Raw genomic sequence first — 57,671 nt, 5'->3', positions numbered from 1 at the left:
AGTGGGCGGGATCAGCTTAGCTTTAACTATGTCGCATGGAAACACAACAGCTGTTATACCCTGATTAAACAATCTATTTTCGCCCACCCTCATTTTCATACTCGGGATCATGGGGTTCGCTGAAATCACGCCCTGCTACAATTTATATACCAACAGCCGGACACACCAAGCAGGTGCGCCCGCCTTTGGTATGACTTGCTCCCTCCCCTTCGTCATCTTATTCTTCATAAGTAGTGATTTGATATTGAAGCTGCTGGAGTGTATGCTCATTTTGCACAAGCAGCAAGTCAGCATGTACATTAGGCTTATTAAAATATCGTGTTAGCGTGTTCAAATCTAAGGACTTAAATTTCACAACCTGCGTGTCATTTAATAAATAATACACATGGAATTGTTGTTTGAGCTTCTCTAGTAGTTCATTACCGGAGGTGCCTGCCTGCTCGAGAAACTGGTTGTTAAATTCGATGCAGCCCAATGCTTCCTGACACGCTTGTAAAGTGGCCTCCATCCCGCCCCATACTTTTGCTTCATAACCTTCGACGTCCATTTTAAACAACAATCGGTGTGCTTTTCGTGTTAATCCTTTCATGACGGTGTCGATGGTTACACTTCTAACTTGCCGCTGCTGAAAGGCAGGACTGGGAATAGCGGTTGATGTCCCTGAATATTGGGGATTGATGTAAAAGAATGCCTGCTCGTCATCTCGATCTGAGGCAAGCGCATATACAATATGGATTTGCTCACGATTAGGATGTTCATGCAAGGAATGGTGAATATAAGGGGCAAGCGTATCATTTGCTTCAATTCCGATAACAGTAACCTCTTTGGCATATGCACTTGAAAACAAGATCTCCCCATAGTTGACCCCTACATCAAGCGCAACCGATGGCTGAAAGTAGGCAACCGCCTTTTTCCAAAATGAAGTGATTTTGGGCTGTGTAATCCCCTGATGCGCAAGCAAAAATTGCCCTCGACTCTCATGGGGATTAATATAAAGGACATATCCCAAGTCAGAAAATGTAATCTTCTCCATGTAACAGCACCTGCTTCCAAATAGCGTTACTATATCATAATAAAAATAAGAAATTAGGAACTAACCATTCACCTTATTTTATGGAATTGTGCTGCTGTCGTTAGCGGGGATAGAGCTGTCTCACGTTTAAATTTGACAATCATATTCGCAAAATGTTTATGCTTACAGGTGACCATTTATAGCTGTAACGTAACAAAAAATCCTCCCGTGTTAGGAGGATTTTAGTTATGTTACTCGTTTTTACTTGTTTGCGTCCAGCCTTGCAATAGCCGCTTCAGCCGCCTCCATAACAATCTCACCCAAAGTCGGGTGAGCATGAATAGTAAGCGCAACGTCTTCTATCGTTGCCCCCAGCTCAATGGCAAGCGCGAGCTCTGCAATCAGATTGGACGCCTCCGCTCCCACAATTTGAGCCCCGATAATACACTTCGTTTCCTTATCGGCTACTATTTTCACGTATCCTTCCCCCGCCTTCAAGGCCAGCGCCCTTCCATTTATAGCAAAAGACGATCTCCCTGTAACAACTTCCTTTGATCGTGCTCTCGCTTCAGATTCACTGAGTCCCACACTGGCAACCTCCGGATCAGAAAAAACAACAAGGGGTATGACCTTGTAATCCACCTTGGTACGCCGGTTCATTATGGCTTCTACTACTACCTTAGCTTCATAGGACGCCTTGTGGGCTAGTGCGGGACCTGCTATGATATCGCCAATTGCATAAATATTGGGGACATTCGTACGACACTGCTCATCAACCTGAATTAAACCTCGCTCCATCAGTTTAATCCCTGCGCGATCCAGCCCCAAATTTTGATCCGTATTCGGCCGCCGTCCTACCGTTACCAACACGTATTGTGCAGTGACCTGTCGCAAGTTCCCCTGTTCCTTAAAATGAACAGTAACCTGCTCACGAGTCTGTTCCATATGATCTGCTACTGCGTGAGTAAAAATATCAACCTGTTTATGTTGCAAATTACGTACAACAGGACGAATCAACTCTGGCTCGAACCCAGGTAGAATCTGCTCCGCGCCTTCCAGTATCGTTACTTTCGTTCCAAATTTAGCAAAGGTTTGACTTAGCTCCACTCCGATATATCCCCCACCAATAACGATCAGGCTTTCGGGTACTTGCTCCAAAGCAAGTGCAGCGGTAGAAGACAAAATTCTGCCCCCAAAAGGGAATGCGCCTAATTCAATAGGCCGAGAACCAGTGGCAATAATACAATGCTTGAACGCAATCTTCGTGTTTGTTGTATCCCCTTTAACCAGTACCTCATGCTCGCTTACAAAGCTGGCGTCTCCATGAAATTTGGTCATTAATTTGTTGTTTAACAAGAACGCTACACCATTTGACTGCTTATTTACAATAGAATTTTTAAAGGATTGTACTTGTGAAAAATCAACTTTGGCGTCTCCTTTAATTTCAAAGCGATGCGCTTCTGCAATTAAAGCTTTGGAGGGAATGCATCCCACGTTCGTACAAACGCCCCCTATATGATCTCGTTCCACAATTGCTACGAGCAGGCCGTGGTCCGAAGCACGTTTTGCAGCTGTGTAGCCCCCCGGGCCAGAGCCAATCACTAATACATCAACTTGTGTTACTGCGTTTTCTACTGTCAAATCGTTTCCCTCGCTCTCGTTCGTGTTTGCGTTGCTTGTCAAGTCGAGCTCCAATCTCCATCGTACCCATAACAATTACGAGACTCCTCTTATATAGCCCTAATTGTTCAAATTAAGATTGACAGTAAGCCCGCTTATTCGTAAAATTGATAGAGACAGGTCTGTACCATTATAGCTATGATCATACAGACAGATCTGTACCATGTCAATCGTTTTTGAAGGAGGAGCCTATCCAGATGCCTATCACAGACAAAAAAGAAACGGCTAAAACGAGAATTTTGCGAGTCGCATCCTATTTATTTTATCGTGAGGGTGTACGTGCCGTGGGGATAGATCGGATTATAGCTGAATCTGGCGTTGCCAAAGCGAGCTTTTACCGAAATTTTGCAACGAAAGACGATCTAGTTGTAGCCTATTTGGAGCAATTTTACGATACCTTTATGAAACCGTTCGATGAAGTTAAGGCCCGTCATCCCGAAGAACCCGTCAAGCAGCTTTATGAACTGATCGAGTCTCTTGGGGCCAGAATCGACACGCCAGGCTACCGTGGATGTCCGTTTGCCAATACGGCAGTTGAATTTCCTAATCCCGATCATCCCACCTATGAAATCGTGATGAGATATCATACGGATACACGGCATAACCTTGCGCTTGCGGCCGAGCAAGCCAAAGCGGCCGAGCCAAACACGCTGGCCGATCAATTGTTGATGTTATTTAATGGTGCACTTATAACGGCATATTTGGATCGGGCTTCTTACAGCTCCGAACATTTTGCTCATGCGGCTAAGCTGCTTATTCAGCATCAGTTAACCAAAAAGGCGTAGCCATAAGCCACGCCTTCCTATTTGTATCTGCTGGACAGTTCTCAGTTGGTCGTAGTGCGCAAGCACCCGTTCAGCTTTGCCCAGCGATACATTGATCAGTGATCTATATTCTGTTTATTACTTTGTAATCGTTTTAAACAACACGGTTTGCTCCGTAATACCCTTTTCAGCTGCAAATCGCTCAATACTGGATGCACCAAAAAATCCATCTATGCCTGCTGTTCTTTCCATGACATACGCTGCATCTTCTGGTTCCGCAATCGGACCACCATGACATATGACCATAATATCAGGATTAACGGCTTTTCCTGCTTTAATAATTGCTTCAATTTTCTCTACGCAATCATCCAATGTAAGGGCAGTTTTGGCCCCAATCGTTCCTTTCGTCGTTAACCCCATATGAGCCACTAGTATGTCCGCACCCGCTGCTGCCATTGCTTTGGCTTGCTCTGGATCAAAGACGTAAGGTGTTGTAAGCATGTCCAATTCATGTGCTGTTCGGATCATGTCAACTTCTAAATCATATCCCATCCCCGTCTCTTCTAAATTTTGTCTGAATACGCCATCAATCAAACCTACTGTCGGGAAGTTTTGTACGCCATTGAACCCTTGATCTTTTAGTTGCTTTAAATAAACTTCCATCACTCGAAAAGGATCCGTTCCGCACACACCGGCTAATACAGGTATATTTTTGACAACGGGTAATACTTCAGCCCCCATCTCCACTACAATCTGATTGGCATCCCCATAGGATAAGAGACCTGCCAGAGATCCACGCCCCGCCATTCTATACCTTCCAGAATTGTAAACGATAAGCATATCAGCTCCGCCTGCCTCACTGCTTTTCGCCGTAATCCCTGTCCCAGCTCCTACTCCCAGCAGGATCTTTCCATTTTTAATCTCTTCTTTAAACTTGGCAATGATTTCTTCTCTCGTATTTTTATTCATGTGTATTTCCTCCCGCAACATGGTCATGTATATCGTTTTATTGTCCGTATTTTCTGCTCATATTCCGATACATACGCTTATTTACTCATCAGTTCGATTAGTTTCTGCGCAGCTGCTTCAGCAAACTCGACGTCATTAATGGCACAATCGATTTCAATCAACTCGACAACATTTCGGTTTATCCCCTGTCTTAACGTATCAAATAACATTTCATCTTCTTCGGGACCGTAGAACACTTCCCCCTCCACATCAATACCTGATATGCCTTTGAGCGGCAGCATTAAGACGGTTTTTTCTTGCGCCATATTTAACTTTTCCACCAGCTTTTTGCCAATGGCTTCGTTTTCTTCTATAGTTGTTCGCATTAAAGTTACAGTAGGATTGTGCTTGTAAAACTGATGTCCCGCAAATTTCTCCGGTACCGTATCGTAAGGGCCAAAGTTACACATGTCTAATGCGCCTACGGATACAACCTGAGGAATATGATTTCGACTTGCAGCTTCTAAACGATTCGGTCCCGCATTCAAGACGCCGCCAATAATCTCATCCGCCCACTCTGTAGTGGTCAGATCTAAGACGCCTTCAATAAATCCTGCCTCTATAAGAGCTTCCATTGATTGCCCGCCTACACCAGTGGCATGGAATACAAGCACTTCATACCCTCTAGCCTCCAAATAGTTTCTGGCTGCCGTTACACACGGTGTAGTTACACCAAACATCGTGGTTGCAATCAACGGCTTCTTTTCGAACTCTTTTGCAGCTTCAAATTTAACCATACCTGCAATTGCAAACGCTGCATTCGTAAAAATTTTAGTCGAAATGGAATTAAGCCCTGCCACATCAACTATGGACGGCATCATCACAATATCGCTTGTACCTACGTACGGAGCCGTATTCCCCGAGGCAACTGTTGACACCATCACTTTAGGTACACCAATTGGCAAAGCCCGCATACCAGGTGTCACTAGTGCAGTCCCGCCTGTTCCCCCGAAGGAGATAATACCATCAAATTTACCTTGTTTATACAGTTCAGGTATAAGTTTTTCCATGCCTTTTGACAATACTTCTGTAGCTAAAGCTCTGTCTTTTTTGGCAGCAAGCGTTTTCATATTTACACCTGCGGCGGCGGCTACTTCCTCATTTGATACATCGGGCGTAAATGTAGGCTCAAACACACCAGTGTGAATCGTAAACGTCTGAAGATCCAAGCTTTCAAGCAAATGTTTGATATACAAGTATTCTTCACCCTTGGTGTCAAACGTTCCAGCAATTGCGATTGTCTTCAATGGATTAGCCTCCTTTTTCGTATAAATGATTCAGCCTGTACAGTGCTAAATAATAGTTTCGCGAACGTTCAGCATAAAAAAAGTATGATTAACTATGCATTAATCATACGGCTTTGGCTTATTTATGAGAACGCTTTTATGTCTTATGTTTTTGTGTTTATGTTAGATTTATATTGTTTTGGTGTGCAGCCTTTGTACTTTTTAAACATTTTACTAAACTGTGCGTAGTCTTGATAGCCAACTAATGGTGCCAGCTCTGATAACTGGATATTTTCGCGGCCCAATATTTCAGCCGCTTTATCCATCCGAAACTGCACGATGTACGTCTGAAAGCTGCAGCCTACTTTTTTAGTAAACAAACTACTTAAATAACTTCTCGATACATGAGCCACCTTAGCTAAATCTATAAAAGATATCTCATTTCTATAATTCTGAGCTACATATTCCTTCACAAATTCAACGTAATCGTAGTGCTTTGTAACACCATCCAACATTTTAACCATTAGGTCATCTTCGTCCAGCTTTCCTGATCCTTTAAAAGCTTTTGTAATGTTAGTAATGGACTTCTCCGATGGAATTCGCTCAAAAGCTGAACCTCCGATGTAACCCATTAAATGCTCATTGTTGCTGTACATATACTGTACGTCAATTGGTGTCTTCACAGGGCCGCCATACACGAGCTTAATCAGGTCCGGCTTTAACTTATTGCATGTCTCAAATATTTGGGACGCTTTGACCTTGGCCGCTTCCAACGAGACTACTTTTTTGGCTCCCAACAATCCGCCTTCTGTGAGGCCTAAATGGGCACAAATTACATCAGCTCCAGCCTCTATCATCTGAACTGCTTGTTTGTTATCAAATACAAAGGCCACGGTAAACAGATCTTGTTGGTGGGCGATTCTAATCGATTCTACTTCAAGTCGATAATCATTTCCAGCTTCGCTGAGCGCCTCGCTAAATTGACCATCAATTAAGCCCACAGTAGGGTAGTTGTTAATTCCGGAAAAGCCCCTGTTTTTGATTTCAGTGATGTAAGTTTCCATATCCTTAGTAGGATCGGTCGCATTTAGCCCAAACAAAATAGGCATGTCCTTCACTAACGGGATGATCTCTTTAGTAGCAAAGTCCATTACCATATCGTTACTATTGCAAAATGGCAAAAAACCTGCGAGTGAGCTTCGTCCCATTTGACGAAATTTCCCTGAATTTAAAATGAGAATGAAATCAGCTCCGCCTTGTTTCGCATACTTGGCCGTTATTCCTGCACCTGTAGCCACACCAATAATGTGATTGCCCATTTTGATCTGGGAATGAAGCTGTTCCACAATCTCTACTCTTTTCATATTTTAAAATCCCCTTATTTCCGTGCCAAATCATCATGATGTGTGTATTAAAATAGCTGCTATAACTTCACGGTCCATTTCCTTAGCAATTGTTCTCCAACCGTTACCGATATTTTGTTCTTTTCAAGAAAGGGATAAACCTCATTTAAGTTAGCTGGTCGGTGTCCCGGGCCACCACAGCCGCAAGAATGATACGTAAAGCCATGTTGAAAAAGAATCTCAACCTTTCTCCACTGCTTAATATCGGATTGCTTTGGGGCTTTAAAATCATGCCCCATATCCTTCATAAGCGCTCCACACTGCGGGCAGCTATGCTTCATTTGGCTCCGTTCTTCCTCCGTCAGCTCATATTGGGATGTTTGTTTATATACTTTCCGGCATGCAAAGCATGCATAAATGTCTTTGTACGGACCATAAAGCCCATATCTGCACATGATCGTCCACTTCTTTCTATGTCTATATGATAGGTAACCTAAAGCCTGATTGGATCAGCGCTGTTTTGTGTTAGCGGAACGCCAGATACGGACTTTATCATCCGCCACATAACTTAGTCCTTGACACTTTATGAAGGGAATTCCCGTTCCTTCACAATCTCGCGCCTCGTCCGCTCGATCCCGCACCCAACCAAGGTCAATTCATATTTAGTTTCAAAAAATTACCAGAGATCAGGATACGTCGCCCTGTTATGATCTTTCATATTATCTTCGAACGGATGTGAAAGGTTCGTTTCCATCTTTTTTGCAGCAGCGCTTGTTTATGTTACCGATACGAATACCGTCGGGATACCTACAATAGGGTCAGTAAGTTTTTTTGAAAATATTTTTAATTAAAGAAAATAATTTATCAAAGAAGTTACTTAAATATTTGTTGACTAGGAAACCTACCAGAGCAAAGAATAGTGAAATAACTATTATAAACCCAAATAGTTTTAGTCCTAGTTCTATAGATTCCATTTAGATACAGCGTCTCCTTTTCATTTATGATTATATACATAACATGCACTTCAAAAGAAAGTCTTGTCTTGTAGAAAGTGAAATTTATACTTTCGTATTTTTTGTTTGCCAGAATTACGTCTATTTACAGTTGTAAAAAATATACTAGGAAATATGTACATATTGTGGAGTGTCGTAAAAAAAGGAGAAGGTTAGCCCAATGGTACGAAAATCTATTAGTTTATGTATCGCTCAATGTCTATCTATCGCTCTAATTTTACCGGTTGGAGCAATGGCGAGCGCAAGGGGAGCACTATTAACGAACACAATTGTAACTAAGGAGAATGTAAACCAAGTTATTAAATATCTAGGAATATCCTAGATATTTAATAACAGCAGATGCTTTTTCAGATGATCCGTTACTGTTACTGTCAGGGAATTGCATAAAATTCATGGTCCAGCTTTTCATCCAATCCAATGCGCCCGCAAATAACATCATGCTCTCGCTCATCTAATATGTCGAGGTTTCGATAGATTTTGCTCTTCCCGATCTTCAACTGAACCTTCTCAACGACATCGTCGCCATCAGTATCAAGAATATCGATCAGCGTAATTTCGAAACCTTCCTTATCCGTTCCGATCGGGTCATGTAGGGAGACATCCTTTCGGGTCTTCTTCAGGCTCCGAAGATGCATAAGTATTTCGTTCTCGATACAACGTGCAGCAAATGTCGTCAACCTTGAATCCTTGTTCATTTGAATTTTTACAAACTGGAATTGAGTAAGGCGAAACTATTTCGTAATATTGATACATTTCACACTGATATATAGTGCGATTAACAAAGCATTTGGTATGTTTGATGGGCAAACATTTCTATCCACGCACTCGCATAGAGTGCGACTTGCGGTTGCTCTTGACTGCTCTATGGAAAATTTATATGTTTCTATCCACGCACTCGCATAGAGTGCGACAGCGAGCATAATGCGCCCTACTCCCACAAGGCTTTTCAGGCCCAAAAGTGCGGATACCAAAATTCACAGTCAATCTTCACTGACAAAAATGGTCAAAAAGCCTACAAAGCCTTTTGTAGCAAGAGGTGCGGATCTCCTAGGGAATTCATGTGCACCTGAGATTCGCACTCAGTCTATTGTATCAAAGCTTAGCTCTAGTATCTCTTATCGACTTCAAAGAAACAAGTGCAACCAATCTTCTCTGCTGAGCTTACAATAACGCCTTTATTTTAATATTCATGTGTTGTTCCGTTCACCAACCTCTGCCGCAAACAACTAAAATAAACATAACCACCCGTTGGATGGGTGCTTATGTTTTAATCCACGTTGAGTAGCGAGGAAGCTACAACCTGTTTTTCACTATAATTATAGCTGGAGTAAACTTCAATGAGAGGAATCAAGCTTTCTTTTATGAAGCATTAGCAAGAATAACACAGCGATCATCGTACCATATAGTAATGATGCCCCTGCCACCCATAATTTACTAAACAGCGACGTCGATTCATAATCAACCATCACATTTATAATGCTATTTAATGGGGGAAACAATACTATTACACTTTTTAAGGCATCAGGCAGTTGATCTTTAATCCCTTGTACAGAAAGCGTAATGACAATGAGAACACTCAACATCAAGAAAGAGATGACGCGGGATCGAATGAACTTAGAACTGAACCAACAAGCTAGCGCGACCCCTAACCAAGTTGCAGTAATATGATAGATGAAGGACATGCCTAGTTCTTCGAGGCTAGGATTTCTATCAAATTTGTGGAATATGGCCGGATACAAAATCGCATATAACGCCAGCGGAATAGAAAACAACCAGCTATATAACAATTTAGACATATAAAGTTTGAGTAAACTTCCACTATGTAATAGGGTTACAGATTCCTGATTAACTGTTTCAATATCAATAAGCGTATAACTAATCACCGCGGAAACAATAAATAAAAATATGGTTGAAAATGCATAACTGGCCATCACTGGATTTGGAACCACACTATATACAAATAAGATACCTAGTATAAAAACAAAAGTAGGTGGACCGTACCGATAAGAACGCATGAAGCAAGTATGTATGAATGATAGCAGTGCAGTCATGGTTTCAATTCCTTTCTTGTTAAGTTGTTAATCTCTCCACCTTTATGTATAAATTCAAGTAAAAAGTCACGGTAATCCTTCTGCATAATGGTAAATAGGAGATGACCACTATCACATGTTTTCCAAGTAACATCAGAGAATAATCCAGAAAGACGCTCCAAAGTCTCCTGTTCCACTAAGCCTTCCAATTCAAAGAAAACAGTCGATTGATCTGAAAAATTTTGTGTATTATCCATCCATATTCGTCCTTGTTTGATCCAGTATGTCCTACTCTCCAATTGACTTGCTAATAACGGATCATGAACTGCTGCAAGTATTGAAGTGCCCTGAGATTTTATTTTCTTCAATGAGTTAAGTAAGTGGGCAATAGATTCTTTATCTAAACCTGAAAACGGCTCATCCAATACAAGAATATCTGGTGTTTTAATCATCGCTTGCATTAGGTTCGTTTTTTGCAACATTCCTTTAGAAAAATGAGTCATGTTCAAAGTATGGCTCGGTTCAAGACTAAAAAACTCATGCAATTCCCTAATGCGATTGTTCAGATTTTTTTTGGGTATATCGGATATTCTCCCCATGTGTGTCAGGTACTCAGTAGACGTCATCCTTAGTTTTGAGAGTCGGTCAGGTGTGTAACCAATAACTAAATTAGAATGCTGCAGTAACCTTTCTCCCGAACTTATAGGAATTAACCCACTTACTATTCGGAGCATCGTACTTTTTCCGGAGCCATTGTTCCCCCTCAGCATTATACAGTCTCCTCTGTTAATCGTAAGAGAGACATCTGTTAACACATCTCTATTTCCGTATTTTTTTGATACTTCTTTTAGTGTTAATAGTGCGTTCACTGTAATTTATCCACCACCTTTTACAAAAATCACTATCGTTATATGTTAACATGATAATATAATTAAAGGAATATAATGTATTCATGGGCGTTGTCAACGCAAAACACCTCCAAGATTGTCTCCATATCTTACGACAGGATTACATTCTCTTGAAGGTGCATTAATTTGTCTCACACTATGAGGTCAGTCACCTACCATACCGGCATGCCGGCATAGTTTTTTTATATTTTTCACCGCTTCACCTTATAAAACTCATGGTACAGCTTCATCAGCGCTCGTTTCTCAATTCGAGATACATAACTGCGGGAAATCCCCAGTTCCTTCGCTATCTCACGCTGCGTCCGCTCCTCCCCGCCCCCATCCAATCCAAAGCGGCCGCGAATAACTTCTTGCTCTCGCTCATCTAATATGTCGAGATTCCGATAAATCTTGCTCTTCTCGATCTTCAGCTGCACCTTCTCAACGACATCGTCGCCATCCGTACCCAAAATATCGATCAGCGTAATTTCATTCCCTTCCTTATCCGTTCCGATCGGGTCATGCAAGGAAACGTCCTTACGGGTCTTCTTTAGGCTCCGAAGATGCATAAGTATTTCGTTCTCGATACAACGTGCGGCAAATGTCGCTAGCTTCGTGCCTTTATTCGGCTGAAAGCTTTCAATCGCTTTAATTAAGCCGATCGTTCCAATCGAGATCAGATCCTCCAGGTCCTCGCCAGTATTGTCAAACTTTTTGACAATATGAGCCACAAGACGGAGGTTATGTTCAATAAGCATATTACGTGAGTGAGCGTTACCTTCGGCCATAAGCAGCAAATGCTTCATCTCTTCGTCCTCTGCCAACGGCTGCGGAAAAGCATTGTTTTTAACATAAGACACGAGCAGCGAGAGCTGTTTAATAAAGATTGCAATCGCTGCAAATAATCCCGTCATGTGTAGCCACCTCCAGCGTCTGACGACGTTGTGTTGTACAGCTTTGCCCTGCACGATCAGGTGTTTTCAGTCCGATCACGCCAAGCACAGTTATACATTGTATGTAGGCAGTGGCCCAGAAGTGCATGTACGGCAGGCACGAGCGATGGCAAAATTGTTAAGCACGATCGGACGAAGAATCAAAGTATGGATTTGCCCGAATGTAATCTCGCACGGCCATTAGTGCAAAGCCCAACAAATTTTCCCCCTTCCAGTGCTCCGGTTGCTCCGCCTGTGGATGATCCTTGCCCATCCCAATTCCCCACACTTTGTCGTAAGGACTTGCTTCTACCAACACCCGATCATCCGTTCCTAGCAAGTAAGCCTGCAAATTCAGATGTTGGGTGAACTTTAACCTATTCGCCTGCTCCACAATATGAAACTTATGTGCATCCCACACTTCATGATCAAAGGATGAAACCTTACGCCCCAATGCCTTAGCCTGATTCGGATGAGACTGTGCGAGTATCTGTTTACGGATAGCCTCGTCACCAAATAACTCCGCTTTTTTAGCCATCATATAATGCTCAGCTGTCTCGTAGCGAATCCCTGCTTCTTCAAATGAAGCCGGATACCATTGACTAAAACAAGAAGAGTCTACCCCGCCTGGCCTTTTTGGCGTGTGCCCCCAGAAAAACAAATATTTTAACCGCCGTTTTTGTGATTCTACGATTAAAGTCTGACAATCTAGTATCATAATTGCACGTTCCCCTTTTCTGCGCTTCCTCCATCCATTGTTGGATGAAACTCCCTTACCCTTCATTTCTAACTAACAAGTAAAGCTGCCGTACGAGACGGCAGCCTGCTCTCAAAAATTTTGTTGTTAGACGCGCTGCCACTCGCCTTCATAGTCCATGACGATCCCGTTGTCATCCGTATTCACTCTGGCCGTATAGCCGCTCTCTATGGACTTATAAATATAAGTATTGGCTGAGACACACTCATATTGCTGCTTCATCGGCTGAATCGATAATGCAGGGAAACGAATCCAAGCCGCATCAATTTGGGCTGATTGCCCTACGTCCAGCTTTAATCGACGGATAGGCAACGAGTTAGTCGCAGGAGTAACACCGATATCAATATCTTTGATGCCATTTAACTCAGGGAGCTCACGGCCATTTAAGGTCCAACGGTTAAGGTGATCTCTTACCACACTTAACGTTGAATACCCCTGCTCTTGCTGCACGTGAACTGCAACATGTGTCGTATTGCCGTTCTGATCGCAAAGCACTGTATATTGTATGGAGGATCTGCCGTTATCATTGGCACAAATAAGATTGCCTTTCATTCTCATGGCCGCTCCAAAAGTGACCTCACAATACTCCATCCCGTTATCCGGAATCCGTTTCCATATGACATGATGTACCATATCTTATCCTCGCTTAAAAGAGACCAAATCTCTTTTTGCATACATTTTTGCGATCCACCTGCACAATTTCGTTTACCCCGATCTTGTTCAGCTTGTCAAACAATTCATCTACGCCGTGTTTCAGCTTGTAATCCATTTCTTCTTTATACAATGGTATAAGACCGAAGAAGTGGACCTCCTTATCCTCTGCTAATGGCAGGCTAAAGAAAGCTTCCAACTCTTCTACCGTCGTAGGGATCGTTAACATCATGCCCGCCAGCTTCGTATTGTCTGCAAAGGGTTCCGCTGGATCTCCGTTCGGAATCGTATGTGCAGCATACAGCCAAGTATCATACTCGTGTGGCATTCTAGCGAGTGTCTTCAACCAACGGACAGGCCAGTAATTGACTTCCTCTTGAAACGCTTCCTCAGATACTTTCCAAGAAGCCGGTAAACAGATCATCAATTCGGCATATTTAAAATTTTCTGCTCCTTCCGGCACAGTCATCGGAAGATTACTCATCCCGCATGTCACCAACGTATAATAGTTACGATCCGGTGTAGGCGGCACAAAAAGAATATCTAAGTGCACTAAATCCGAAATGATTTCATGAAATACACCTTCAACGGGACCAATATACGTTTCTACATGCTGTGTGATCTTTGCTATTGCTTCTTCATTCCCTGTAGCCAGCTGGAATTCATGCTGTCTAGTCTCATGTCGGTAAATCGGTTGTCCTGAAGCAGATAGTTCTTGGCTACTCATAGAAGCCTCCTAGTAAATATGTATGATGTACGGGCTATCCAATTAGGTAGAATAGACCCAACTACTAATGTACTATGATTCCCCCTTGATGGAAATGATTTCTTTTACTTTTGTCTAATTTAACTGGCTACAACTTGCGTCTTACGTTAGGTATCGTCAGAACATTGGCGCACAATCTGCTGCCCAAATAAGCTGACCTGTTTACACAGCATCAGCTTATCGTATCTCTTAAAAGGGCCTATTTATAAACATTTACGTATAAGTTAGGTAAAATAAAGAGCGTTAAACTACGTGCCAAGCAGCTTTAAGCAGACAGGTTTGTTCGCAATCTCTATACATACGCCTGTATATTCAGGTATGCCCTCATTCAGCTTAAATAAGGTGACGGAATCTGAATTCTGATTAGCCGCGAGCAGGTAAGTGCCATCCGGTGCAAGTGCAAAGTTGCGCGGGTAAGCCCCTTCCGTTGCCGTGTGAGCAGCGAGAGACAACGTCCCGTCTGCTTGAATGTGGAACACGGCGATACTGTCATGTCCGCGATTTGAACCGTACAAATACTGTCCTTCCGGATCAATATGAATATCTGCGCAATACGATTCTCCCTCATATGCTGCCGGCAGTGTAGACACGTTCTGAATCAACGTCAAAGATCCATCTTCACGCGAGTAACGGTATGCCGCAATTTTGGAGTCTAGCTCACCGATTGCATACACCCACGGCGCAGTCGGATGGAATACTACGTGGCGTGGTCCCGCCCCGCCTTCTGTTGCTGTCGTCGATTGCAGCTCCAACGTTCCGTTTATCCGATCAAGCTTATACACAAACAATGCATCGCAGCCTAAATCAGGTACGATCCAGAAAGGAGATTGCGGCATTGGGAAAATGGAATGCGGATGTGGCGCTTCTTGACGGTCAAGCCGAACACTGCTGCCAGAATGCTGCACGTGATGGCTCATCTTCTGGATGACACCCTGTTCATCAATCGGATATACACACACATTCCCGCTAGAATAGTTAACAGCAAGCAGCCATCTGCCGGACTCATCTACGCTTAGATGACAAGGATGATCCCCTTGGGTCTTCTGCCTGCTAATCTCCTCTAGCTGTCCGGTTGACGGGTCTAGCCGGTAGGAGACCACGCTGCCATCCACCGTCTCGCTGGCGGCATACAAAAAATGTCGTTTCGCATCAATGGTTAAAAATGACGGACTATCAATACCTGCAAAGCCTCGCAGCAGATTCAAGCTGCCCTGCTCCGTATCCAATGCCAAGAGCTGGATGCCTTCTTGATCCTCTGGGGAATACGTGCCCACATACGTATAATACATACTCATAACAGCTACCTCTCCTCTCTATTTCCCACTATGTACAACCAGTTCCAATCAGTCGGCCTATCAGCTATGTGTAAGCCAGCAAGGGGATGATCAATGGGGGACATTCCTAATCGTCCCTATTTCTCTATCATACTATAAAGTTCATGATTAGAAAGGATATTCATACCATCAACGACATTGACCTTTATGTTACCCTTCCAAGCTGCTTTCTTGCGCACTTTAACAGAACCCCCCTCTCGTAGAAACAAACCTTGCTAGCCGGTTGCTTACCTGCAAGATTTATATGTTAAACTACGGATAGGACCTCATGACATGGAGGTTTTTTATTATCGTCTGGAGGAGATTAGATGAACATGCTCATTTTAAAATGTAACCGCAATCATATAGGAGGTGAAGTCTACTATGAACCATAGCGACACTTGCACCGAACTTAGACGGTATGTCCAACGTCAGCTCGTCGCATTAGAGGAAGAGAAGCACTCGCTGCTAGATGCGATCTTTCCCGCATTTGGAGACAATCGTACACAAGCAGAACAAGTAATCAAACGCTATTGTTCTTGCATTCGTGAGCTGCTCAACCTGGAAAATGATCAATTGTGCAAGGTAGTACTGATTGGCAGTCAAGTCACAATCACCTACCTGGAAGATCACGACAGGGATTCCTTTACCATTGTTTACCCACAACAGGCAGAGCCCAATGAGAATCAAATTTCATTTTTGTCTCCTATGGGGAGACAACTACTCGCTGCGACTATTGGAAGTGTGCTGGCAATCGACACACCGGCAGGAACGATTGACATTCGGATTGACAAAATCAGCCTGGCTATAGAGGACATCGAAGGAGAAAGTCAACATGAACGTTAAAGCAGCAGATTTGCCGGGTATCGGCCGGAAATATTGTTTGCGTACAGCAGCAGGAGACACACTCATTATTATCGTTCATTTGGATGGTCGACGTGATCTTTTCCATATGAAAGCCGATGATCCTGATGAAATGCATTCCGTGGTTACACTTGATGACAAAGAAGCAGGTACGGCAGCAGCTATTATTGCCGGCCTCATCCATTAGTTACAGATGAGCCGCTTCGCTCGCCTATTATGTGGCAGAGCATAGTGGCTCATCCCGTTATATTCTTCTAGCTAACAATTAGAAGTCAGGTGGTCCGAGTTAAACAACCATCTCCTGCTTGTCCTCATGCCAACTTATCATCATGTTATAATGGACGAGTTATTTTCATCTTGAAAGGGGCTAACTAATGACTACAGATACCGCCTTAGTGTTAGGTGCGACAGGGCTAGTAGGCAGCGAGCTTATGGCACGAATCTATACGTATTATAAACGTGTCATCGTATTAAGCCGCCGAACGGTCACAATGCCCTATCCTAATGTTGAAATACACACGATCGATTTCGAGTATATGGACGAGTACGCCGCCTTGTTCCAAGTAGAAGACGTATTTTGCTGTTTAGGAACTACAATTAAGCAAGCCAAGTCAAAGGAAGCGTTTCGTAAAGTAGATTATACTTATCCCTTGCAAGCTGCAAAGCTTTCAGCAGCTGCAAATGTGCGTTCATTTACGATTATTACAGCGATGGGGTCCAGCTCGAAGTCAGCCTTTTTCTACAGCCGTGTCAAGGGCGATCTGGAAACCGAACTGCAAGCACTTCCCTTGCATGCGCTTCACATTGTACAGCCCTCACTAATTATAGGTGCGCGTCAGGAATTCCGACTCGGAGAGCGTGCAGCTGCCACCATCAGTCCCCTATTGTCGCCTATGCTGCGCGGCCCTTTAGCAAAATACCGCCCGATACAAGCTTCTGTTATATCAGAAGCAATGCTGTATGCAGCCAGATCGGGTCTTGGCGGCACGCACATTTATGCTTCTGATCAACTGCGCATCATGGCTGCCCAACTAAAAAATAATAATAATTAGCACTTCAGTATGCTGCTCACAAAATATGCAGCCGATAGATAGCAGTAGCAAGCACGGTGGAATTCGGATAAATAGATACAATCGTTGCTGTAATCGATCCCCTATCGTTCTAAATCGCCTTTTATTCGTTCTTATCTGTCTTTGCACGTTATACTCCCCTGCTGCCATGCGTTATGATAGACAACATGAAGCAGCGCTTCATTCTTTCAATCGCTGAGTGCTCTAATACAGAGCAGCGGGGGAACCACTCAGGGTCTAACGATCCTACATTGGGGTGAATCCGGTAGTGTATACCGGTAGGGCGACTCCTTCGTCCGAATCCGTCAGCTAACCTCGTAAGCGTTACGGGAGAGACTTGCAAACTGGCAAACAGCCTATTTGCATCATAACAAAGTCTGGAGGGATGAAGATGGACGAAATGCATACATCAGAACTCATCATTAATCGCATTGAATTGTATCAACTAGCCAGTATGTCACGCTTGTCCGCTATGGATGCGAACACACACCACACGACCGCATTACCTATTATGATTATTTTAAAATTAGTAAGTGGAGAGGCTCAAGGCTGGGGGAAAATAACTTTGCTGCCTGCTGAATCTCACTTTGATCTTCAACGGTGGGCACGGCAATTAGAACGGTTAAAAGGCAAGTCGGCAGTGGGGGCTTTGATGTTATTGGCACAAATGAAAGCTTCATGGTGCGAGGAGAAAATACAGTTAACCGAACTAGCACTAGCGAATCTGTTGCAGCATTCATCTTGTCGTTATTGCCCTCAGCAAAGCATGCTGATCACCCGCTGCCAAGCCTATTACGGAACCTTATAAAGCAGCTTTTAATAAATGGTTAAACGGCCCAATAGCCACTTCACACATGAGCAGGACTGAAGCCACTAGCCGCAGTCCTGCAACTGTTATTTTTAATAACAGCGCCATACTATGGCTATACGACTACCCTGCATATTCCTCATACGCTACTCTCGCCAGCAGCTCATCCCACACCTCATCATTCAACTGCTCTGTGTCTAGCGAAACGACACATACATGTTCCAAATTCCAATCTATTTCTATGATACCAGGATGATCCCCATGTAGGACAAGCAAAATATGAAATTGATGTTTGACATAACTGCGCAGTTGCCTTTCCAACTCGACAACCTCCTCGTATGTCCCCTCAATACGAATAAATAACAACCACGGCACAACCGCTGTTTTTTCCAAAAAACGCTGAATCCTGCGATCGTACATCGCTTTAACCTCAGGATAGGATACCAAATGATCTGGTGTATTATAGTCTTTCGGGTAATCATGCACAGAATAAATATCATATACCTTATCCCGTAACATGAGACATCGATCTCCTTGGTCATAACCTGTAAATTCAAGGTTGTCTAGCTCCATATAGCCAGCAAATCGATTGCGCAGCAACAAATTAACGTTTGATAGGTGTACGGAACGATTCCAATCCAGCATACCCCCAAACTTTCTTAATCCGAGTCGGTGCAACTGAATAGCTACTAAACATTTTCGGCCCATACTATATATAGCATTATAAGAACGTTCTAAATGCTCCCTCTTCACCGTCGTCACCTCTTGTCTCCGTCCGTATACTATACTGTATGGCGGCTTGGCTAAAAGGTACGGACTCTCGTCTGCATGAACTTCTTAACGATCACGAAGCGTCTGTGTTAATCGTTCCATACACCGCTCAAAAGAGCGAAGCTCGCTGCTGCTAAACTCTCCTTGTAGCTCCATATAAATAGCTTCATGTATTTTGGCCTGCGTGTCATAGGCGATTCGCCCCTTGTCTGTTAACGATACAAGAACGATGCGAGCGTCTGACGGATGGGTATTGCGAACGACAAGTTCCTTTCGTTCCAAGCGAACCATCATCTGGGAGACAGCTCCCTTCGTGACGGATAACCGATCAGACAACTCTCCCATTGCCACACCTTCATATGGCCCAATTGCTTCAATTGTATGAACTTCACTGAGGGATAAATCGTTTAGATCTCCGAATGACTTCGGATATCGTTCCAATCGCCGCAGCTGTAATATTAGCCGCCCGATCGCAAGATGTTCTGCCATAATAACCACCTTTCCAGCTACATAAATGATATAGAAGGATATAGAATGATATAATTTACACAATTTGTATACCTGTGCTTACATCGTCTACGTTACCTTGTTTGACTGGCAAAAGGGAACCCTCATTTCATAAACAATATGAACAAAATTAACGGAGATCGATAAAAGATATAAAAACGGTACATTTGAAGGTGCGACATGGGAAGTTTATTACAGGTCGTCATACGGAACGGATAAAATTTTATCTTGTTGCTCCAGTTGTGTACTCATGCCAAGCAAAAAAACCGAGGACTGATTAGACGACTGTTATGTACAAAAAGAAGGACACTCTTAGCAAGTGCCCTCTTAAGTATCCTTAAATTAAGTTCTCATTTTTATGATTGGAGTTGATACTGCCGCTTCAAGTTATGTAATACATCTTGCTCCAGCCACTTAAGCTCCCTGCATCTGCCAATAATCTCGTTTAGTGGAAAGCTGCCGCCTGAGCGATAAGCGTCGAGATCCGCCAGATTGCCCTCTAACAATCCAATAATACGATGCACATCAGCCACTTGCTTGGCCTCATATATCTGTGCCACGAGCAGAAAACGAACAAACAAACGGCGAGCACTCGCAATAAAATGGAACGCATCATATACGTGCCCAGCCAGTTGTTCCGTTCCCTGCCCGTTCCGTCCGATCTTCACCACGTATTCTTGTATATAGTCATAAAAAGAAAAGTCATCCTCATAAGCATCCAGCCATTTCCGATATCGCTCCAGAAATGTGTGACGATTCGGCGCATTTGCCAACTCACGATTGATATCACTAATCATCAGCCCTTTCGGGTGCTTGGACCACTGATTATCATCAAAACCTACCTGAACGATAGCATGTGCGTAGTAGTCATAAAAGTCTGGCTGAGCATGGTCCTGAATAAACCAAAACGTCCCCTCAACGGTATCGCTTACCCCCGTAATCATCACGTTATGAGTTTCGTGCAGCTTCTTGTAGGAATATACACGATGCTCAAAATAATAACCGTTAATAAACAGAAACACGACGCGACCTTGTCCCACCCATTTACGCAAATCATCTGCCGCCGCTTCAAAGCTTTGATAAGGATACATATGCATAGACACCCCGAGCAGAGGCAAGTCATGCTGTAATCTCGCGCCACACGTAGAGGGATAATGCCAACGATTATCTCTCTTTTGAATAAAATGCTCGAATATTCGGGCACTTGGCTCCCAAGTGGAATAGAACAGCCATTCGACGGGAATCCGTTCATTCGCAAAATAACTTATAACATGGCCTTCTGTGCAATTTAAAAAAGACTCATCGTATCGCGGGATAAGCGCCTTAACATTTGCGCTCTCCTTGCGCTGGACTTTAGCACGTTCCAGAAGATCGCTAACAGTCACGAACTGATAGCCTCTTGCCATAAGCAGCGGCAATAGCTGACGAATTGCCTCTACTGTTTGGCCCCGCTCTCCTCCAGCATCGTGCAACAACATAATGGACCCGTTCTCCACATGATCCAACGCCGTTTTCACCAACACATCAGATCCTGGCAGTTCCCAATCCATCATCTCAAGCGGATCAGACCATAAAATGACGGTATACCCCATCTCTTCAACTGCATTCAGCACTTCATCGTTGTATTTCCCGTATGGCGGTCGAAATAAAGCCGTATGTTGGCCTGTGATGGAACTGAGCAGTTCTTCTGTTTGTCTAATCTCTGCTTGTACTTGTTCTATCGTAATGGTAGGAAGTTCTGGGTGGCTGTACGTATGATTGGCAATCTCATGTCCTTCCTCATATGCTCTTTGCACAAGCTCAGGATAATTCACTGCATTTCTGCCTAGCGAGAAGAACGTAACTTTAGCACCATACTCTTTTAAAATGTCTAATATAATGGGGGTGTACTGGGGATCAGGTCCATCATCTAGCGTCAGGCATACATAACGACACCCTTCGTCTGATAGGGGTATCTCTTTAACGATACGTGCTTCGGGAGATCTGGAATCTAACACGAACATGTTGTCTCAGCTCCTTGTAATGGGGTTTACTGTGAAAGGGATCGCTATCATAGTGTGGGTCTAAGGAGTCATTTTAGTAGATAAAACGTTGTTTATGGAAAAATACCATCTATTAATTGGAGTGTCAATAAAGACGTTCATTGTCAAGTTGCAATACTGTAAGGTTCCAGTAAGGGGATTCCCTCGACCTCACTTGTTTTTTGCATTAGGATGTGAAATATAACATAAAGAAGAGACAACTTGGGAGTGTGACAAATGACAAAACTTACAGGCAAAAAACGTTTACAAATGGTTTTGGCAGTGGCAATGGCATTTAGCTTAATCGCAGGAACTTTGACCAATGCGGGCACGACATATGCCGCACCAACTGCTGAATCTACTTCAACTATAAAGACGACGTTCCAGACACCTGAACAGGTGCAGGCGCACGTTAAATACGAGATTGATGCCAAGCTTGACACCGATAATATGACGATTACGGGTAAGCAAACGGTAACCTATCGTAATACCTCATCTGACAAATTAAACGACGTTGTGTTCCATCTATTCGCAGATGCACACCGTTCCAAAGATACGCAACCACAAATGTTTGCCCGTACAAACGAAGAGCTAACCAAGCAGCATCCTGACAAAAAACCAGCCGATTTCCTAGGCGGTATCGATATTACTGGCGTTAAAGACTCCACTAGTGGTCGCACATTAACGACAATTAATGAACAGCAGTCCTTAACGGTACAATTGGAGAAGCCTCTTCTCAAAGACGAAGAAGTGACACTCGTTTTAACCTACAAAACGAAGATTCCATTTGGGGCGCAGCGCCTTTCTTACCAGAAGGATATTATTAACGGTGCCCATTGGTTCCCTGTGATGTCGGTTTATAATGAACAGGCCCACGCTTGGAACAAAGTACCTTACAGCACCACATTTGAATCGGATTATTACGATGTTGCCGATTATAACGTTCGTTTGAATGTGCCGGACAAGCTCCAGCTTGCTATGCCTGGTCAAATGTCCGAGCAGCAAGCAGAAGCAGGCCGCAAATTAGTGTCCACCAAGTCAGACAAAACACGGGAGTTCGTATTTTTCTCAAGCGAAAAGTATCATAAAGCCAGCAAAACAAAAAATGGACTTACCGTGGAGTATGTATACTATAACGATAATAACGATCCAGCTAAGACTGCCGTTATTAACCAATATATAGATCGTGCGTTTCAAGCAATCGAATTTTTTAGTAGCAAATTTGGCAAATACGACTATCCCGATTTCCGTATAGTTGAATCCCATGTTGAGGGTGTAGCTGTTGAGTTTTCCCGAATGATTCAAATGGGACTTGTATCCTCAAAAGCTGTACCTGAAAATGACACTGCCTTTGTCCATGAGATCGCTCACCAATGGTTCCACTCCATTATTGGTAACAATTCCGAGCAGGAGTCATTTTTAGATGAAGGATTCGCTGATTTCGCGATGACTTATTTCTATAATGAACAGGGCAGCAAGAGCAGCGGCTTTGATAGTGTTCGTTTTGATGACTATCCGATGGACGTTGCCATAAATTCTGATAACCATCATGTTGGCGATTCGCCAGATGCTGTATATTACAAAAAGGGACGCCTTGCTATTTATGAGCTGTATCGAATGGCTGGAGCTGAACGATTTGACACATTTATGAAAGAATATTTCAATCGATATGCCTATCGCAACGCAACCGTTAGCGGGCTGCTGCAGACGATAGAAGATCAATTGGGCAAATCCATACGCGACCGTATGGACGCTAACCTGAACAAGCCTAACTTTGAGCTAAAGCCGGAGTATCAAATGTCTGAAGCTGAAAAGCAAGCCTTTATGAAATTTTCCATTAAACAAATGTTCGACAGCGTAGATGAATCGAATCCGCAGCTGCCAAAAGAGACGATATACAAGCTGATGCTTAAGGCGCTTCATGACGAACCGCTTACAATCGTCGTGGGAGATCCCGCCAGTAAGGAAGCTAAAGCGCAGCAGAATATGCTCGCTGCACAGCTGCAATCGATGTTCCAATCCTTTGGCGTGAAAGCAGATGTCATCCATAACCGCCAAACCATTAAGAAACAGTTGGAGACAACACTGGCTAAAAGTAACGTTATTGTAATTGGCAATGCCAAGCACAATGCATTCACTCAAGCCTTGCAAGCAAGTGTTATCGCTAATTCTGCACGCACTGGCTTCGACTGGAAAGAAACGATGAACAAGCCAGGTCTTCAAGGTGCTTATGGCCTGCTGCATCCTTACAACAAGGAACGAATGGTCGTCCATTATTTTTGGACAGATGACCACCTCTCCAAAGAGGGGGCAGAGCCTTTTATGACAGGCATCGGGCCTAAAACCTTGATGGTAACCAATCATTACTATCCGTTTATCGTGCAAAAGTCCGACGGGTCAATCTGGAAGCAGAAAAAGTTCGAGAATCCAATCGCCAAACTATTTGAAGATTCGGAGGATTCAAATTAACACTTCCTTCATTTGCAGGACGGTCTACACTCCGATACAATAGAATTATCACGAATTGTAATGGTGCCCTGCTAATTGCATAGCAGGGCATACCGTCTGAAGAAGGAGTGATCCAAGTTGGCTAATACCCATACCTATTCTAGGGGTGAAGAGATTGCGAATGCCATCACGCATGGTATAGGCGTAGTCATGAGCATCGCAGCACTCACCTTGCTCATCGTATTTGCAGCTTTGTATGGCGGACCGATTCATATCGTCAGCTTTACGATATACGGCGTTACGATGCTGTTGCTTTATACAGCCTCAACGTTGGTACACAGTTTTCCTGAGGGGAAAGTCAAAGATTTGTTCGAGACGTTTGACCACTCGTCCATATACCTCTTTATTGCCGGCACTTACACACCATTAGTGCTAATCGCACTTCCGCCCAAGCTCGGGTGGACCTTGTTTGGTATTGTTTGGGGAATTGCGGTCGGTGGTGTCATTTTTAAAGCTTTCTTTACGAAGAAGTTCCTATTCGCCTCTACTGCTCTGTACATCGTAATGGGCTGGATTATTGTGCTTGCCTGGGAGCCGCTTGTAGCGACCATGCCTGCAATCGGATTAAATATGTTAATTACAGGAGGAATTCTGTATACGGTCGGCACGATTTTTTACGTATGGCGCGGATTTCCATTCCATCATATGATTTGGCATTTGTTCGTATTAGCGGGATCACTCGCACACTTCTTCTCTGTACTGACACTTGTCCAAATTCCATAAAAGATTAATCCTGTCCTGCTTTCCTTGTCTGGTGCAGGACTTTTTTGTGTCTGTCTATTACATAAATCCATACAATTGACGTTTATTGCACACCATTCGCCTATATCTGTGCATAGCCTGTAGCGAGGGGATTGGTTATAATGGATATGCCAAAAAGATACGTAAGGATGGAAAAGCATGCATAACCTACTAGAACGTTATCGTCAGTTGCGTGAATTAATTTCAGAATCTTCCTTGAAGTGCGATGAAATGTTAAAGCAGCATACTTATACCCGGATGGGCGGCAAAGCCGATTTGTATGTCACACCTGCTAACTATGAAGAATTACAGCTTGTTTTGTCGTTTGCCCGCACACATCAATTACCGTTGACGATACTCGGCTTCGGTTCTAACCTGATCGTGAAGGATGGTGGGATTCGTGGCATTGTCGTTAACTTGAATCACTTTAATGCCATCATCCGTGAATCGGATACCCTGATCGCACAAAGTGGCGCAGCAATTATCGACGTGTCCCGCTCTGCCTTGACGCATCACCTGTCCGGCTTAGAGTTTGCCTGCGGCATCCCTGGCTCCGTAGGAGGAGCCCTGTACATGAACGCCGGAGCGTACGGAGGCGAGATTGCTGATGTACTCGTTAGCGCCCTCGTATTTACTCCAGAAGGCGAACTGCTGCGCTTAACTAAAGAGCAGTTGGAACTAAGCTACCGGCACAGCAACATCGGTACGAACGGTTACATCGTACTAGAGGCTACGTTCCAGCTTGTCCCAGCGGAACACGATACCATTAAAGCAAAGATGGATGAATTAACCGAGCAGCGTGAATCCAAGCAACCGCTGGAATACCCTTCGTGCGGGAGCGTGTTTAAGCGCCCACCGGGATACTTCGCAGGAAAGCTTATTCAAGATTGTGCGCTGCAAGGCGTACAGATCGGCGGAGCGCAGGTCTCAACAAAGCACGCGGGCTTTATCGTGAACGTCCAAGACGCCACGGCAAGCGAATATATTGCGCTCATCCGTCATGTACAGCAAACCGTGAACGAACGGTTCGGTGTACAGCTAGAGACGGAAGTTCGAATTATCGGGGAAGACGAATAGATGGTGCACAAATAACGTTAAAGCAAGCCGCACAGTGAAAATATTATTGTGCGGCTTTTGCATGTAAATAGAAAGATTGCGTACACGTGTTGCCATCTACTATACTTAATAATATTTACTACATTTTTAGCGCATACCTACCGAAATAAGTCAACTAAGGAGCTTTACATGTTTAGAAATCACAGAACGTTATATTACTTAGGTCTCTTTACCATTGCAGTGCTGTTATATAAATTTATCGATAACATTGATGCTGTACTGCACGCCATAGGGTCACTCTTCTCCATGATGACGCCATTTATTATCGCCTGCTTTATCGCATACTTACTGCGCCCGCTTGTAAATGTACTGGAAGCCAGAGTCTTGAAGAAACAAAAGCGCAAACGACTGTACAGCATTTTAATCGTGTATGCCTTGTTTATTTGCTTTATTATTCTTTTAATAACCGTAGTTACACCTCGTGTTATTGAAAGTGTCAGCACACTGCTTGCCGGTCTGCCTACCTACATCTCAGGCACGGAAGCTTGGCTCCGTTCTCACGTCATTGAGCAAGACTGGTTTATTAAAACGGGTATTGATGTGCAGAACGGAACGTATCTAAGCTCACTGCCTAGTCAAATTAGTGAGTTTCTAAAAGTAATTTTAGATAACTTAATGTCAAGCCTCTACACGTTAACTACGGCTGTACTTAATCTGGTCATCGGCTTTATCGTGTCTATTTATTTGCTAAAAGATAAAGAAAAGCTGGCTGAGGGATCAAGTAAGCTCATCTACGCCTTGTTCCGCAAAGAATGGGCAGATAAGTTTCTTTATTTAGTCAAACGTATAGATAACGTATTCTCACAATATTTTGTTGGTGTTATATTGGATGCGATTGTGGTAGGTACGATCGTTTGTATCGGACTGCTACTTATCGGCTCTCCGTACACGTTGTTATCCAGTTTGATTGTAGCCATTACAAACGTTATTCCTTACTTCGGTCCGTTTATTGGGATGATATTTGTCGGGCTGATCACGTTATTTGTCGCTCCAGTCAAGGCTTTGTGGATTACACTGTTTATATTACTTGTGAAGCAGCTGGACGGTTATGTTATCGGTCCACGAATTGTAGGCAACAAAGTCGGAATGGGGCCAATCTGGATTATTTTTGCAATTATAATTGGTGGCGGCTTCTTCGGCGTACTTGGCATGTTTATTGCTGTACCAATTGTAGCTGTAATCAAAACGGCTATTGACTCCTTGATCGATACGAAGCTGGCGACACGTTAGCCGTCTGTATCAATCGATATTTAACTGTGTATCCACCGTACACAGCCAACTTACTCGCAAACACAAGTGAATAAGCAGAAGCAAAATATACCGATAACCTCCAGCGCCGCATTCAAGCGAATGCTGGAGGTTATCGGTGTTTACAGAAGCTATTGTATTGGTTTCACCCTTGCTTTATACACATCACAAGAGAGCTAAACACCGATCCATGAATGCATGTAGCGTTGGGGCAGCGGGAGCTTACTGAGCCCCGTAATTTAGCACACTCACAAATCTGGGCGGCATCATAGGCGATACTCCAATCACACAGCGGCGGCGGGACATATGTTAAACATGTCAATCCCCCCACCGTTCTTCCTCCCCCGTGAGAACACACCTTCCCTCCCGCATCGCTCGCAGGTGTCCTTATGCTGTTTCTTCATCCACGCATTAAGGACTCCTGCCTCCTTCCCATAAAGTAAGCCTTATAAAGAAGGCAGCAGGCTAGACGGTTCGTTCAGCGCAATACAGTGCAGTTCATGCAGCGCACGCGTGCACACAGTATACAGCAGCTTGCGATCAGTTTCATTGCCATAAGATGTCTGATCCGCATCAAATATAATGACCGCATCAAACTCAAGCCCTTTTGCCAAGTATGAAGGCATGACCCAATAACCTGCCGCAAATTGCCGCGTAAACTTCGTCACTTGTCGTATATTCGGGAACTGCTTATGCAGCAGTTCAAATAAATAGGCGCTTGTCGCTTCATCTTTCGTGATCAGTGCGACAGATCCTGCCCCCGTTCGCTCCAACTCTAACAGCAGCTTAACTGCTGTTGCCAGCCGTTCCTCCTTAGTCTCCACTACATATAAACGTGGAGCCGATCCAGAACGATTAAAGGCTTGCGCAGGCTCTCCATCCGGTACAATACGCTGCGCATATTCCGTAATGTTCTTCGTAGAACGATAACTCTTGGTCAGACGAACAATGTTCGTCTTTCGTTCTTTGAACATTTGCTGCACCATTTCAACCGAATTTACCCGATTTGCTTCATAAATGGCTTGGTTCCAATCCCCCAAAATCGTAAAACGACTGCGAGGAAATAACCGATTTAACAGCTCATATTGAAAGGGCGAATAATCCTGGGCTTCATCAATGACAACATGGCGAATGTGATTAAACGTATGAAACCCTTGTGCTCTTTCAATGAGATAGAGGAATGGAGACGTATCTTCAAATGGCAATATCCCTTGCTCGGTTAATCGCTTGGCCGTATAGAGTCCAATCTGAGCAGCAAGCTTCGTATCAGGTAAATCGTTATCGCCCATAGCTCTAGCAGGCTGAGCCTCCGTGACCCAATGACCGAGCTGCTGCATACAACTTACGTACATGCTCTCCCAATCCACAAAGCCAAATACGCGAATTTGGCGACGCATACGCTGCACCCATTTGCGAACCTGCTTCCGACTTATATCCCGCATTTCTTGCTCTGTACCGATATATTGATTTTTTTTCAGCAGTTTGTTGTATACACGTTGCTCCTCCGCTTTAGCCCACCGCTTCACATATTGGTTAACCCATTCCTGAAGCTTATGCAACCGACCCGTAAGCGTCCAATCCGCTAATTCACCGTAGAACTGTTCCGCCATCATTTCCTGAGTCACAATCGTTCGTTTTGGTGTTCCCAGCGCTACAAATTGCATCCCCTTTTGAGTAAGATGGTCAATATAACGATCCATAACCTGCATAAAATCAAAAGACGCTTTCCAACGAGCCGACGCCAGTTCCACCCGGGCAGTAACGCTAGCAGCTGCTGGATCATCTGACTTCATGGGAGCGGGAGAGTATTCAATGGATGGCGCAGCCGCTTGCAGGGCCGCTGCCTGAGCCGATGTCCTCATCATACGTTCAGCTTGATCATACAAATCCTCAAGCTGCCAACGCGTATGCAACCGATGTTCCAAATAATTGTGGAACGTGGTCTGTGACATATTAGCTTCCCCTAGCTCAGGCAAAATGTTGGACACATAATCATTAAATAGGTCATTCGGGGAAAATAACACCACTTGCTCCGAACGAATGCTGTTGCGATACTTGTACAGCAAATAAGCGATTCGCTGCATCGCTGCTGATGTTTTGCCGCTGCCTGCTGCGCCTTGCACAATTAACACATCATGGCTATCATCTCGAATAATTGCATTTTGTTCTTGTTGAATTGTACTAACGATACTTCGCATCTTTGTGTCGCTGCTCTTTGTCAGCATTTCCTGTAACATGTCATCACCGATTTGGATGCCCGTATCAAATACAGCCTCCAGCCGACCACTTCGTATGACGAATTGACGCTTCATCGGCATTTCGCCTGTAATTAGGCCAGCAGGGGTCCGATACTGTACAGGACCTGCTGCATAGTCATAAAACAAGCTGGCAATCGGTGTGCGCCAGTCGTACACCAGATGTGTATCCGCCTGATCGTCCGTCAGCGACATCAGTCCGATGTAGAGATCCAAAGTCTCGTCATCACCATCCTCACGGAACTGAATCCGACCAAAATAGGGACTGTCCTTGTGCTGATTCAACTTTTGGAGCAGCTTGCCAGCATGCGCCTGCACCCGTTCATGATTGGCCAAATCTTGCGCCTGCTGCATCACACTAACATACGATTCAAACATATCGTCCTGATCAAGCGACACTCCATCCCAGAAATTCCGCTTCATCTCCACGATTTCGTGCTGCTGCTCTTCGCTCGTCTGCTGCAAATGATTGATGTGACGCTCCATTACGTCAAGCACATAACGCAGCTTGCTTACCTCTTGTAATCGATCCGTCTCTAACATGTCATTACTCACTACTGTAATCCGCTCCTGTTCTTATTGCTCATGATGTAACGTTCCGGCACTCACATGTACAATTTCTTCATCATCTACAGCTGCAATTGCAGCGTGTAATCCACGTACCATATCGTCCAAAGACATACTGGCTTTACCTACATGCGCAGTCGCTTGCTGAGGCAGAAAAGGAATATGTATAAATCCACCGCGGCAGCTTTGACCGAATGATTCAATCGCATGCATTAAAGCGTAAAAAGTAGAATTGCACACATAAGTTCCAGCTGAATATGAAATGGAACACGGCACCCCTGCCCCTTGAATAGCAGACCGCATTGCTTTAATCGGAAGATTGGTCCAATAGGCGGCTGGACCGTCCGCTTCAATGGGAACATCAATCGGGGACACTCCGTCATTATCAGGGATACGAGCATCGATTAGGTTAATCGCAATTCGTTCCAACGTAATATCCGGCCTGCCTCCCGCTTGGCCGACACAAATGACGACTTCGGGGTGCAGCTCCTGCAAATAAGTTTGTATTTGCGACTTGGCGGGATAAAACGCTGTTGGCAGCCGTCTTGCCATTACCTCATAATGACCGATTATTTGACTGTCTAACTGTTTGACAGCTTCCCAAGATGGGTTGATCGTTTCCTGTTGAAAAGGTTCGAAACCTGTAAGAAGTATACGTTTCATATGGCGTTACACGATCCTTTCTTCGAATTAAGATGGAACACAAATCGATGTGCCGCGACGTATCATGGTTTATTTTGCAACACTTGTTAATTGTGATATGGTTAATCGGATGGAAAGGAGCATAAAAAGACGATGACACATGTAGATACCCCCTCCCTCATCCTATTAGGATTAGCTGGACTCGGGTTGCTTAGCGGCAACTCCACCGTGACCATTGCAATGGTCGTATTACTGCTAATGCGTGTAACTAACTTACAAGTTATATTCCCCTGGATTGAGAAATATGGGCTCACGATTGGCATCATTATACTAACGATTGGCGTTATGGCGCCAATTGCAAGCGGTAAATATACGTTGGAAACACTAGCGGGTTCTTTCCTTAACTGGAAGTCACTTCTAGCTATAGCGATTGGCATATTTGTTTCCTATTTGGGTGGCCGAGGCGTCAACCTGATGAGCCAGTCCCCTACGATTGTTGCAGGGCTGCTTGTTGGCACAGTAATTGGCGTAGCTTTGTTTAAAGGGGTTCCCGTCGGTCCATTAATTGCCGCTGGTATTTTATCTTTGCTGCTTGGAAAGTCTTAATTGTTGAGCTCATCACTCATCATACGACGAATAAACTACACAGGCAAATCATACAATAGGCTATGGATTAAAGACACGGTAACCTTATTCTGCATAAAAAAATGTACAAAAATGGATTGACAATAATTAAAAGGCAGTGCTAGAATCAACAAAGCAGGTACGACAACGTACATACATTACAAGAGAGGCAGGTGAGTTCCATGTTGTTCATCAATACAAGTAAGCATCGTAAAGACGCGATGATCACCACACAACATCATATATGGAGCCCTGCTGATCGATTGCAGCACTAGAAGGAACAAGAACATCAGATGACATTCAAGGTCATAATTCATAACCTGCCTTGACTCTCTGTTATTCTTTCTTTCTCCGCATCAATCCATCATAATGTGCGGGCTCCCACGCTCGTACGCCTATATAACCTGTTGCCCACAAGGTATATCGTTTACGACGATATACCTTTTTTTGTTCCATATTACTTTATTTTTCCAAAATGAAAAGGAAGTGAGAATCAATGCTAGGCGTATTACAAAAACTCGGATGGTTCTTTCGTGAGCACCGTACCCGTTACATCGTAGGTATCACTTTACTAGTAGCGATAGGTGCACTTGAACTCGTTCCACCACGGCTGCTCGGTCAAGCGATTGATGAAATCGTGTACGGAACGATTACTTGGGATTTGCTTACTCGTTATCTGATATATATTTTAGTCTCGATGGTTATCATTTACATCGTTACTTATGTATGGATGTATTTGCTCTTTGGTGGCGCCTTTCTCGTTGAACGCAAGCTCCGCTCCAAATTTATGCGGCAGCTCCTGAAGATGACACCGCCATTTTTCGAGAAATACCGTACGGGTGATCTGATGGCACGTGCAACAAACGACTTGCGCTCAGTATCCCAAACAGCAGGATTCGGAATGCTGCTGCTGACGGATTCAACTGCCTTTCTGCTCGTTGTGCTGTTTGCGATGGTATTTTTGATCCATTGGAAACTGACTTTGATGGCGTTATTGCCCCTCCCTATTATTGCGGTCGCAATGAGAGTGTTCGGCAAAAAAATTCACGAACGTTATACTATTGCACAGGATGCATTCGGCGGCATGAATGACCAAGTGCTTGAATCCGTTGGTGGTGTCCGTGTTATTCGGGCTTATGTGCAGGAACGAAACGACGAGCAACATTTCCGTAACATTACTCAGGATGTGTATCAGAAAAATGTAAATGTAGCCAAAATCGATGCCTTGTTTGATCCGACGATCCGATTCTGCATCGGCCTCAGTTATATGATCGGTCTAGGTTATGGCGCGTACTTGATCATTCATCAGGAAATATCAATTGGCGATTTGCTCGCCTTTAATATGTATCTCGGCATGCTTATATGGCCGATGTTTGCCATCGGTGAGCTAATTAATATTATGCAGCGAGGTAATGCTTCTCTTGATCGTGTCAATGAAACACTGCATTACAAACCTGACGTTGAGGACGCCTCTGAGACAGAAGCGGTTGCGGTTCCAGACCTGATAGAATGGCGAAATTATCGCTTCCAATATCCTTCCTCCACGTTCACCAATCTTAACGATGTGACGCTAACACTGTGGAAAGGGCAAACACTCGGCATCGTCGGACGCACCGGAAGTGGTAAATCTACATTCGTGAAGCAATTGCTGCGGGAGTATCCGATCGGTGATGGACAATTGCTCGTTAATGGAACGGCACTTGAACGTGTGCCACTTGACCAAATTCGAAGCTGGATTGGCTATGTACCACAGGAGCAAATTTTATTTTCCAAGACGGTTAAGGAAAATATTAAGTATGGAAATCCAAACGGCAGTGAGCAGGATGTGTATGATGCGATTGAGTTTGCCTCCTTTACACATGACATCCCTACACTTGTTGATGGGATCGAGACGTTGGTCGGTGAAAAGGGTGTCGCTTTATCTGGTGGACAAAAACAGCGTGTCTCACTTGCACGTGCCTTTATTTCGGACTCAGAAGTGCTCATATTGGACGATGCCTTGTCAGCCGTTGATGCCCGTACAGAAGCGAATATTATTCAAAACATTCGTGAACAACGGGCTGGCAAAACCACTTTGATTACGACGCATCGTTTGTCTGCGATTGAACACGCCGATAACATTATCGTGCTCGATGATGGGCAAATTGTAGAGCAGGGTACTCACGAGCAATTAATGGCACAAGACGGCTGGTATAAAGAGCAATACATGCGCCAGCAGTTGGAATCATCACTATAAATGAAATTCACATTTTCTAAATAGACTGGAGGAACTACCTCTTATGCATATTGAACAGCAAGAAGAAGCCGTAAAGAAGCGTCATGTCGGGAAACGGCTATGGCAATACGCGCTGCACTTTAAAGGCAGCTTTATCCTTGCGCTGCTTATGCTTACTTTGGCGGTAGCAGCCGAATTATCAGGACCGTTTATCGCCAAAGCCATTATAGATCGACATATTATCGGCATTGAGCAGCCTTATTACGTCACTCAAACAGCATCCAAGGACAACGTATCGTTTAACGGTGTAACCTATAAGCGTGCCGACCGTTTCGAACCTAATGAGCCAAAGGGCAACGCCATCCAGATTTTGCAGGTTGGAAAGTCTTTCTATCTCCTATCTGGCGAAGCGCCTAATGCTACAGGTGTACGTGAGTATGAGAATGGCACACTAAAGATCACTGCCAAAGGCCAGGTGTGGCAGACCGCTGCACAGCCGCTGCCTTTATCCCAGTTGCTCGTATTTTACGAACCGGAGATTAGAGGCATCCTTTACTGGCTCGGTATATATGTTCTCCTGCTTGCCGTCAGTATTATAATGAGCTTCGGCAAAATTCTCGGCCTACAGACAGCGGCCAACAAAGTCATTCGCAAGCTTCGTGGTGATGTGTACGCCCATGTACAGCGACTGCCTATTCCTTACTTTGACAACTTGCCAGCAGGCAAAGTGGTTTCTCGAATCACGAACGATACGGAAGCTGTCAAGGACTTGTTTGTTGCCGTGCTTTCTAACTTTACTTCCGGCATTATTACGATCACGGGTATATATGTTGCCTTATTTATTTTGGATACGAAGCTTGCCATAAGTTGTTTGGTGCTTGTGCCAATCATTTTAGTGTGGATCGTATTATATCGTCGTTTTGCCACAAAGTATAATCTTGTAATTAGGTCTCGTCTTAGCGCGATAAATGCCATCATTAATGAATCAATTCAAGGCATGCCGGTCATTCGGGCATTTCGTCGCGAGAAAGAAACGATGGATGAATTCGAAAAATTAAATGAAGATTATTTGACCTACTCCAACAAAATGTTGTCTCTTAATGCCTACACCTCGCACAATCTTGTTAACGTGCTGCGTAATATCACCTTTGCTTTTGTGCTTTGGTATTTCGCAGGTGCATCTTTAAGTGCTACAGGTATCGTCACGTTAGGAGTGCTCTATGCCTTTACAGACTTGCTTAGCCGCTTGTTCCATCCGCTGACTGGTATGGTAAACCAGTTGGCTACGTTGGATCAGTCCATCGTTTCGGCAGGACGTGTATTTGAATTGATGGATGAGCAAGGGGAAGAACGACATGACGGCTCGATGCCTCGTTATAAGGGACATGTGGAATTTGATCAAGTGTCCTTTGCTTATAAAGAAGATTTTGTATTAAAAAACATTCATTTTGAAGCTAAACCAGGTCAGACCGTCGCTTTAGTCGGCCACACCGGATCAGGAAAAAGCTCGATTATGAACTTATTATTCCGGTTCTATGATCCGCAGCAAGGGGAAATCCGAATTGACGGCAACGTAATTCGTGACATTCCTAAGCAATGGCTGCGGCAGCACATGGGCATCGTGCTGCAAGATCCTTACTTGTTTACTGGGACTATTGAATCCAACGTAAGCCTGGGCGATCCACGCATTTCCCGGGAAAAGGTCGAAGCTTCGCTAAAGGCTGTCGGAGCTGATCGTGTCTTAAAAACATTAACCAAAGGCCTTGATGAGCCGGTTGTTGAGAAGGGAAGCACCTTGTCAGCAGGCCAACGCCAATTGATTTCATTTGCTCGTGCCCTTGCTTTCGAGCCTTCTATACTCATTCTGGATGAGGCAACGGCAAATATCGATACAGAAACGGAAGCGATTATTCAAGAAGCACTTGAGGTGCTGAAGCGCGGCCGCACTACATTTATTATCGCCCATCGACTGTCAACGATAAGAAGTGCTGACCTTATTCTTGTGCTCCATCGCGGAGAAATCGTAGAGCGTGGCTCTCACGAGGAGCTTATGGCTATGGAAGGTCGCTACTATCGAATGTACCAGCTGCAATTTGGTGCTCAGGCAGAAAGTCAAGTACAAAGCGATCAGCTTAGTGAGCCGCCGCTTGCTCCCTTCGGAGACGAGGAAGTAGAAGACGACGCACTTGCGCATAACACAGATACATCTAATGAAAAACGCAATCAAACGCGTCGTACAGCAAATGCGCAAGCGAAACCAGCCTCTGCTGCATATAAATGAACAGTTGTTTGTTAACAAAATAAATGCAGCACCTATAAAGCTTGATTTTATATGAATAGGAGATGGTACAGGGTGCATTGTAGCCCCCTGTACCATTCCGAGAATGACCTTTGCAGGTTACATGATTAAAGGAGTGAAATGCTATTATGCATTTAAATTGGTATACCGCAGAAACATTACAACAAATGAATCAGACCCAAATCGAGAACACAGCTCGAACCTATTGGATGTACGCTAGAGTAAAGACGCGAAAGCAATCGGAAACAGCTTACTGGCAAGATAACGAAAATTATTTATATGGCAAAGCCGTGCACGTGCTGGAAGAAATGATGGAATCAGAAAATGCTGAATTACGTTTGAAGGCTGCTGAGATTGTGATGAGTCATGGTATGAAACGCTCTGGCAGAGTACGTATTTCAAGTTAAGCCACTTCCGCTTCATCTTCATCATCCATAATATAAATAACAAAGCCGTCATTCCGCTGCTTCGCATGAATGACGGCTTTGTTTTGAATGAAAAAGGTGGTTACTTCACCACCTCCACGACTTCGCACCTGTTTTCTTTACCGGTGCTTCCCTTTTGCATTATTGGCATCAGAGGTACGTGTACTTTTGTTCTGGTTCGCATGCCCTTGTTGTTTGTGCGCCATGTCAGCTAACCCCTTTCATTTAGAAAAAATAAGGAGGAAGAGTGCTACGATTCCTGCTTCGGAATGTTATTTAGACTTGGTGCGCGCTGAGCCGCCTTATGTGGTTTTAAGGTTAGGCTCGATTCCGTAAATCTGGATTTGTTTTGCAGCTGATGAATACGGTCAGCTCTGTTGTAAGGCATAATGACCACCCCCTACCTCATATGCTGTCCATCTGCAAGGGCAATATGTAACGTGCCAACATTTCACGAATGATGCCTATTTCTCCGTATGACAACCCCGATGGCTTTCCATAACATTCGCTCAAATACGTTCCAAGGCAGCAGCATTCGACTAAACAATACAGCACGAACGCCTTTACCGATTGGATAGCGGAGCTTTCGCTTGCCGTCTGCTGTGTTAGCAATTTTTACTATTAAATTCACAACAGGATCTGGTTCCGGAGCTGTTCTGGCATTTTGTTGCATACTGGCAAGCAGCTTGCCAGCATAGTAGTGGTTAGGAGAACCCTCAGGAGCATGCATCTGCTCCAAACTACGTTCCCATATATTTGTGCGATAGCTTCCTGGCTCAACTAGTACAACATCTACACCATAAGGCGCCATTTCCAGACACAAAGCTTCGCTATAACCTTCTAGTGCAAATTTAGAGGCTACATAGGCGCCCAGACCAGGAAACCCCATTCGCCCACTTATGCTGCTAATTTGTATCAGGCAGCCGCTTTGAGCTTCCCGCATATAAGGGATAGCCGCTTTACACACTTGAATGGCTCCAAATACATTCGTGTCAAACTGCTCCCGCCAAGCTTGCATTGGCACATCCTCAACAAATCCCCCAGCCGCGTAACCTGCATTGTTAATCACAATATCAATTTTTCCGTAGAGATCGATAATTTGTTTAGCTATTTGTTGAGCTTGCTCCTCATGCCGAACATCAAGCTCCCAAACGTGAACAACTGCATGCTGTGTATAGTGGCTTATGAATTGTGTAATCTGTTCCCGCCGTGCATCTGCCTGCCTCGTCGTTGCAACAATAACATAACCGGATTGAGCCAGCTTGGCTGCTGTCAGCAATCCAAATCCGCTGGCTGCTCCAGTAATCCATACCGTCTTGGCGTGAGCCACTATACGTTCACTCCATTCCTAATTCTTAACTTCCTCTTCAACTGCTTGTTTTGTCTCACTAGGTTGGTCATCCACTTTAAAGTGCGTTAAATGGCGCTCCAACTGCTCGCTTAATTGCTGCAAATTGGTCACGGAAACACGCATCTGCTCGGTCATAGCTGATTGTTGCTCCGTTGCAGCAGCCACACGTTCCGTATAGGAATTACTCTGCACGGCAATATCCGTCAGTTGCTCAAGTGAGGCTGTAATTTCTTCACAGGCTGCTGACATCTGAGTAGCAATAACGCTGCCCTCTTTTACTTGTTCTGATATATGTTCAACAGAATCCACAATATGCATAAATGCTTTATCCGCATCCCTTACAACAGTTAAACCAGCTTCAACTGCCCCTTGTTGCGATTGTGCTGCATGGTCCGTTTTTAATTTACGTGCATGAATCTGTTCGATAAGCTGCACAATATGATTCAGAGAATGTTTCGAATGCTCTGCCAGCTTTCGAACCTCAACAGCAACAACTTGGAACCCTTTACCATGCTCACCAGCACGTGCTGCTTCAATCGAAGCGTTAAGTGCCAACAGTTCTGTCTGCTTCACTACCCCTTGAATAAACTGCACGGCATCACCAATTTCCAGAACTTCCTTCGACAATTCATTTAATGCTTGATAAGTATCCTGTGAAGCGTCTTGAATACGCTCCATCTGTTCTACCGTACGTGTAATAACTTGGCGCCCTGCTTGCGCTTGCTCTGCTGAAGCGTTCATGTGTTCAAATACTACAGCTGAGGTTTCAGACAAGTTCTGTACGCCAAGCGTAATTTCTAGCATCGCTTGCTTCGTTTCTGCGGTGCTTTGCAGTTGAACTTGTACACCCGATGCAACCTGCTGCATAGAAGCACTTACCTCAATTGCGGATGCTGCCGTTTCTTGAGCACCACTATTTAGCTCAGCGGTAGATACCGCAACCCCTTCAGAGGCTCGCTGTACATCTTTTAGCAAAGCACTAAGACGCTCTATCATTTGATTAAAGACATGAGCCACTTTGCTGATCTCATCGTCACCTTTTACATCCAGTCGTACAGTAAGATCTCCTTCAGCTGCACGTTCAGCCAGTTGATGCACACGACGAAGTGGATGTAATTGGAAGCGAACATACCAGACGAGCACAGCTAACCCCACAAAAATGATGCTCAATCCAATCCATAACGTCTCCATTAATGTGCTCATGAGATCGGCTCTCACCTGAGTGTAATCAAAATCAATTGCAAATATAGCTAACGTCTGACCTTGCTCATTTTTAATTGGTGCTATAGCTGTAATGATCCAATTGTCGCCTATTTTAAAATCACTTGTAATCGCAGTACCTTTTTGTAACATAGCTGCATAAGCGTCATTTAATTCATCTGATAACGTAATCATCTTGCCAGGCGGATAACCTCTTGACTCAAACTGCTTACTCGCTTGAACCAGCTTTAGTTTTTTGTTGCTCAAATCTTCTTTAGATGGTGGCATTACGATAAACGTATTATGTATATCTTCTTTAACTAGACTGTTCAATTTCTCTCGAATAAGACGGAAGGTAGGATTGGAAGCATAATCTTTGCTAGTCTTGGAATCAGAAAAAGAATAAGAGACTTGTCTAACAGATGACTGAAGTTCCTGAATTTGCAGCGTCATCATCACTTTTAACCGCTGTTCAAGAAAATCCATATACATCTCTTGTTGCTGCGAGTATTGCCTTGCAAACAATACAGAGCAAAGCAGCAGCACAATCACGATTATAACGGCAATCATCTTGGCAATAATGCTTCGTCTAAATATACCCATCCATCTCAGACCCCTTTTTTTCTTCATAAAAATTCCATATTTTTGACTTGAAATCTGTCATATAATGAAAATCATTGTACCATAATGAGATGAATGTTTACCATATTTTAATCCGAATCCGTTGTAATTTTATCGGTTTTTGTCGAATTAACCAGAGAATGCTCCAAGTGTGTGCTAGAGTGAACTACGATTTAATTCGATTCATAAATTTCTCCACAACATAATAAAGAGACTGGGATAACCAGCCTCTTTGTTTACTACCTATATTTGTGTTACCATTTGCAAATCGTTAAACATCGGTGCTTCTTGTATCTTTGCAGTTTGGATAATATTTTCGTAGCTGTCCATTTTGATTAAAGCTAGTGGGGTGTTGGTTGTGGATAGTGCCTCACTGACTGAGCCTATTCCGGCACTAGTGTACCCGGGGCAGTAGCTCGCCCAACCGCTGTACCTCCAAGTTGATAAAATAATTCCAGTACCTCTGTATTCAAAATGACGATGCGGGCTGGTTTGTGAGATAGAGAAATTTGCTGACCTGTGGAGTCTTGAAATGACATAAAAAAGTTCTTGTCTATCGACGAAGCGGTGTTGTTAGCAGGTAGGCTGTCAGCAGATAATGGGGGTTTTTGAGTTGTGGCTGAAGGAGCATTGCATCCGGTAACGGATAACATAACTATAATTCCAAACCACGCAAATAACCTCTGCTTGACCATGTTTATCCCTGCCTTTCCCTAATCTATGCTTCGAACCTATACTCTATATTTCAGCGCTTATGCCAGATATAAGCTTTAATTGGATTTTCAGTACCGCAGTTAGCCTGCTGCATTCATGATCGTACCACTTGCTCTTCCTTAACACGGCAGCTCAATATCATACTCCATTTGGCGTGCAGTATCCCGGGCTACCTCTCGTCCCAGCAGCCGGCTAACCATATGTAATGCCATATGAATGCCTGCGGAAATACCTGCTGAAGTGACGATACGATCCTCATCGACATATTTTACGTTTTCCACCACATGTACCTCAGGATAATCGGTGCGCAGCCATTCAATGCTGCCCCAGTGTGTCGTAGCTTGCAAACCATTTAACAAGCCAGCCTTGGCTAACAGTAGTGCGCCTGTACATACAGATGTCATCCATTGCACGGACTCATACTGGTTACGAATCCATTCGATCAGGATCGGATTATGAAGTTCTTGCCGAACTCCCTTCCCCCCTGGGATGACTAAAAGGTCATACTGTGGAGCCGTATCCAGGCTGTAATCAGGTGTTACCTTTAATCCATTACGCGCAGTTATCAACTGACCGGTCTGCGAAATCGTTGTAACCTGAAACGGCTCGTGATGATCGGGCTGCATGCGGTTAAATGCCGTCACTGCAAATACTTCAAACGGCCCGGCAAAATCAAGCACTTCTACTTCATCGAACAATAATATGCCAACCTTCCATGTTTGCATAATATACCCTCCTCCAGTATAAGTTCTTACAAGTTCATTATATGAATTGGTATAAAGAGGTTAAATGACTAAAAGGAGCTATTTTTAATTCGACATACACTTACAATAATTTTGTGATATGCACCCAACTAATGAGCCTAAAAGCAAAAAAGTCCACGCTATGGTGGACAAAGAATTGACGGAACTTCGTTTTGATTTACCTATCCACCAAGCATTACCCGATCATCTACAAATTTCTCTCCGCGCAGCCGCTCAAACTCCCGCAACAGTTTTTCTACTGTCAACTGCTTTTTCTGATCCGCTCCTATATCTAATATAATTTTCCCCTTATCCATCATGATTAATCGATTGCCGAGTCTTATCGCCTGCTCCATGTTGTGTGTGACCATTAACGTCGTCAAGGACGTTTCTCGTACAATTTTATCGGTCAATCTTGTAATCATTTCCGCCCGAGCGGGGTCCAAGGCAGCGGTATGCTCATCCAGCAGCAGCAAGCTTGGCTGCGTAAATGTTGCCATCAACAGGCTTAGTGCCTGCCTTTCTCCCCCAGACAGCAAGCCAACCTTTGCCGATAGACGATGCTCCAATCCTAAGCCTAAAATTTCAAGCTGCTCCCTAAACGAGCTTTTCCGTTGACGGCTGACACCGACGCTTAGTCCCCTCTGTCGCCCCCGCGCATAAGCTAGCGCCAAATTCTCTGCGATGGTCATTGAAGGTGCTGTACCTGCCAGCGGATCTTGGAACACCCGACCAATCCAACGGCTGCGCGTATGCTCTAACATAGCACTTACATCCCGTCCAGCAATATGAACACAACCTATATCCGGCAGCGTCACACCAGAAATCACGTTCATTAGTGTTGATTTACCTGCTCCATTACTGCCGATTACTGTCACAAAGTCGCCCTGCTTCAGGTGGAGGTTAATATGTACAAGCGCCAATTTCTCATCTGCTGTTCCTGGATTAAACAATTTACATACTTGCTGAATGTGAAGCACTATACATCACCCCCATGCTGCATTAGTTCTACCGCCCGTCTGCGGCTGTCAGCACGTTGTCTCACCGCTCTTCGAATCATGGGCAGCGTAAGTGCAATAATGACGATTACAGCTGTCAACAGCTTTAAATCGGTAGAATCAAGCTCCAACTGGAGGGCAACGGCCACGATCAGACGATACAATACTGCACCTAGCAATACAGCTAGTGTCGTACGTACAATTGTTCGGTGGCCAAATACCGCCTCCCCAATAATAACCGAGGCCAGACCAATCACGATCATACCGACACCTAACTGGATATCCGCAAATCCCTGATATTGGGCAATGAGCGCGCCTGCTAGTGCCACCATAGCATTGGACAAACCTACCCCAATAATAATCGTAGTATCCGTCCGCACACCTAAGCTTCTAATCATACGGGCGTTATCACCCGTAGCTCGCAGTGCAAGTCCAATTTCAGTTTTCAAAAATAAATCCAGAAGCAGCTTGATCGCCATAGCAACTACACCCATCACAAGGACAAACTCATACTTAAACCCATCTGTCAGTGGTGACAACAGCGTCTCCGAATTTACTAATGTTATATTTGACCTGCCCATAATTCTCAAATTAATGGAATGCAGCGCAATCATCATTAATATGCCAGACAGCAAAGCGTTTACTTTACCTTTGGTATGGATCAAACCCGTTAATATCCCTGCAAGTCCTCCCCCGATACAAGCCAGCAGCGTAGCCAGAAATGGGTTCATGCCCGAAGTGATACCTAAAGCCGCTATACCCGCTCCTGTCGTAAAGCTGCCATCAACAGTCAAATCTGGAAAATCTAAAATACGAAAGGTCAAATATACACCAAATGCCATAATCGCATACAAAAGTCCTATTTCGACAGACTTTAGCATCGCTTCCCAAAATCCAGCGTGAAGCATGTTGCTGTACCTCCTTATCGCTGTCTTATTCGAATAAGTTCTCTTGTTTCACTTCTGCTTTTATTGCAGCCGTTACGTCAAAGCCTTGAGATGCAGCCGCCTTCATATTTAGCACCAAATCTAGCTTTTCCGGATATTTCACTGCCAGATCAGCTGGTTTCTTGCCATCTTTCAAAATTTCAACCGCCATCTTGCCTGTGGAATAGCCCAGATCAAAATATTCAAAACCGTAACTGGCAACACCGCCATTTTTCACGGAATCTTTATCCGCAACAAAAGTCGGAATTTTATTGTCCGTGGCCACACTTATGACTGTAGCTAACGCACTAACAACCGTATTGTCTGAAGGTACATAAATGGCTTGTACTTTACCTACCAAAGATTCCGTCGCCTGCTTAACCTCAGAGCTATTCGCAACTGGCGCTTTTACGACCTGCAAACCGAGCTTGCTAAGCGCATCAACAGCTTGCTTCACATTGGTTTGCGTATTTTGTTCGCCTTCATTGGCAAGAATTCCTACCGATTTTATATTGGTGATATGATTAGCTATAAATTCCATTAACTTAGAAATAGCTTCAGGATGCAGATCAGCTGTGCCTGTTACATTTGCACCTGGTTTCTCGATACTTTGAACCAAACCTGCTCCAATCGGGTCTGTTACTGCTGTAAATAAAATGGGCTTATTTTTAATGTTCTGGACAGCCGCTTGAGCTGTGGGGGTGGCAATAGCCAAAACTAAATCCTTGTTATCGCTTGCAAACTTCTGCGAAATGGTCGCCGCATTACTTAGATCTCCTTGTGCATTCTGAAAGTCAATTTCAAGGGTCTCCCCCTCCACATATCCAGCGTCTTTTAGCGCTTGCACGAATCCTCTGCGTGCTTCATCAAGAGAAAGATGCTCTACAATTTGCGTAATTCCAATCTTGATCTTCTCACCGCTCTTTCCTTCTGTCCCCCCTGTACCAGCAGGGGCAGGTTCCGTTCCTTTTGCGCCGCAGGCGCTTACAACTGTCAATACAGCTAATAACACGACGAGTCCAAATTGACGACTGAATTTCATAAATCAAAATCCCCTTTCTCCGCTTAAAAGCAAGTTGGTTAACTTATCTTTTGAACCCTCTGCGAAAGCGTCATGTTGATTTTCCCTGCCTATAGCTGTAGCAATAATTGAATTGACCATCCATTAACGCAACAACTTTTTAATGCATAAAAGCACTGTATCAGCAGTGTGATATAGTGATAATGCACTACCTTAGTTAAGTGCGTCAATAATAACGGTTGATATTTATGTTATAATATGGTAAAAAATGTGTTGAAAATAAATTGTCGATTATTCTTTACTTTGTCACTCTATCGCATTAAACTGTTGCTATAATAAAAAACCGAGCATAGGTCGGTTCTACACACCGCTATGCTCAGCAGTATCATCAACAATATGAAATCGTTGCTTGTTCCTTATTTGGATTGCGATTTATCGCGGTAATCACGTCTACGAGCGACACCTGCTTCAAATGCGGCATCCACTACCGCGTCTCTGACACGCGGGACAACCTTATCGTTAAAGACCGATGGAATAATGTACACTTCGCTCAATTCATCGTCGGATACGACATCGGCAATCGCTTTTGCAGCAGCAAGCTTCATACTTTCAGTCACATGGGAAGCGCGGCAGTCCAGCAGGCCGCGGAACAAGCCAGGAAAGCACAACACATTGTTAATCTGATTCGGATAATCCGAGCGCCCTGTCGCAATAATACGCGCAATACCCTCTATCTCATCCGGATCAATTTCGGGTGTTGGGTTAGCCATTGCAAATACGATAGCATCATGTGCCATCGATTCAACGTCTGCCTTTTTGAGCACACCTGGGCCAGATACACCGATAAAGATATCTGCACCGCGGATGACTTCTGATAACGAGCCTGTCTCTTCATTAGGATTCGTCTTGGCTGCGTAGCTGTTCCATGACTCGTTCTCGTAAGTGGTCGAGCGTACTAGCGCTCCTTGGCGATCAACACCAATGACGTTTCGTGCTCCTGCTGTCTGCAACATTTCTGTACATGCCATACCCGCAGCGCCAATTCCGCACAGTACGATCTTGCAGTCTTCCAGCTTTTTCTCTACGATTCGCAGAGCGTTAAGTATACCAGCCAGCAGCACAACAGACGTACCGTGCTGATCATCATGGAAGACGGGGATGTCGAGCTTCTCCGTTAATCTGCGCTCAATATCGAAGCAGCGCGGGGCGGAAATATCCTCCAGATTAATGCCGCCGAAACCAGGTGCAATGGCAACAATCGTCTGTACAATCTCATCTGGATCCTGCGTATCAAGACAGATCGGGAACGCATCAACACCTGCAAACTGCTTGAACAGCATCGCTTTGCCTTCCATAACAGGCATTGCCGCCCGTGGCCCAATATTGCCAAGCCCAAGTACGGCCGTGCCATCGGAAATAACAGCAACGGTATCACGCTTGATCGTCAACGTAAAAGCACGATTAGGGTCTTCATGAATCGCCATACATACACGTGCCACACCTGGCGTATACACACGTGACAGATCGTCACGGTTCCGAATCGGAACTTTAGGCTGCATTTCGATCTTACCGCCTAAGTGAAGCAAGAAAGTCTGGTCCGAGATATTTACAATACGTACACCCTCCAGCGGCTTCAGGCGCTGGACGATTCGGTCTCCGACACTCCCATCGTACACATTTACCGTAATGTCTCTTACGGTTGAGGTGGCTGCGCTTCTAATTACGTCGATTGCGACGATATCTCCACCGCCCTCGCCAATTGCCGCTGCGACCTGGGCAAAGGTACACTTGCTCTTGTCAATTTCCATTCGGATAATAATGTTAGTGCTTGAGCCTAACGATTTGGCCATTGGTGCTACACTCCTTTAAGCGGTTGTTTAGATGTCCGTACCCTCTTGCTTGTGTAACTACGCGGTGTTCCTGCTGCCGTCCTATGCAAGCTACATCTACGCAGGATAAGTGCTTCGGAATCGTAAACATCGTTATAAGCGTTCCATGATACCCGCGAGCAACGCTGCTCGCCTTGGTATGTCTTCCACGTGTACATGTTCGTGTACAACATGGACACCGTCTCCTCGTGCGCCAGCCCGTCCAATGTTGGCACGCCGCAAGCCGCTATGAAATTGCCGTCGCTGACTCCAGCTTGTACCTGGCTATGCAAGATGAAAGATGCAAGTCAAGCTCCTCAAGCGCCACAAGCTGAGCCAAGTGATATAAGCTTCCGGTGGTATCCGTTCTCTCCATCGGCGGACGATTCATATACCCTTTCATATGCAGGCAAATATCGAGATGGAACGGTGTTACCTCTTTCATCTTCGTCATCCTCTGTCCAAAATCCTCCATTGTTCGCACACGAATCTCAATTTCCGTGTCCACAAGTGTGAGAACAGCGTCAACAAACATTCATAATCCCAACGTTTACAATGCTTATGACAATACCTGCTACAATGCTTGCTTACAAGTTTACATAGCTGCCTCGTTTATGATTTCCCCCTCATTCAGCTTTACAAATGAAATACGATTTCCAACCCAGCCGATGCACCCGCCTTCAGTGTTTTGACACCTGCATAGGCCGCTCATCCTTCAGCACTACCCTACTAACATGCAAAAAACCCATCCCCTACTATAATGTGCTAAGGGAATGGGTTTCTTATGAATGCTGTTATATGCAATAGCTCAACTTCAACTTACGAGCACAAAGCTGCTGCACTGCAACTGCAATATGCCAATTGCAGTAAGCTGTCTAGTCTCTAGTGACTGTTGCATAGTTCACGTATTCGCCCTTCTCATACCCTACCTTTGCGCCCAGCAGTTGCGCGATATCACGCAGCGGCACATACACGGTGGAGTCCTTCATGATAGGAGCGACATCCAGTTTCTTGGTCACAACGCTGCCATCAACCGTCACTTGCTTGCTGTTTAGTTTTATTATAATTACTTTACCTGTAAGATCCTCTACGATACGCGCCTGCGACGCTTTGCTGTCCCATTTTACATCTGCATCCAAATGCTCAGCTACATAACGAAGTGGAACCATCGTTACGCCGTTTTTTACAAAAGGAGCAGGACCATCAATCAACCAATCGTCATATTTGCCTTCTGCAAGCGGCAGGGCCACATATTTGCGTGAAATGCCCGCGTCCTTCAACAACTGATGAACCGTGGAATCAGGACTGAAATGACGCAACCATTGACCTGGCGTTAGGGTCTGTTCCAATACATTCACAGCATTTGTTGTGTTGATTTTGTCAGTTGTAACTGGCGAATTATGACTTTTCACCTCTGTAGATGCTTTAAACGTAATTCCTGAGAGCGGAACATCTTCAGATTGAGGCAACGCTATGTTTACTTCCATATTCGTTTTGTTCAGGTTTAATGCTGCATCAGCATAAAGATCCAGCTTCAGCTTCGTCTTATTGCCGAGGACAACAGCCATGTCAGCATCTTCTTTAACCACTTGAGTCCAAGCCTTATCCAGCTCATCAAGTGATTTTTCTCCATTCTCTTTTAACCACTTAAATGCTATAAGAGCGAATACTTCTCCATCTTTTATCATATTTGTCGATTTCTCACTTACACCGTATGCCTCCATCGACTGTCCAACCAATGGTCCATACAATTTGCCGACTTCTGTTAACCAAGCTTTAGTTCCTTGCTCATCTGCCAGTATTGACTTCAAGAAGCCGCGCACCCAGCCAATCGTTTCGTCAGCACCAAATTCCATATGTATTTGGCTCAAGGATTGGGATTGGCCAAAAATTTGCTCCGTAACTGGTGTAACTGTTGTTACTTTAGGGTTAGGGGCATGCTTAGTGAAAAACTTGACCATCGATTTGCGGAATTGCTTTAGCTGTTCCACATCCAATTGCGGGATGTCCAGCGCTTCCATTTCTTTTGTCGTTGCAGGGATAACTAGCGGTGTTTTGCCGCCTTCTACTTGGACTACCACTTGCTTGTCATCTACTGCAAGTTGAAACGGCACACTCTTGCCTGCAATCTTGATCGTGCCGCTTGAGGATACACGATCAGGTGATTCCATCTTTGTTGCCATATCAAGCTGAAACCCGTTAATAAGGTTAATAAACTGGCTTTCCTCAGACGTTAACTCGGCATCCTTGCTGACATCAAGCTTAATGCTCACAGATTCCTTCGTCTCCGCCGACTTCAAGTCAGCAGTCTTGTTAACCACTTCCCCAATATCTACACCGCCTACTGACTGACACCCCGTAAGTACAATAAGTAATGCTGCTAGCATAGCAGCTAGACTTGCTCGTATGCGCATGTACTCATTCCTCCCCTTCAAAATAGGTACAAACTTTATAAAGATCGTGATTCCACTCTATTATGTATTCATTTAGAGGGGTTGTAAAGAAACGATTACAAGTGCGGGGCAAGCTTGATCTTACAAAAGTTCCATTCTGAACAAAAAATAGACTTCCTACTCGGAAGTCTATGCTCTCAGCTGCCTGAATCAGCCTTTATTGTTGTTTACTAGCTATAAACGACGCTACATCTAATGCTGCTGCCAGACGCCACCATTCTTGATGCGATGCGCTCTGACCAGGCTCCAGCGTAGACAGAGGTCCAAGTGTCTCCAGTTCCAGCATATGCTCATTGGTATAACATTCGAACGAACAGCCGCCATCTGGATATGCTGCACCTTGTTGATGCTCATGACTAATTTCAAATGCGGTTCCATTATAAAAATAAGCAGCCCATCCTGGTTCATTTCCTATGCCTAGTTTAAATGCTCCAGCGGCATCAGGGCACTGGCGAATCGTAATATGATCTTCTCCCCAAACTACTCGGTCATCATTCATTCGTGAATACGGCCATAATACAACAGCACGGTTCGGCAGCAGACCGGTTTCTCGTTTGGTTTGCGGGATTATAGCGGTTCCACCCTGCGCCATCACATTAATCGACCATGGTGCTACCTGTATCGGATAAGCGCCCTCATTTGTAATACGATGAATAAGGAGAACCTGGTCCTCGGTAAATATAATCTCTATTTGCTTCTTGATGAGCGACCATTGCTCAATTGGAGACGTCAGCACAACCCCCTGACCAGTAGGACTCCATTCAATAGGCTGGTCGTCTGGAGCATACGTGCGCGGATAAGCTTCAGGACTAACCCACAGACGGTGTCCGCCTCGAAGCAGCCAACCGTCGCTGCCCATTTTATGAAACGCTTCGCCATACTGAGCCACGTCCCCCTTTGCATCATGGAACAATACATTTTCACCACCACGCAGGCTAAAATGCATAATTCGAATCCCATAATCCAACGGAATAATCATTGTGTAGCGTTTATTGTCCAATCGAAGACTACGACCAAATCGGGGGTCCTCCACCATACTTGTCATCATATGCGCCATTTAATCGCCTCTTTTCCTGCCCTGTCTACACAGCTTCTTCTGGCAGTCATCACAAAGGGAAACTGCCTTGCCTTAATTAATTTATTGATGAGTCCGTCAAGCCAAGATAATTAATAAATCGCTCAAACGCAGCTTGCCCTTCTGCATTTCGTTTAAACACTCCAGCTTGCCCTAAAATTTCGACAAATGTATGCCCAATTTCCTGCTTGATCAGATGCTCTGCATGTTGCAAACTGTTATCGCTACCGTAACGTGCTATTAAGCTATCTATCCACACACGGTGTACAGCCAGTGGATCATGAGCTTGCATGTTTGCTTTGTATTGCTCCCACGATTGCTCACCCGTCAACAATGTGGCAATCAGCTTGCTGGATTGCTGCAACCGCGCTGGCAAAATCGCAAGTCCCATCACCTCGATTAAACCAACGTTCTCTTGCTTGATATGGTGCATTTCATGGTGCGGATGGAATATACCTTCTGGATATTCACTGCTCGTGCGATTGTTCCGCAGCACTAGATCAACTTCATATGCAGTCCCCCGTCGTCTGACGATCGGCGTAACTGTATTATGAGGAATACGGCTGTTCCCTTCTTCCGTAAAAGCGATAATACCAACTTCAGGATCGGTATACACCTGCCAAGCTGTAAATATCGTGTACGCAACTTCAATCAGCCTTTCCCGCTCATGACCCGAAATACGCAGCACCGACATCGGCCACCGTACAATACTGACCTGAATCTCCTCATCCTGTGGATAAACAAATGTACGCTCAGCTATCGCTCTTTCTATAGGAAATGTATGCCGTCCAGCTTGAAAATGATCGTGACTTAAAATGGAGCCGCCAACAATCGGCAAATCCGCATTGGTACCGATAAAATAGTGCGGGAATTGCTCTGTAAAATCCAACAATCTATGGAAAGTAGCTTTCGTCAGCTTCATCGGTACGTGATCGTGGCGAAGCACGATGCTGTGCTCATTGTAATATACATAAGGAGAGTATTGAAAATGCCACGCTTCTCCATGCAGCGTCAATGGGATGACACGCAAGTTTTGGCGGGCCGGATGATTGGCACGACCACCATATCCAACATTGTCCACACAGAGCAAACAAGATGGATAATGAGAAACCGCTGCCTGCCTCGCCTCAGCAATCTCCTGCGGGCTTTTCTCAGGCTTCGAGACATTAATCGTCATTTCGAATACCCCGTATTTGCTCTCGTACAGCCAATAATCGTTGTTTTGGACGCGATCCATTCGAATGTAATTGCTGTCTACGCATAACCGATAGAACTCATTCGTGGCTTGTGCAATGCCACTCTCGCGTTCTGTTCTTCTGAAAGCTGCCTCCGTCTCAGACGGTCGAGACATGAGCACTCCCATAATACGTGCGTCGAGCAGGTCACGTTGTGTCGTAGAGTGGTCAGAAATCAAGCCGATCACTTGACCGTAATCCAGCAATAAGCCCAAAAGTTGATGCGGTGTATTGGCCGCCTCGGTACTCGTCTTGTATGTTGCCTCGTATCCAGTCCACGGCTCTGCCAATTGGAACATATCCAGCAATACGTTACGTACATAAGGACAATCCAATTTACCCATTAATCGCTTGGATAGCGCGTAACGAATTAACTCCTCAATAGCCCATTGCGCCTGCTCCATTGGTGTCATCTGGTTTAACACAATCGCCCCTTGACCTTTATCCATCTCTCCCATAAAAGCAACCTCCCACGTTCCCTCAATCGGCGTCTCTAATGATGTGCAATTACGATTCAATGTAACCATGCGGACGTGCGGTATGCCAACGCCATGCGCTCTCAACAATTTGCTCCAGTTTGTCACGTCGCGGCGACCAGCCGAGCACTCGGCGCGCCTTATCTGCTGAAGCGATCAAAATTGCCGGATCGCCAGCACGGCGTTCACGAATAGCTGTTGGAATCGGTCGCCCGGTCACTTGCTCCGCCGTACGAATCACTTCAAGCACCGAGAAGCCCTGCCCATTGCCGAGGTTAAAAATGTCACTTTTTCCGCCATCTCTCAAATAATGAAGTGCAAGCACATGCGCATCTGCCAAGTCACTCACATGGATATAATCGCGGACACAAGTGCCGTCCGCAGTCGGATAATCGCTGCCGAACACAGTAATCTCCTCCCGCTGGCCCAATGCAGTTTGCAGCACGATTGGGACCAAATGGGATTCCGGGCGGTGGTCTTCACCGATTTGGCCGCTCTCATGGGCTCCAGCCGCATTAAAATAACGTAAAGAAACGTATTGTATGTCGTGTGCCTGATCGAACCAGCGCATCATACGCTCCATCGTCAGCTTCGTTTCCCCATATACGCTTGTCGGCTCTGTACGATCTGTTTCCACGATTGGAACACGTTCTGGTTCACCGTATGTAGCCGCAGTAGAAGAAAATACAATCCGTTTGACACCATAATCTTTCATAACATCAAGCAGTACACCTGTCCCGCTGACGTTGTTGTCATAATACTTGCCTGGCTTAACCATGCTCTCCCCTACCAAGGAATAAGCTGCAAAATGAATGACCGCATCAATGCTATGCTTTGTAAATACTTCGTTTAAAAACGCCTTGTCACGTATATCCCCAATCTCTAGTGTGCCGGCTGTTACCGCTTCACGATGCCCTGTCTCCAAATTATCCACTATTACAACTTCTTCTCCACGCGCAATCAGCTCCGCAACCGTATGTGAACCAATGTACCCCGCTCCACCTGTAACTAATACTGCCATATATATAACCTCCTCAAAATATAAAAACGCTGCTATTTAATAGATTCATTATGAATGATCAGATTCATATGAATGACTAGATTTATACGCATGATTAGATTTATGCGAGACATTAATTATTGGGCCATTGTAGCTCCATCACACCATCGCCTACGTCACATACGTAAAAGTCAGGCCTAACACCCGTATGCCTCTCATAGTTTGCACCAACGGTCTGAACAAACTCTTCAACGGCTGCTTGTTCCACTAACGATATCGTACAGCCTCCAAATCCAGCTCCTGTCATCCGTGAACCGATCGTACCTTTAATCGCGCGAGCTTCTTGAACCATAACGTCCAGTTCCTCACAGCTGACTTCGTACAGATCGCGTAACGATTCGTGGGATGCATTCATTAGCTCCCCGAATGTGAGCAGGTCTCCTTGCTGAAGCGCTGCCATCGATTGCTTCACACGCTCATTTTCCAATACAACATGTTCTGCGCGTTGGCACACAATACGATCTGTCAATACGTGTTTGGCTTGCTGGAACTGTTCACTTGTCAAATGTGCTAAATAGGTCAGCTCTGGGAACACCTGCTTCAGCTGTACAACAGCTTCATCACACTGTGTGCGGCGCTCATTGTATTGGGAATCCACTAGTCCACGGCGCTTGTTCGTATTACCTATAATAAGCTTATACCCTTGAATTTGGAAAGGGACATGCTCATAATGCAAGGAGTCACAATCAATGAATATCGCGTGATCCTGCTTCCCATGTGAAACGGCAAACTGGTCCATAATACCACTGTTAACCCCGACAAACTTATTCTCTGCCCGCTGTGACAACTGCGCAAGCGCTGTGCGATCAACCGAATATCCTTCCAAAGTCATGAAGGCGTACCCCATGACTACCTCTAATGACGCTGATGAAGACAGTCCCGCTCCATTCGGAATGTTGCCAGCTACCAAGAGATCGTACCCCGTTGTCAACGGCTGGCCCGCCATTTTCATCTCATGGACTACACCAAGAGCATAATCTGTCCACTCGTCTGACTTGCTTGTTGGCAATTCATCAATAGAAAAGCTAGCTAATTGTTCAAACTGTACACTTGCAAGCCGCAGCATACGGTCTGCATTCGCCCTGATAAGCAAATAAGTTCCAAGTTGCAGGGCAGCCGGCAGCACATATCCGCCATTGTAATCAATATGTTCACCAATCAGATTGACACGTCCAGGAGCATGGAACAATCGTATCCCCTCTTGATTGAAACTATAATGTTGTTCAAATAAGCGCAGTAGATTATTCATATCCATATCCGGTCAACCTCCTAAGTGTGTAAGCATCACGTTACTGTTTATTACAGTTAATCATACTTCGAACTCCGTTTACTTATAATAGTTGGATGTGAACTTCATATGGACAAATGTGATATAGTAACTAGAAATGACATCTAAACTACGGGCAACATGCTGCACACAATTCGTATTTCCCTATACTTCATTTCATGCGCCTCTGATCGATGGAGTTATCCCTGTACGCGCGATGACAACTTAAACCATGCAGACATAACTAGCATGTTCATTCTAAATAATTAGCACGTTTATTCCATGTACACAGCATATTTTTGAAGGAGGCCCCGTGTAATGAACTCAATTACCGATGATGGACAAAATAGCTCCCCTTTAAATGCCGACTTGATGCTGCCTCTTGATGAAGGTAATAGTAGAACCAACACTCTCGATACCTATGAAGTGTCAACGAATCCGTCAGCAGCGGAGCAGGACGGTCTTCACGTGTTGTTTACTGGCGAAAGCCAGACGAAACCCGGGCATAAGCTCGGGCCTAAATTTTACGATTATTATTTACTTCATCATGTAATAGACGGCTGTGGTGAATTCGCAACGGAGTCACGTACTTACAAGCTCGGGCCAGGTGATGCGTTTCTGATCACGCCCAATCAATTGGTCAGTTATGTGTCCAATCCTCATCATCCTTGGCGATATCAGTGGATCGCCGTCAAGGGGAATCAAGCGGAATCAATTTTTCGGCAAGGCGGGCTGACGACGGAGCAACCTGTCGTGCATTGCTCTGGCACTCTTGCAGCAACGTGGATGCAGCCTATACGGACTGCATTTCAAGCTAGAGAGCATACGTGCAACCTGACCGCTGTTGGTTGTCTGCATCTTATGATGGCAGCCTATGCTAGCCAGCAGCAGCGTGTAGATGAGCTCGTCCCTCTAAAGCCGGAAAACGAGGCCCAGCAAATCGTACGTCATATGATACGTATGATGTCCACCCAATACGCGCACCCGTTCACAATGGAGCAAATGGCGTCCAGTCTGGGATACAACAGAGCGTATTTGTCCAGATTATTTAAGCAGGCTGCTGGCATGTCGCCCGTGACGTTTCTTCTAAAATTAAGAATTGACAAGGGTAGATTGCTGCTTCGGGAACGACCCGAGCTCACAGTCGAGCAAATTGCAGCTTCTGTAGGTATACCGGACGCCTTATATTTTTCTAAACAATTTCGCAGGTTCTATCAACAAGCTCCAACACAGTATCGGAAGCAGGTTATGCACGTAAAACAGGAGCACTCCAGTTCCAGTTCATCGTCACCTATCAAATAAAAGTTGGTACACGCAGATTGTATATACCAATTATGAAAATGACTGTAAAGGGCAGAACGCTGTATGAAACGCGCCCTGCCCCCACCTCCCTCTTACAGCTCCATCTGACGAAGTGCAGCCGCCATCGGTGCGTAAACCTGCTCGTACCTAGCTGCATACAGCCTATGACGCACCGCATCAGGATCGATCCGCGTAACTCCTCGTTGCTCGATCAAGCCCTGAAGTTCGGTCGCGCTAGTTATATGCCCCGTGCCGATTAAAGCAGCATAAGCTGCTCCTAAAAGAGTCGCTTCATCAACTGGGGGCACGATCAGTGTGGCGTTGCCTACGTCTGCTTTCATTTGTAACCACGTGCGAATCCGAGTTCCACCCCCGACAGCACGAATTTCCCTAATCTTCTCGCCTGACACCTGCTCTGCGCTTCTGCGGATCATTTCTAACTGATACGCCGTGCCCTCGCATACGGCCCGTACCAGTTCCGCTTTGCCGCTAGCATAAGATAAACCAATAAATGCAGCACGTGTTTTAGAGTTTGGATAAGGTGCCCCACTGCCTGAAAGATAAGGGAAAAATAAAGCCTGCCCAGGTCCATCAGGCACATCAGCTATTAGGGCCTTCATTTCATCATATGTCAGCGCATCGTCTGCCAACTGCTTGCGAATCCACTCCAGCGCTCCACCAGAAGCCGCATTTCCTCCCATCCAAAACTGATAGCCGGGTACAACATGAAAGCCATAAGATAAGCCAGTATCAAATTCGGCTTGTCCCAAAGGGCGTGGCTTCATTAAGCCTACCAAAGTTTCAGCTGTTCCCATAGAAGCAAACACATCACCTGGATGCACCGCACCTACAGCCAAAGAAGCGCAGACATGATCGTGGCCGCCAATTGCCACTGTCGTTCCTTCGCTCAGCCCAAGCACGTTTGTTAGCTCAGTCGTAACTTTACCTAGCGGGCTGCCACTTGGCAGCACTTGAGGAAATAGGTCCTGCGGCAAGCCAAATTGTTGCAGCCACTCTGTATCCCAACGCTCATGACGGATATCATAGGCGAAAGTACGTGTCGCTAATGTTGGATCACAGGCCATGACACCGCTCAGTCGATAAGCAATAAAGCCTGACATTGTGAGCCATACGGCGTCATTGAACATACTTGCATCTTGATTATGCAGCCATAACAGTTTAGGCAGACCGTGCTTAAATGACAAATGCAAGCCTGAGCGTTGGAATAATGCGAGTGGGGCGTCCGACTGCCGGATTCGTTCCGCTTGTGGTGTCGAGCATGTCTCAAACCACGGCAAACAAGGTGATTGAACCTTACCAGTTGACCGATTGACAAGTAATCCGCTCTCCGCCATACTGGCGATGCCAATCGCCGCCACTTGAGTAACCCCTGTCTGTGCAAGCACTTCTTTGATCATTGCAATGACGTCATTCCACAATTGCTCCGGATCATAAACAGAATACCCTTGCCCAGTCTCGATAACAGTTGTTGGACGGCTAGACAGTGCCAGTACATGTCCTTCTTCATCAAATAATCCTACTTTTCGATTGCTTGTTCCTAAGTCTATTCCCATCATGTACACCACTAGGTAGCTCCCCCGTTTCAAACCTATATTTAATATGAAGTATAGGTTACATTATGTTATGCATTAATTTAATAATGAAATAATCTTTCAATAGGAAGTGTTATCGGCTCACTATGTACTGATGGATAAAGAACCGCAATAGTGCTTATGATTTGCTCATGTACGTATAAGCATTCTCAAGCAGTTGCCCCATCGGGTCACGGAATATAGCGACTGCCTCGTGATCCATCGAAGTAGGAGTCCGGTTCATAAGAACGATCCCTGCGCGTCTTCCCATCTGCGCAAAGCTTGCAGCAGGCTGGACCGACAAAGACGTTCCTCCGATAATGAGCAGATCTGCTTGCTGTACATAATGGATGGCACGTTCAACGACAGCATCATTTAACGTTTCTCCATAAAGTACAACGTCCGGCTTTAAGACACCGCCACAATCCGGGCAAGTCGGTATAACGGAGGTGGAATCTAACACAACAGATAAATCGAATCGCTTATGACAACTTAAACAGTCATTCCGGTGAACGGAACCGTGCAGTTCAAGCACCTCGGAACTGCCAGCTGCCTGATGCAGGCCGTCAATATTTTGCGTAATAATCGCTTTTAGCTTGCCAGCTTGCTCTAGCCGAGCCAATGTACGATGTGCTCCGTTAGGCTTGGCATGCGGATGCAGCAGCTTTTGGCGATAGAATGTATAAAACATCTGCAGGTCACGCTCAAAAAATGGACGGCTCACCATCACTTCTGGAGGATGAGGAAAGTCCGATTTCTCTTCAAATACGCCTCCGGTAGAACGGAAGTCAGGAATACCGCTCTCTGTAGAAGTTCCAGCGCCCCCAAAAAAAACGATCCGCCTGCTTCCACTCAGTAACTCAGCCAGTTTGTGGACCTGCGTTTCGTATGACTTCGCTTGGTTAGAAGAATGATCCTGTTGGGTCACTTCATAACCTCCTTATAACAAATGTACTTCTCTCAGTATACATGGGAATAATATTTTGCGAAAATAGTGGGTCAGCTTAATTGGAGACTGATGATGGATAAACCTGATAAGCAGCAGTACAGTACCTAACTTTTTGTTGTAACTTATATCGTTACATCAAATATGAAGATCGCCATTTCAGTTGCTCGGCAAAACATACGATACTCATGCAGTTTCCACATGTCTTGTCCTTCTTGCATTTGTTGCTCTTCTTGCTCTTCTGACCCTTCTCTTCTTTACTCTTCTTTACTCTTCTGACTCTTCTTGCTTTTTCGCTTTTTCGCTTTTTTTGCTCAACTAGTGCTTCTTGCTCTTATTGTACTTGCTGTCCTTCCAGTCGCACACACATCGACTTTCCGTTCCTGCTGGATCTTCGTCGTTTTTTGCTATTTCTCGTTCTCTCTCACGCGTTCTTACTACTTACTTTTTACTTCTTACATCTTACTCCACCTCGTCCTTGCCCGTTTTTACTCAATTCTACTATTGTGCTCTTATCTTAGTGTACTTTCCTTTTCACCCCGTTCTCCCGTCTAACCTTACTCTCTTCTGCCCTTTCTAACGCACCTGGCCTTCCTCTCACTAACTGCACACTCCATATCTGTTACCATGCTCGCCCATCCGACCTTACTCACATCCCACCGCACACTCCACACCTGTTAAGCTCGTTTTTCCTGCTTATATCGCCAATTCCGCCTCTCCTTTTACTCGTTAAGGCTGATTTTGCGGCTTATTTCCATTC

General features: G+C 44.8%; 51 protein-coding genes, 1 pseudogene and 1 riboswitch (1 of these 53 only partly in view). Of the genes and pseudogenes, 15 read left to right on the top strand and 37 right to left on the bottom strand.

Going from position 1 to position 57,671, the window contains the following annotated elements:
- Positions 1 to 123, top strand: partial view of a glycosyltransferase domain-containing protein gene (locus tag H509_RS0109470; protein ID WP_028544871.1) — the 3' end only. 537 nt of this gene lie to the left of the window's left edge; the window shows 123 of its 660 coding nt (coding positions 538-660); the start codon falls outside the window, past its left edge; its stop codon occupies positions 121 to 123.
- A 94-nt stretch (positions 124 to 217) separates the two neighbouring features.
- Here H509_RS0109470 and H509_RS0109465 read toward each other — a convergent pair whose 3' ends face one another.
- Both H509_RS0109465 and lpdA read right to left on the bottom strand, forming a co-directional pair.
- Positions 218 to 1,033 (bottom strand): FkbM family methyltransferase, encoded by an 816-nt coding sequence (locus tag H509_RS0109465; RefSeq protein WP_028544870.1) that lies wholly within the window; start codon positions 1,031 to 1,033, stop codon positions 218 to 220.
- A 240-nt stretch (positions 1,034 to 1,273) separates the two neighbouring features.
- Positions 1,274 to 2,653: a dihydrolipoyl dehydrogenase gene (gene lpdA / locus H509_RS0109460; protein ID WP_028544869.1), complete on the bottom strand. Its 1,380-nt coding sequence runs from the start codon at positions 2,651 to 2,653 to the stop codon at positions 1,274 to 1,276.
- 236 nt (positions 2,654 to 2,889) lie between these two features.
- On the opposite strand from lpdA, the gene H509_RS0109455 reads away from it, so the two are divergent.
- The gene (locus tag H509_RS0109455; RefSeq protein WP_028544868.1) at positions 2,890 to 3,477 is read left to right on the top strand and encodes a TetR/AcrR family transcriptional regulator; all 588 of its coding nucleotides are present in this window, start codon (positions 2,890 to 2,892) and stop codon (positions 3,475 to 3,477) included.
- A 117-nt stretch (positions 3,478 to 3,594) separates the two neighbouring features.
- Here H509_RS0109455 and H509_RS0109450 read toward each other — a convergent pair whose 3' ends face one another.
- From H509_RS0109450 to H509_RS0109385, 12 genes and pseudogenes are all read right to left on the bottom strand, one after another.
- The gene (locus H509_RS0109450; RefSeq protein ID WP_028544867.1) at positions 3,595 to 4,425 is read right to left on the bottom strand and encodes a phosphoenolpyruvate hydrolase family protein; all 831 of its coding nucleotides are present in this window, start codon (positions 4,423 to 4,425) and stop codon (positions 3,595 to 3,597) included.
- Positions 4,426 to 4,502: 77 nt separating this feature from the next.
- Complete coding sequence (locus tag H509_RS0109445) at positions 4,503 to 5,711, bottom strand: Tm-1-like ATP-binding domain-containing protein (RefSeq protein ID WP_028544866.1); 1,209 nt, start codon at positions 5,709 to 5,711, stop codon at positions 4,503 to 4,505.
- Between the two features lie 143 nt (positions 5,712 to 5,854).
- On the bottom strand, positions 5,855 to 7,054 hold the full coding sequence (locus tag H509_RS0109440) for a phosphoenolpyruvate hydrolase family protein (protein ID WP_028544865.1): 1,200 nt from the start codon (positions 7,052 to 7,054) through the stop codon (positions 5,855 to 5,857).
- A 59-nt stretch (positions 7,055 to 7,113) separates the two neighbouring features.
- Positions 7,114 to 7,488, bottom strand: a complete 375-nt coding sequence (locus tag H509_RS0109435) for a hypothetical protein (protein ID WP_028544864.1) — start codon at positions 7,486 to 7,488, stop codon at positions 7,114 to 7,116.
- Between the two features lie 965 nt (positions 7,489 to 8,453).
- A pseudogene (locus tag H509_RS24810) lies at positions 8,454 to 8,726 on the bottom strand (RNA polymerase subunit sigma-70); the annotation flags it as partial.
- 654 nt (positions 8,727 to 9,380) lie between these two features.
- Entirely contained in the window at positions 9,381 to 9,995 is a 615-nt protein-coding gene (locus tag H509_RS0109415; protein ID WP_245596015.1) for a hypothetical protein, read from the bottom strand.
- Between the two features lie 98 nt (positions 9,996 to 10,093).
- Positions 10,094 to 10,891 (bottom strand): ATP-binding cassette domain-containing protein, encoded by a 798-nt coding sequence (locus H509_RS28555; RefSeq protein ID WP_281169736.1) that lies wholly within the window; start codon positions 10,889 to 10,891, stop codon positions 10,094 to 10,096.
- 284 nt (positions 10,892 to 11,175) lie between these two features.
- Positions 11,176 to 11,877 (bottom strand): RNA polymerase sporulation sigma factor SigK, encoded by a 702-nt coding sequence (gene sigK, locus H509_RS0109405; protein WP_028544861.1) that lies wholly within the window; start codon positions 11,875 to 11,877, stop codon positions 11,176 to 11,178.
- 157 nt (positions 11,878 to 12,034) lie between these two features.
- Complete coding sequence (locus H509_RS24805; protein WP_051286921.1) at positions 12,035 to 12,613, bottom strand: riboflavin biosynthesis intermediates N-glycosidase; 579 nt, start codon at positions 12,611 to 12,613, stop codon at positions 12,035 to 12,037.
- Positions 12,614 to 12,739: 126 nt separating this feature from the next.
- A complete protein-coding gene (locus H509_RS0109395; RefSeq protein ID WP_028544860.1) occupies positions 12,740 to 13,285 on the bottom strand; it encodes a putative glycolipid-binding domain-containing protein in 546 nt (181 codons plus the stop codon).
- Between the two features lie 13 nt (positions 13,286 to 13,298).
- The gene (locus H509_RS0109390; RefSeq protein ID WP_028544859.1) at positions 13,299 to 14,030 is read right to left on the bottom strand and encodes a suppressor of fused domain protein; all 732 of its coding nucleotides are present in this window, start codon (positions 14,028 to 14,030) and stop codon (positions 13,299 to 13,301) included.
- Between the two features lie 287 nt (positions 14,031 to 14,317).
- Positions 14,318 to 15,364: a lactonase family protein gene (locus H509_RS0109385; protein WP_028544858.1), complete on the bottom strand. Its 1,047-nt coding sequence runs from the start codon at positions 15,362 to 15,364 to the stop codon at positions 14,318 to 14,320.
- Positions 15,365 to 15,766: 402 nt separating this feature from the next.
- Here H509_RS0109385 and H509_RS26730 point away from each other — a divergent pair, with 402 nt between their 5' ends.
- The 4 genes from H509_RS26730 to H509_RS0109360 all read left to right on the top strand — a co-directional run bounded on the left by H509_RS26730 (position 15,767) and on the right by H509_RS0109360 (position 18,124).
- A complete protein-coding gene (locus tag H509_RS26730) occupies positions 15,767 to 16,228 on the top strand; it encodes a GreA/GreB family elongation factor (RefSeq protein WP_051286920.1) in 462 nt (153 codons plus the stop codon).
- Entirely contained in the window at positions 16,218 to 16,433 is a 216-nt protein-coding gene (locus H509_RS24795; protein WP_036697108.1) for a cation:proton antiporter regulatory subunit, read from the top strand. Before H509_RS26730 ends, H509_RS24795 begins: the two co-directional genes overlap by 11 nt.
- A 187-nt stretch (positions 16,434 to 16,620) precedes the next feature.
- On the top strand, positions 16,621 to 17,298 hold the full coding sequence (locus tag H509_RS0109365; RefSeq protein ID WP_028544857.1) for an NAD-dependent epimerase/dehydratase family protein: 678 nt from the start codon (positions 16,621 to 16,623) through the stop codon (positions 17,296 to 17,298).
- Positions 17,299 to 17,499: 201 nt separating this feature from the next.
- Positions 17,500 to 17,655: riboswitch (cyclic di-AMP (ydaO/yuaA leader) on the top strand.
- A gap of 52 nt (positions 17,656 to 17,707) precedes the next feature.
- Positions 17,708 to 18,124, top strand: a complete 417-nt coding sequence (locus H509_RS0109360; protein WP_028544856.1) for a hypothetical protein — start codon at positions 17,708 to 17,710, stop codon at positions 18,122 to 18,124.
- Positions 18,125 to 18,247: 123 nt separating this feature from the next.
- Here H509_RS0109360 and H509_RS0109350 read toward each other — a convergent pair whose 3' ends face one another.
- The 3 genes from H509_RS0109350 to H509_RS26725 form a co-directional block, all read right to left on the bottom strand.
- Positions 18,248 to 18,877, bottom strand: coding sequence for a DUF1796 family putative cysteine peptidase (locus tag H509_RS0109350; protein WP_028544855.1), 630 nt, complete (start codon positions 18,875 to 18,877; stop codon positions 18,248 to 18,250).
- Between the two features lie 84 nt (positions 18,878 to 18,961).
- Positions 18,962 to 19,384: a MarR family winged helix-turn-helix transcriptional regulator gene (locus tag H509_RS0109345; protein WP_036696877.1), complete on the bottom strand. Its 423-nt coding sequence runs from the start codon at positions 19,382 to 19,384 to the stop codon at positions 18,962 to 18,964.
- A 374-nt stretch (positions 19,385 to 19,758) separates the two neighbouring features.
- The gene (locus H509_RS26725) at positions 19,759 to 21,405 is read right to left on the bottom strand and encodes a polysaccharide deacetylase family protein (RefSeq protein ID WP_051286919.1); all 1,647 of its coding nucleotides are present in this window, start codon (positions 21,403 to 21,405) and stop codon (positions 19,759 to 19,761) included.
- 255 nt (positions 21,406 to 21,660) lie between these two features.
- Here H509_RS26725 and H509_RS0109335 point away from each other — a divergent pair, with 255 nt between their 5' ends.
- From H509_RS0109335 to H509_RS0109320, 4 genes are all read left to right on the top strand, one after another.
- Positions 21,661 to 23,892, top strand: a complete 2,232-nt coding sequence (locus H509_RS0109335; RefSeq protein WP_028544853.1) for a M1 family metallopeptidase — start codon at positions 21,661 to 21,663, stop codon at positions 23,890 to 23,892.
- 117 nt (positions 23,893 to 24,009) lie between these two features.
- On the top strand, positions 24,010 to 24,654 hold the full coding sequence (trhA, locus tag H509_RS0109330; RefSeq protein ID WP_028544852.1) for a PAQR family membrane homeostasis protein TrhA: 645 nt from the start codon (positions 24,010 to 24,012) through the stop codon (positions 24,652 to 24,654).
- A gap of 177 nt (positions 24,655 to 24,831) precedes the next feature.
- Complete coding sequence (gene murB, locus H509_RS0109325) at positions 24,832 to 25,749, top strand: UDP-N-acetylmuramate dehydrogenase (protein WP_028544851.1); 918 nt, start codon at positions 24,832 to 24,834, stop codon at positions 25,747 to 25,749.
- Positions 25,750 to 25,917: 168 nt separating this feature from the next.
- Positions 25,918 to 27,018, top strand: a complete 1,101-nt coding sequence (locus H509_RS0109320) for an AI-2E family transporter (RefSeq protein ID WP_028544850.1) — start codon at positions 25,918 to 25,920, stop codon at positions 27,016 to 27,018.
- A 464-nt stretch (positions 27,019 to 27,482) separates the two neighbouring features.
- Here the strand turns inward: H509_RS0109320 and helD are convergent, their stop codons facing one another.
- Together helD and pcp are read right to left on the bottom strand one after the other, a co-directional pair.
- Positions 27,483 to 29,846 (bottom strand): RNA polymerase recycling motor HelD, encoded by a 2,364-nt coding sequence (gene helD, locus H509_RS0109310; protein WP_245596014.1) that lies wholly within the window; start codon positions 29,844 to 29,846, stop codon positions 27,483 to 27,485.
- Positions 29,847 to 29,867: 21 nt separating this feature from the next.
- Positions 29,868 to 30,521 carry a pyroglutamyl-peptidase I gene (pcp, locus tag H509_RS0109305; RefSeq protein ID WP_028544848.1) on the bottom strand — a complete coding sequence of 218 codons (654 nt, stop codon included), beginning with the start codon at positions 30,519 to 30,521 and terminating at the stop codon, positions 29,868 to 29,870.
- 132 nt (positions 30,522 to 30,653) lie between these two features.
- On the opposite strand from pcp, the gene H509_RS0109300 reads away from it, so the two are divergent.
- The 4 genes from H509_RS0109300 (at position 30,654) to H509_RS0109285 (ending at position 36,045) form a co-directional block, all read left to right on the top strand.
- Positions 30,654 to 31,106 (top strand): DUF441 domain-containing protein, encoded by a 453-nt coding sequence (locus H509_RS0109300; RefSeq protein WP_028544847.1) that lies wholly within the window; start codon positions 30,654 to 30,656, stop codon positions 31,104 to 31,106.
- A gap of 514 nt (positions 31,107 to 31,620) precedes the next feature.
- Positions 31,621 to 33,360, top strand: a complete 1,740-nt coding sequence (locus H509_RS0109295; protein ID WP_028544846.1) for an ABC transporter ATP-binding protein — start codon at positions 31,621 to 31,623, stop codon at positions 33,358 to 33,360.
- Positions 33,361 to 33,403: 43 nt separating this feature from the next.
- A complete protein-coding gene (locus H509_RS24785; RefSeq protein ID WP_084159137.1) occupies positions 33,404 to 35,620 on the top strand; it encodes an ABC transporter ATP-binding protein in 2,217 nt (738 codons plus the stop codon).
- Between the two features lie 146 nt (positions 35,621 to 35,766).
- Positions 35,767 to 36,045 carry a hypothetical protein gene (locus tag H509_RS0109285; protein WP_028544845.1) on the top strand — a complete coding sequence of 93 codons (279 nt, stop codon included), beginning with the start codon at positions 35,767 to 35,769 and terminating at the stop codon, positions 36,043 to 36,045.
- On the opposite strand, the gene H509_RS28550 is transcribed toward H509_RS0109285, so the two are convergent.
- The 16 genes from H509_RS28550 to H509_RS0109205 form a co-directional block, all read right to left on the bottom strand.
- The gene (locus H509_RS28550; protein ID WP_281169723.1) at positions 36,042 to 36,173 is read right to left on the bottom strand and encodes a hypothetical protein; all 132 of its coding nucleotides are present in this window, start codon (positions 36,171 to 36,173) and stop codon (positions 36,042 to 36,044) included. The genes H509_RS0109285 and H509_RS28550 overlap by 4 nt on opposite strands.
- 140 nt (positions 36,174 to 36,313) lie before the next feature.
- Positions 36,314 to 36,451 (bottom strand): hypothetical protein, encoded by a 138-nt coding sequence (locus tag H509_RS27965; protein ID WP_169450882.1) that lies wholly within the window; start codon positions 36,449 to 36,451, stop codon positions 36,314 to 36,316.
- A gap of 63 nt (positions 36,452 to 36,514) precedes the next feature.
- On the bottom strand, positions 36,515 to 37,393 hold the full coding sequence (locus tag H509_RS0109270; protein WP_028544844.1) for an SDR family oxidoreductase: 879 nt from the start codon (positions 37,391 to 37,393) through the stop codon (positions 36,515 to 36,517).
- Positions 37,394 to 37,411: 18 nt separating this feature from the next.
- The gene (locus H509_RS24780; RefSeq protein WP_084159136.1) at positions 37,412 to 39,244 is read right to left on the bottom strand and encodes a methyl-accepting chemotaxis protein; all 1,833 of its coding nucleotides are present in this window, start codon (positions 39,242 to 39,244) and stop codon (positions 37,412 to 37,414) included.
- A gap of 374 nt (positions 39,245 to 39,618) precedes the next feature.
- Entirely contained in the window at positions 39,619 to 39,774 is a 156-nt protein-coding gene (locus H509_RS28170; protein ID WP_211234320.1) for a hypothetical protein, read from the bottom strand.
- A gap of 294 nt (positions 39,775 to 40,068) precedes the next feature.
- A complete protein-coding gene (locus tag H509_RS0109255) occupies positions 40,069 to 40,674 on the bottom strand; it encodes a DJ-1/PfpI family protein (RefSeq protein WP_036696874.1) in 606 nt (201 codons plus the stop codon).
- Positions 40,675 to 40,874: 200 nt separating this feature from the next.
- Positions 40,875 to 41,672 (bottom strand): ABC transporter ATP-binding protein, encoded by a 798-nt coding sequence (locus H509_RS0109250; RefSeq protein WP_028544841.1) that lies wholly within the window; start codon positions 41,670 to 41,672, stop codon positions 40,875 to 40,877.
- A complete protein-coding gene (locus tag H509_RS0109245) occupies positions 41,672 to 42,598 on the bottom strand; it encodes an ABC transporter permease (protein ID WP_051286917.1) in 927 nt (308 codons plus the stop codon). Before H509_RS0109245 ends, H509_RS0109250 begins: the two co-directional genes overlap by 1 nt.
- Positions 42,599 to 42,623: 25 nt before the next feature.
- Positions 42,624 to 43,658, bottom strand: a complete 1,035-nt coding sequence (locus H509_RS0109240; RefSeq protein WP_028544839.1) for an ABC transporter substrate-binding protein — start codon at positions 43,656 to 43,658, stop codon at positions 42,624 to 42,626.
- 395 nt (positions 43,659 to 44,053) lie between these two features.
- Positions 44,054 to 45,487 carry an NAD-dependent malic enzyme gene (locus H509_RS0109235; protein ID WP_028544838.1) on the bottom strand — a complete coding sequence of 478 codons (1,434 nt, stop codon included), beginning with the start codon at positions 45,485 to 45,487 and terminating at the stop codon, positions 44,054 to 44,056.
- Between the two features lie 265 nt (positions 45,488 to 45,752).
- Positions 45,753 to 45,959, bottom strand: coding sequence for a hypothetical protein (locus tag H509_RS0109230; RefSeq protein WP_157277598.1), 207 nt, complete (start codon positions 45,957 to 45,959; stop codon positions 45,753 to 45,755).
- Between the two features lie 421 nt (positions 45,960 to 46,380).
- A complete protein-coding gene (locus tag H509_RS0109225) occupies positions 46,381 to 47,919 on the bottom strand; it encodes a copper amine oxidase N-terminal domain-containing protein (protein ID WP_028544836.1) in 1,539 nt (512 codons plus the stop codon).
- Positions 47,920 to 48,115: 196 nt separating this feature from the next.
- Complete coding sequence (locus tag H509_RS0109220) at positions 48,116 to 49,015, bottom strand: hypothetical protein (RefSeq protein ID WP_028544835.1); 900 nt, start codon at positions 49,013 to 49,015, stop codon at positions 48,116 to 48,118.
- A gap of 76 nt (positions 49,016 to 49,091) precedes the next feature.
- Entirely contained in the window at positions 49,092 to 50,717 is a 1,626-nt protein-coding gene (locus tag H509_RS0109215; RefSeq protein WP_084159191.1) for a UDP-glucose--hexose-1-phosphate uridylyltransferase, read from the bottom strand.
- Between the two features lie 58 nt (positions 50,718 to 50,775).
- Positions 50,776 to 51,765, bottom strand: coding sequence for a UDP-glucose 4-epimerase GalE (gene galE, locus H509_RS0109210; protein WP_028544833.1), 990 nt, complete (start codon positions 51,763 to 51,765; stop codon positions 50,776 to 50,778).
- A gap of 112 nt (positions 51,766 to 51,877) precedes the next feature.
- The gene (locus tag H509_RS0109205) at positions 51,878 to 53,059 is read right to left on the bottom strand and encodes a galactokinase (protein ID WP_028544832.1); all 1,182 of its coding nucleotides are present in this window, start codon (positions 53,057 to 53,059) and stop codon (positions 51,878 to 51,880) included.
- A 330-nt stretch (positions 53,060 to 53,389) separates the two neighbouring features.
- Between H509_RS0109205 and H509_RS24775 the strand changes: the two genes are divergently transcribed.
- The gene (locus tag H509_RS24775; protein WP_084159135.1) at positions 53,390 to 54,373 is read left to right on the top strand and encodes a helix-turn-helix domain-containing protein; all 984 of its coding nucleotides are present in this window, start codon (positions 53,390 to 53,392) and stop codon (positions 54,371 to 54,373) included.
- Between the two features lie 92 nt (positions 54,374 to 54,465).
- Here the strand turns inward: H509_RS24775 and H509_RS0109195 are convergent, their stop codons facing one another.
- Together H509_RS0109195 and H509_RS0109190 are read right to left on the bottom strand one after the other, a co-directional pair.
- Positions 54,466 to 55,947 (bottom strand): FGGY-family carbohydrate kinase, encoded by a 1,482-nt coding sequence (locus tag H509_RS0109195; protein ID WP_245596013.1) that lies wholly within the window; start codon positions 55,945 to 55,947, stop codon positions 54,466 to 54,468.
- 157 nt (positions 55,948 to 56,104) lie between these two features.
- On the bottom strand, positions 56,105 to 56,893 hold the full coding sequence (locus H509_RS0109190) for an NAD-dependent protein deacylase (RefSeq protein WP_051286916.1): 789 nt from the start codon (positions 56,891 to 56,893) through the stop codon (positions 56,105 to 56,107).
- Positions 56,894 to 57,671 lie beyond the last annotated feature (778 nt).

The organism is Paenibacillus taiwanensis DSM 18679 (genome assembly GCF_000425125.1).
In the GTDB taxonomy this organism is placed as follows: domain Bacteria; phylum Bacillota; class Bacilli; order Paenibacillales; family Paenibacillaceae; genus Paenibacillus_B; species Paenibacillus_B taiwanensis.
Note: the sequence above shows the minus strand (reverse complement) of the source record. Positions and strands in the feature narration are given on the sequence as shown.

Excerpts from the sequence above, each read along its gene's own strand:
- H509_RS0109465 (WP_028544870.1), bottom strand. The coding sequence starts at position 1,033 with ATGGAGAAGATTACATTTTCTGACTTGGGATATGTCCTTTATATTAAT.
- H509_RS0109455 (WP_028544868.1), top strand. The coding sequence starts at position 2,890 with ATGCCTATCACAGACAAAAAAGAAACGGCTAAAACGAGAATTTTGCGA.
- H509_RS0109450 (WP_028544867.1), bottom strand. The coding sequence starts at position 4,425 with ATGAATAAAAATACGAGAGAAGAAATCATTGCCAAGTTTAAAGAAGAG.
- H509_RS0109440 (WP_028544865.1), bottom strand. The coding sequence starts at position 7,054 with ATGAAAAGAGTAGAGATTGTGGAACAGCTTCATTCCCAGATCAAAATG.
- H509_RS0109435 (WP_028544864.1), bottom strand. The coding sequence starts at position 7,488 with ATGTGCAGATATGGGCTTTATGGTCCGTACAAAGACATTTATGCATGC.
- sigK (WP_028544861.1), bottom strand. The coding sequence starts at position 11,877 with ATGACGGGATTATTTGCAGCGATTGCAATCTTTATTAAACAGCTCTCG.
- H509_RS24805 (WP_051286921.1), bottom strand. The coding sequence starts at position 12,613 with ATGATACTAGATTGTCAGACTTTAATCGTAGAATCACAAAAACGGCGG.
- H509_RS0109395 (WP_028544860.1), bottom strand. The coding sequence starts at position 13,285 with ATGGTACATCATGTCATATGGAAACGGATTCCGGATAACGGGATGGAG.
- H509_RS0109390 (WP_028544859.1), bottom strand. The coding sequence starts at position 14,030 with ATGAGTAGCCAAGAACTATCTGCTTCAGGACAACCGATTTACCGACAT.
- H509_RS0109385 (WP_028544858.1), bottom strand. The coding sequence starts at position 15,364 with ATGAGTATGTATTATACGTATGTGGGCACGTATTCCCCAGAGGATCAA.
- H509_RS26730 (WP_051286920.1), top strand. The coding sequence starts at position 15,767 with ATGAACCATAGCGACACTTGCACCGAACTTAGACGGTATGTCCAACGT.
- H509_RS24795 (WP_036697108.1), top strand. The coding sequence starts at position 16,218 with ATGAACGTTAAAGCAGCAGATTTGCCGGGTATCGGCCGGAAATATTGT.
- H509_RS0109365 (WP_028544857.1), top strand. The coding sequence starts at position 16,621 with ATGACTACAGATACCGCCTTAGTGTTAGGTGCGACAGGGCTAGTAGGC.
- H509_RS0109360 (WP_028544856.1), top strand. The coding sequence starts at position 17,708 with ATGGACGAAATGCATACATCAGAACTCATCATTAATCGCATTGAATTG.
- H509_RS0109345 (WP_036696877.1), bottom strand. The coding sequence starts at position 19,384 with ATGGCAGAACATCTTGCGATCGGGCGGCTAATATTACAGCTGCGGCGA.
- H509_RS26725 (WP_051286919.1), bottom strand. The coding sequence starts at position 21,405 with ATGTTCGTGTTAGATTCCAGATCTCCCGAAGCACGTATCGTTAAAGAG.
- H509_RS0109335 (WP_028544853.1), top strand. The coding sequence starts at position 21,661 with ATGACAAAACTTACAGGCAAAAAACGTTTACAAATGGTTTTGGCAGTG.
- murB (WP_028544851.1), top strand. The coding sequence starts at position 24,832 with ATGCATAACCTACTAGAACGTTATCGTCAGTTGCGTGAATTAATTTCA.
- H509_RS0109320 (WP_028544850.1), top strand. The coding sequence starts at position 25,918 with ATGTTTAGAAATCACAGAACGTTATATTACTTAGGTCTCTTTACCATT.
- pcp (WP_028544848.1), bottom strand. The coding sequence starts at position 30,521 with ATGAAACGTATACTTCTTACAGGTTTCGAACCTTTTCAACAGGAAACG.
- H509_RS0109300 (WP_028544847.1), top strand. The coding sequence starts at position 30,654 with ATGACACATGTAGATACCCCCTCCCTCATCCTATTAGGATTAGCTGGA.
- H509_RS0109295 (WP_028544846.1), top strand. The coding sequence starts at position 31,621 with ATGCTAGGCGTATTACAAAAACTCGGATGGTTCTTTCGTGAGCACCGT.
- H509_RS24785 (WP_084159137.1), top strand. The coding sequence starts at position 33,404 with ATGCATATTGAACAGCAAGAAGAAGCCGTAAAGAAGCGTCATGTCGGG.
- H509_RS0109285 (WP_028544845.1), top strand. The coding sequence starts at position 35,767 with ATGCATTTAAATTGGTATACCGCAGAAACATTACAACAAATGAATCAG.
- H509_RS27965 (WP_169450882.1), bottom strand. The coding sequence starts at position 36,451 with ATGCCTTACAACAGAGCTGACCGTATTCATCAGCTGCAAAACAAATCC.
- H509_RS24780 (WP_084159136.1), bottom strand. The coding sequence starts at position 39,244 with ATGAAGAAAAAAAGGGGTCTGAGATGGATGGGTATATTTAGACGAAGC.
- H509_RS28170 (WP_211234320.1), bottom strand. The coding sequence starts at position 39,774 with ATGTCATTTCAAGACTCCACAGGTCAGCAAATTTCTCTATCTCACAAA.
- H509_RS0109255 (WP_036696874.1), bottom strand. The coding sequence starts at position 40,674 with ATGCAAACATGGAAGGTTGGCATATTATTGTTCGATGAAGTAGAAGTG.
- H509_RS0109245 (WP_051286917.1), bottom strand. The coding sequence starts at position 42,598 with ATGCTTCACGCTGGATTTTGGGAAGCGATGCTAAAGTCTGTCGAAATA.
- H509_RS0109240 (WP_028544839.1), bottom strand. The coding sequence starts at position 43,658 with ATGAAATTCAGTCGTCAATTTGGACTCGTCGTGTTATTAGCTGTATTG.
- H509_RS0109235 (WP_028544838.1), bottom strand. The coding sequence starts at position 45,487 with ATGGCCAAATCGTTAGGCTCAAGCACTAACATTATTATCCGAATGGAA.
- H509_RS0109230 (WP_157277598.1), bottom strand. The coding sequence starts at position 45,959 with ATGACGAAGATGAAAGAGGTAACACCGTTCCATCTCGATATTTGCCTG.
- H509_RS0109225 (WP_028544836.1), bottom strand. The coding sequence starts at position 47,919 with ATGCGCATACGAGCAAGTCTAGCTGCTATGCTAGCAGCATTACTTATT.
- H509_RS0109220 (WP_028544835.1), bottom strand. The coding sequence starts at position 49,015 with ATGGCGCATATGATGACAAGTATGGTGGAGGACCCCCGATTTGGTCGT.
- H509_RS0109215 (WP_084159191.1), bottom strand. The coding sequence starts at position 50,717 with ATGGATAAAGGTCAAGGGGCGATTGTGTTAAACCAGATGACACCAATG.
- galE (WP_028544833.1), bottom strand. The coding sequence starts at position 51,765 with ATGGCAGTATTAGTTACAGGTGGAGCGGGGTACATTGGTTCACATACG.
- H509_RS0109205 (WP_028544832.1), bottom strand. The coding sequence starts at position 53,059 with ATGGATATGAATAATCTACTGCGCTTATTTGAACAACATTATAGTTTC.
- H509_RS24775 (WP_084159135.1), top strand. The coding sequence starts at position 53,390 with ATGAACTCAATTACCGATGATGGACAAAATAGCTCCCCTTTAAATGCC.
- H509_RS0109195 (WP_245596013.1), bottom strand. The coding sequence starts at position 55,947 with ATGGGAATAGACTTAGGAACAAGCAATCGAAAAGTAGGATTATTTGAT.